The following is a 56,221-nucleotide window of genomic DNA, read 5'->3' as shown; positions in this document are numbered from 1 at the left end:
CACGAGCCGCGGATCTTTCCCGGGAGGGGCGGGCCGGCGCCGGCCCGCCCCTCCCGGGCCGCGGATCAGTCGCCGCAGATGCCCTGCACCGCCGTCGGTCCCCAGGTGGCGCCGGTCGGCGTCGCCTCGACGGCCGCCGACTCCAGCTGGCTGCCCGGGAAGACCACCTGCAGGCCGATGCCGGGCAGCGGGCTGTTGACCGCGGCACCGACGCCCAGCGTCTTGCTGCCGTTGCCGTTGCCGCAGCGGGAGAACGCGACCTGCACCGGGTCGGAGTTCGGGGTCGTGGGCGTCGAGAGCCCGAAGCTGGTCCCGTAGTTGCGCGGGAAGGGAGCGCAGACCGCGAACACGTCGAGCTCCCAGATGCCGGCGAACCCGTCGGCGTCCTCCAGCGCCTTCGCCTGCGCCACCCGGAACGTCTCGGCGAACTCGTAGACCAGCGTGGCCTGCCCGTCGGCGCCCAGGACCTGCGTACCGAGGCCGAGCACGGCCTCGTTGTCCGACCCGCAGTCCGCCCTCGCGATCTGCGTCGAGTTGGACGAGATCGACCGGCCGACGACCAGGTGCATCCCCGCGATCGGCGGCGCGCAGATCGCGAACGCCTGCACCGACCAGTCGGCGGTCGTTCCGGGCGACAGCTCGAACGCGCCCGCCTCGTAGGTGTCCCGGCCGCCGGTCGTCGAGGGTGCGGGTCGCATTTCGGACAGCACCACCCGTTCCGACTCCGGGGTCCGCGCCTGGACCTGCGCCCAGCCACCCCCGCCGAGCACCTTGGTACCGGCCGGGCACACGGCCGACGGCGCGAACTTCGGCGACGCCGAGTTGCTCACCGACAGCGGTCCCACGACCACCTGCACCGTGCCGACCGCCGCCGCCGGCGCGGCGGCCGCCACCGGCAGCCCCACGCACACTCCCGCGACCACCGCGAGACTCATGACCATCCGCAGACCCCGCGATCGGGGCCCGCTCATCCGTACTTTCACCCTGGTACTCCCCACCGGCAGTCGCCGAAGTCGGTCGGCCGGAACCCGGCCGACGTGTTCCCTCCCGGAACAGGAAGCCCACCGTGCCAGGGGCCGTCGACAATCCGTCGACAGCTCGGATGCGCGGCGGCGATCAGCGGCGCGGTGACTCCGACGTCAGCACTTGGAGAACGAGCGCGGCTGATCGACCGGGAACCTGTCCGCCAGGAGACCCGCTGCCACGTGGAAATAACTCGGGAATCGGAGATCTCGTCACAGAGATCGAAAAAAAGACGAAAAGCCGGGGCGCCGTCCGTTCGGACAGCGCCCCGGCTCGGGGCCGGTTCGGCTACCGGCTCTTGTTCTCCGTCTTGCCCGCCGCTGCGTGGCCGTTGGCTCCGGTGGGCGACTTGGGGGCCGGCGGCTTCGGGGCCGCGGGCGGGGTGGGCGCCGGCGGGACCGCCTTGTCGGCCGGCACGGAAGCCGGCACGGAAGCGGGCGCCGGGGTCGCCGCCGGCTCCGTGGCCTTCTCCTCCTCCACCAGCGGGTTCGACCGCCGCACCTGCACGACGGCCACGATTCCCGCGGCCACCGCGCCGAGTGCCAGGAGCCACGGCCAGCGGGACCGGCGGGACCGGTCTCCGCGCGCCACGCTCTTCGCTTCCTCCAGCGCCACCGCGAGGTCGCGCTTCGCCGTCGCGACCGCCTTGCGCCGCTTGCGGTTCGACTCGCCCGTCGAGCCCGCCACCGTCGCGATCGCCTGGGCCGCCTTGCGGCCCGGGTCGCGCAGCTTCACCGCACGGGACAGCACCTCGTCGCGAGCGGCGACCGAGTGCTTTCGCACGTCACGGCGGGACGAACGGGTGCTCTTGTCGAAGTCCTTGGTCGCCGAGCGGCCGACCTTCGCGAGCTCGTCCGCGCTCTCCGACAGCTTGCGGTCGGTGATCTCCACCGCCCGCACGGCCGCGGCCGCGCCCACTCGTGCCGCTTCCGCGGCGAGATCCCGGACACCGGCGGCCGCCGTCTTCACCGATCGCCCGACCGGAGCATCGCCCTGGCTCATTGTGATCACCTCTCACTAGTCCCGCAGGCAGGGCCTGCTCAGCCTCACACCTGTGGGCTACCCACCAATCGGCCTTCCGGAACCTCCGACCACTCGTCGGTGTCGGTCAGGCCCGCACGTCGGGCAGGCTCTTGCCGCGCTGGAGGCGCCACGCGTCGCCGGATTCGGCGTCGTCGGTGGACGTGCTCAGGTGCGCCCACTTCGCGTCGGTGTCGACGCGGTGCTGCCACGCCTCGCGCCCGTACTCGTAGGCGTCGCTGCCCGCCAGCAGGCGCAACGGCGGCTCGTCGAGGCCCGCGACGGTGAGCACCAGGTCGGCGACCTTCCGCGGGTCGCTGTTCGCGTGCCGCTCGAAGTCGGCCATCGCCCGGGCCGACGCGCCGACCGTCGCCTCGTACGGCTCGCTGATCGGCGGCGTGGTCATCGACGCGCCGCCCCAGTCGGTGCGCATCCCGCCCGGCTCGAGGACCGTGAGCTTGATGCCGAGCGGGGCGACCTCGGCGGCGAGCGCTTCGGTGAACCCGCCGACCGCCCACTTCGCCGACTGGTACGCCGTCATCCCCGGGCTGCCGACGCGGCCGCCGACGGACGAGATCTGGATGATCCGGCCGCCGCCCTGCCCGCGCAGCACCGGCACCGCGGCCTTGGTGACGTAGACCGTGCCCAGGAAGTTCGTCTCGATCTGCCGGCGGAAGACGTCCAGCGTCGTGTCTTCGAGGGACGCCCGGTCGCCCTGGCCGGCGTTGTTGACCACGACGTCGATCCGGCCGAACGCGGCGACGCCGGCGGCCACCGCGGCTTCGGCGGCCGCCGGGTCGGTGACGTCCAGCGGCTCGACGTGGACGCGGTCGCCGTAGCGGGCTACGAGGTCGTCCAGGGACCGCGGGTCCCGGGCGGTCGCGACGACGCGGTGGCCGGCGGCGAGGGCCCGCTCGGCGATCTGCCGGCCGAGGCCGCGCGACGAGCCGGTCACGAAAAACACTGAACCCATGGGAAGCTCCTTCGTTAACGCAATGCCTTTGCGTTAATTCGAACGTACGCGTGCCGCAGAGTTAAGTCAAAGCGGTTGCGTTATCGTGGTCGGGTGACCCAGCCTCGCCAGCGCGCCCGCTCCGACCAGGACAAAGAGGTGCGCAAGACCGCCCTGCTGACCGCCGCGCGCGAGCTCGCGGTCGAGCGTGGCGTGCGCGAGGTCACCCTCACCGAGGTGACGAGCCGGGTCGGCCTGCACCCGTCGGCGCTGCGCCGGTACTTCGAATCCCGCGAAGAGCTGCTGCTCGAACTGGCGGAACAGGGCTGGGCGGACTGGCGCTCGCGGCTGCTGGCCGACCTGGCCGTCCCGGCAGACCGCCGGCTGGGCCCGGTCGAGGTCGCCGAGGCCGTCGCCGGGTCACTGGACGCGCTCCCCCTGTTCTGCGACCTGCAGACGCACGTCGGGCTCAGCCTGGAGGGCGCGGTCCGGCTGGAGCGGGCGCGCGGCTACAAGACCGCCGCCTCCGAGGCGTTCGACGCGATGACGGCGGCCCTGGTCGAGGCCGGCGACGGCCTGGACGCCGAGGGCGCCCGGACCCTCCTGACGGCGGCGATGAGCTGCGCGGCGTACCTGTTCCAGCTGTCCCGGCCGTCGCCGACCCTGCGGCAGCTCTACGACGAGGTGCCCCGGTGGGCGCACAGTGCTCTGCGGTTCCGCGAACAGCTCACGACGCTGCTGCGGGCGGTCGCCCTCGGCGTGCAGCGCCCGGCCGAAGCGCCGTGAAGCGTCAGTGACCGGTCGGCCCCTTGCCCTTCGCCGGGCCGTTCCCCCGGGTCTTGCCCTTGGCCTTGCCGTTGTTCGCGGGCGGTCCGTCCACCGCGTCCGACGTGACCGGCCGGGGCACCACCGCCGCTTCGCGCGACCCCATCAGGACGGTCGACGCGGGCGGTGACACGGCGACCGACGGCGGCACCGGGCTGCCCGGGACGACCGATCCGACGGGCTCCCCACCCGCACCGGGCGCCGCGGCGTCCGGCCCGGTGAGCAGCACGCCGAGCACCACCGCGGTGGCCGCGGTCGCGAGACCGCCGGCCGCGACGAGCTTGCGCCGACGCGGTGCCCGGGCCGCCACCGGCTCCCGCAGCAGCCGCAGAACCTCACCGGCGGTGGGACGCCGATCCGGTTCCCGGGCGGTCATCCGGTCGAGGACGTGGGCCAGCGGTGCGGGCAGATCCCCGGGAACGCGCGGCGACCGGTGCAGCCGCGCCGTCACCGATTCGGCCGGCGTGCCGGGGTACTCGCGCCGGCCGGTCAGGCACTCCAGCAGGATCAGGCCGAGCGCGTAGACGTCGGCCGCCGGCCCGGCCCGCTCGCCGGCGACCTGCTCCGGGGCCAGGTACGCGGCCGTGCCGGTCACCAGGCCGGTGCCGGTGACGTGCGTCGACCCCAGCTCGTGGGCGATGCCGAAGTCGGAGATGAGCGGGCCGTCGCCGCCGAGCAGGACGTTGGCGGGCTTGAGGTCCCGGTGCACGATCCGCCGGTCGTGGACGTGGGCCAGCGCTCCGGCCAGCTCGGCCGCCAGCTCCGTGACCCGCTCGACCGGCATCGGCCCGGCCAGCAGGCGCTGCGCGAGGTTCTCCCCCGACACCAGCTGCATCACCAGGTACGGGCGGTCGCCGTCGGTGCCGCTGTCGTACAGGGCGACGACGCGGGGGTGGTCGATGCTGGCCTGGATGGCCTTCTCCCGGGTCCGGCGCAGCTGGTCCACGGCCACCGCGCCCCGGTCGTACACCTTGACCGCGACGTCCCGGCGCAGCAGCTGGTCGTAGGCCTGGTAGACGCGGGCCGTGGCGCCGCTGCCGATCAGGCCGCCGACCTCGTAGCGCCCGGCGATCACCGCCGGCGGCTCGTCGCGGGCCCACCACGGCCGGACTCCGGCCGCGTCCAGCGAGTACCGGGGGAACGTGCCGCCCTCGCCGGTGTACTCACCGAGCATGGGCGACCTCCGCGAGCTGAGTGCGCGCACCGGCCGTGAGGCGCGGTGCCGGGCTACGGCTGCTGGGCTGAACCGCGGAACGATGCGCCGACCTTACCTCCGGTCCGTCAGCTCGCCAGCACCACCGACCGGGTCAGGTGGGCCGGCCGGTCCGGGTCCCGCCCCGCCCGCTCCGCCAGCACGACCGCCAGCCGCTGGATCGCGACCAGCTCGGCCAGCGGGTCCAGCCTGCCCTGCCGCAGGAAAGCGCCCGTCGCCTCGACGCGGGACACCAGGTCGGCGTCGAGCGGGGCCAGGCTCCAGACCGCCCGGCCCGGGGCCGCCACCGCGATGGGGCCGTGGCGGTACTCCATCGCCGAGTACGACTCCGTCCACCACGCCGCGGCCTCGCGGACCTTCAGCGCCGCCTCGTTCGCCAGTCCCACGGACCACTCCGTGCCCAGGAAGGAGATCTGGGACGCCGCCACGAACGCGTCGAGCGGCTCCGCGAGCGCCCGCGTGACGTCGCCGAGGGCCCGCTCCACCGGCAACCCCAGGTGGGCGCGCAGGAGCAGCAGCTGCGTCGTCGGGAACCGGGTCTGCACCACCGAACACTCGTCGGCGTAGGGCAGGCAGACGACGTCGTCGGACACGCGGGCCGCCGGAGAACCGGCCACCGCGGTGATCGTCGTGACGCGGGTGCCCGGGCGGACGCGGCCGAGCGCGTCGAGGATCTCCGTCGTCGTGCCGGAGCGGGTCATCGCGAGCACCCGGTCGTACGGGCGGTCGAGCCGCGCTTCCGACGCCGCGAAGACGTCGGTGACGCCCTGGCCCGCGTCTTCGCGCAGCCGCGCGTAGCTCTGGGCCATGAACAACGACGTCCCGCAGCCGATGACCACGACGCGCTCGCCCGGCGCGGGCAGCGCGGGCGCGTGGTCCGGCAGCTCCCGCAGGACGCGAGCCCAGCACGACGGCTGGCTGGTGATCTCGTCGAGGGTGTGCGACATGGTTCTCCTGGTCTCGAAGGTCAGCGGCCGAGGACGGCGCGCAGCGCGGGCTGGAGCCGGTCGCCGTGCGCGCGGACGAGGTCGTCGCACAGCTCGAAGATCCGCTCGACCGGCAGCGTGGCCGCCGTGGCCGGGTCGGTCATCGCGGCGTGCCGGATGTGGCGGGGGTCGTCCTCGACGGCCGCGCGCACGACGAGGTCGTTGGCGCTCAGGTACGTCCGGTTGAGCGCGGCGAGCTGCGGCGGCAGCGCGCCGATCCGGGTCGGCCGGACGCCGGTGCCGTCGACCAGGCACGGCACCTCGACGACACCGCCGGCCGGCAGGTTCTCGATCAGGCCCCGGTTGACGACGTTGCCGTAGACGGTCCGCGGGGTACCGGTCAGGACACTGTGGACGATCTGCGGCGCGTACTCGCCCGTGCCTTCGACCGGCAGCGGTTCGTCGGCCGCGATCGCCCGCCGGGTCCGTTCGTACTCGGCTTCGTTCTCCGCGACGATGCCGAGGTAGGCCCCGATCGGCAGGCGGAGGCGCTCGATCTCGGAGTCGTGCCCGAGGTACCACGGCACGTACTCGGCGGAGTGCTCGCTGGTCTCCGTCGGGTAGTAGCCGAGCCGGCGCAGCATGTCGAAGCGGACGCGCCGCCGCAGCTGCCCGTCGGTCTCGGCCAGCTCGCGCAGCCGCGGGTAGAGGTCGGCGCCCGCGTGCTCGAACCGCAGCACCCACGCCTGGTGGTTGACGCCCGCCGCGACGTAGGTGACTTCGTCGAACGGCACCCCGACGAGCTCGGCGAGCCCGTGCACGGTCCAGTACACCGAGTGGCAGAGCCCGACGACCCGCGTCAGCCCGGTGACCTCGCTCAGGTACTGGACGTTCATCGCCATCGGGTTGGTGTAGTTCAGCAGCCAGGCGTCCGGGCAGACGTCGGCGATGTCCGCGCCGAGCGCCTTGAGGAAGGGGAACGTCCGCAGCGCGCGGAAGATCCCGCCGATGCCGAGGGTGTCGCCGATGGTCTGGCGCAGGCCGTAGCGCGCCGGGACCTCGAAGTCGGTGCGCGTCGCCTCGGCCATCCCGATCTGGACGATGTTCACGACGAAGTCCGCGCCCGCCAAGGCTTCCCGGCGGTCGGCGTGGGCGGTCAGCACCGGCTTGACGCCCCGCACCGCGGCGATCCGCCGGGCCGCGGCCAGCGCGGTCGCCAGCCGGTCCGGGTCGATGTCGTGCAGGGCGATGTGCGCGCCGTCCAGCTCCGGGTAGGCGAACAGATCGGCCAGCAGGCCCTGGGTGAACACGACGCTGCCCGCGCCGACGAAGGTGATCTTGGGGGTCATGCGAGGTCCGATCGGGGTGAGGTGGAGGTGGGCGCGGACGTCAGCCCTTGAGCCCGCTGGAGGTGATGGACTGGACGAACGTCTTCTGCGCGCCGAGGAACGCCAGCAGCACGGGCAGCACCGTGATGACGTTGCCCGCCATCACCGCGGCCCAGTTCGTGTGGTGCTGGCCCTGGAACGTCGTGAGTCCCAGCTGCAGCGTGTACGTCGTGTCGTGGTTGATCGCGATCAGCGGCCAGGTCAGGTCGTTCCACGTGCTCAGGAACGTCAGCACGGCCACCGTGCTCAGCGCGGGCCGCGACAACGGCAGCACGATGGTGAACAGCACGCGCAGCCGCGAGCAGCCGTCGATCCACGCCGCCTCTTCCAGCTCGCGCGGCAGGGACAGGAAAAACTGGCGCAGCAGGAACACCGCGAACGGCGTCACCAGCGACGGCACGATGAGCGCGCCGAGGGTGTCGATCAGGCCGAGCTTCTTCATCACCAGGAACGTCGGGATCATGGTGAGCTGGAACGGGATCGCCATGGTGGCGACCATCAGCGCGAGCATCGTCCGCGAGCCGGTGAACCGCATCCGCGCGAACGCGTACCCGCCCAGCGCGCCGAAGAGCAGGTTCGACACGACGGTCACCGCGGAGACGATGAGCGAGTTCGTGAACCAGCGGACGAAGAGCGCGTTCTCGAAGACGTAGCGGTACCCGGCGAAGTCCACATGGGACGGCCACAGCGCCGGCGGGAACCGGTTGATCTCGGCGTTGCTCATCACGGAGCTGAGCAGCAGCCACACCAGCGGCGCCGCGAACACCAGCGCCAGGGGCACGAGCAGCAGGTGCCACGGGCTGAACGGCAGGCGGGGCCGGCGCGGCACGGACAGCACGCGGGTCGCGGGTACTTCGAGCCGGGCCGTCATCGCAGTGCCTTCCCCGGCCGGCGCAGCACGCGCAGGACGACCACGACGACGAGCAGGGCGAGCGCGAGCACGTAGGCCGACGCGGCGCCGTAGCCGGCCGTGAAGTTCTTGAACGCCTGTTCCCAGACGAAGTAGACGATGACCGTCGTGGAGCCGAGCGGGCCGCCCTTGGTCGTCACGTAGACCAGGTCGAACACCTGCAGCGACGTGATCAGCTGCCACAGCACCAGGAACAGCGTCACCGGGGTGATCGCGGGCAGCGTCACGTGCCGCAGCACGCGCCAGGTGCCGGCGCCGTCGAGGCGCGCGGCCTCGACCAGCGACGGCGGGACGTCCTGCAGCGCGGCCAGGTACACCACGACGCAGAAGCCGGTGCCGCTCCACAGCGTGATCCCGACCAGCACCAGCAGCGCCTGCGCCGGGTCGGTCAGGAACCCTTGCGGGGACACGCCGAGGTGGTGCAGCAGGGAGTTGGCGGCGCCGAACTGCGGGTCGAGGATGAAGGAGAACAGCACGCCCTGGGCCGTCGCCGAGAGCACGAACGGGACGAACACCAGCGTCCGGTAGACCCCGACGAGCCGGATGCGGCGGTTCAGCGCCTGCGCCAGCAGGAACCCGAACAGGATGCTGAGCGGGACGTAGAGCACCGTGTACAGCACGGTGTTCCCGACCGCCTGCGCGAAGTGCGGGTCCTGGGCGAGGGCGGCGTAGTTGTCCAGGCCGACCCAATGACTCGGGGTCACCAGGTCGTCGGCCTGGAAGGACAGCAGCAGCGACCAGGCCACCGGCACCACGCCGAGCCCGAGGATGATGAGGACGGCGGGCGAGACGTAGGCCCACGCGGCGGCGGTTTCCCGGCGGCGCCGGCGTTGTACGGGAGTGACGGTGATGGGCCTCGGCAGTCCGGGCATGGCGGCTCCCTATCGCGGAATGATCAGGGCGGCGTTCGCGGCCGCGGCGCAGTCGCGCAGCGCGTCGGCCGGCGTCGCCTGACCGAGCAGCACCGCGACGATCGCGGTGCCGACGGCCGCCGACACCTGGGGGTAGGCCGGGTGCACCGGCCGGACGCGGGCGCTGTCCAGCGCGTCGACGAACACCGGCAGGCCCGGCGTCTCGGCGGTTTTCTGCTGCCACGCGGGCAGTTGCTGCGTCCGGCGGCTCAGCGGGAGGCTGCCCGCGCCGTCATCCCAGCGGACGTCCTGGGCCGGGTCCGCCAGCCAGGACAGGAAGGTGCGCGCCGCCTCGACGCGCTCCTCGCCGTTGTCGAAGAGCGTCCAGGTGTCCGGGCCGGAGATGGTCACCGGCCGGCCGCTGAAGCTGGGCAGCGGCACGACCGCGTAGTCGACCCCGGAGTCGGTGATGTCGGGCAGCTGCCACGGGCCGGTCGGGACCATGCCGATGTGGCCGGCCTCGAACGCCTGGTACATCTGCTCGCTGCCGGTCTTCGGGTCGAGGTAGACGGCCTTCGCCGCGGCGAGGTCGCGGACGACCTCCAAGGCCCGTACCCCTTCGTCGGCGAACCCGATGCCGCGCCCGCCCGCGCCGATGACGTCGCCGCCGAGGTCCCACACCATCGGCCAGATCCGCCACACGGTGTCCTCGTCACCGGTGGCGGGCCACGCGGTGCCGAAGGTGCCGTCGCCGGCGTCGGTGAGCTTCTTGGCCGTGCCGACGAAGTCGGCCCAGGTCCAGCCCGCGGCGGGCAGCGGGATCCCGGCCTTGTCGAACAACGTCTTGTTGCACACCACGGCCAGCGAGTCGAGCAGCGCCGGGACCGCGCGGACGCGGCCGTTGACGGTCACCGCTTCCCGGGCCGGGGCCCAGAAGCCGGGACCCGCGTCGACGAGGTCGGTGACGTCGACGACGCTCGGGCTGCGCGCCACGCTGGCGAGGTCCGAACCGAAGACGTAGGCGATGTCCGGGAACGACCCCGACGCGAGCGCCGCGGTGACCTTCTGGAGCATCGCGTCGGCGAGCACGCCGCCGCCCAGGTCGATCCGGATCCCGGGGTGCGTCGCGTGGAAGTCCGCGACGAGCGCGTCGAGGACCTTCTTGCCGGTGTCGGTCTGGCCGTGCCAGATCTCGACGGTGACCGGGCCGCCGGTGGCGCGCGCCGGGCCGCAGCCGGCCACGGCGGCGCCGAGGGCCAGACCACCGGCGCCGCGCAGGAATCCGCGGCGGTCCATCAGCAGGTCTTGCGGACGTAGCCGGCTTCGCCCTTCGGGACGACGTCGAGGTCGCGCCGCACGATGCTCAGGGAGCTCCAGCGGCTGCAGGCGGTCTTGAGGCCGCTGTCGGTGTATTCGATGACGATCACGTGGTCGCCGAACGCGGGCGTGAACTCACCGCAGTTCTTCTGCTGCCCGCATTCCTCGGCGATGGCGAAGTCGAGCCCGTTCGCCTGGCGCTGATCGGACAGTTCGGAGGTGTTCTTCTGGGCGATCGCCAGGCCCTTCGCGTGGGCGTGGGCGGACAGCAGGCGGATGTAGGCCTGGGCGTTGCTGTCGGTCAGAAGTCCTTTGGAGCGCGTGTAACTGTCGAAGTTGTCGGGCTCGATGGCCTGGAAGCCCCTGGCCGCGCAGTCGTCGACCCAGGTGTTCACCTTGGCGGCGACGCGGGTGCGCTTGTCCGCCGTGCGGAGGTCGAGCAGGGCCTCGTCCCAGTCCTCGTCGATGACGACCTTTCCGTTGGCGTCGCGGAGAAGGAGGTCGCCCCACTCGCTTTCGGCGCCGGGCTGGGCCTGGAAAGCGTTGACGTAGCAGATGTTGTAGAGCCCGGCCGCGGGCTGGGCGGTGTGGTCGCGGCTGACGACCTTGACGTCGCTCGCCGGGGTGTAGGCGCCGCCGATCTGGTAGTCGAAACCGGCTTTGACGGGCGGTGGGGTGACCGCGGTCTGGGTTTCGGTCGCCGCGGAGGCCGAGCACGCGGTGCCGGCCACGACGACGGCCGCCAGTGCGGCGCCGGCGAGGAACTGAACGCGGGAAGAGGGCATCATCGAGCTCCGGATGATGGTGGGCACGACCCCGCCTCGGACCACGTGCGCGTCCTGGCGACTCAGTCCGGGCTCGCGGCGGAGGCCGACATACCGGCTGGGCGTACCTCTGACGTCGGGCGTCCGTTCCGACGTGCTCAGCAGTAAAGCGAGCAACACCGGGCATGTCAAGTGCGTGATAGTGCAGGAAGTCCGCCCTTATTGGACAGAATTGTGCGTCGGGCGGCGCCTGGTAGAAACAGTACGTCCGATTTCCGCAGTTCGCCGGGGGTGTGATGACGGCCAGCGCGCCGGGGCCGGTCGAGGCGCAGTTCCGGGCGTCCGTCACCCGGTTCGCGGGGCCCGCCCGGGCCGTCGCGACCACGGCCGTCGGCGTCTTCGGCGTGGTCGCCGCGCCCGGTGGCTGGGTGCCTTACGGTCTGCTGGCTTTGACGCTCGTGGCGGGGGTCGCCGACGTCCGCGGCGGGCGGCGGGTGTCGTTCGCGCTGTCGGTGCTGCGGGCGGGTGCGGTGGGCGCGTGCCAGCCGTGGATCACGTCGGTGCCGGGCGAGGCGAGCCTGTGGGCGGTGAACGTCCTGACGATCACGGCGATCACCTGGCAGTGGGAGCACCCACCGCGCCTGACCGCGCCGGCGCTGGTGGTGCTGCTGGCGGCGGGGACCGTCGCGGGCGGCGGCGACTGGCTGCCGGCGGCGCTGCGGGTCGTCGTGGAGAGCGTGCTGGCGCGGCTGGCGTTCGTGCTGCTGGTCCGCTCGACGGCCCGGACGGACGCCGCACGCGCCGAGCAGGCGGCACTCGAGCGGGCGGCGGCCCTCGAGAAGGACCGGCGCCGCCGCGAGCGCGAGTACCTGGCTCTGCTGCACGACACGGCGTCGGCGACGTTCTTGACGGTCGCGTCCGGCGCGGCGGCCGACCCGTCCGCGGTGGCCGGGTACGCGGCCCGCGACCTGGCGATCCTGACGGCCTCGCACCGCGAGGAGGACACGCCGGCCGACCTCGAAGCAGGCTTGCGCGCGACGCTGACCGGGCGCGCGCTGCCGGTCGACGCGGTCTGGGAGCCGCTGCCGCTGATCCCCGCGTCGGCGGCGTTGGCGTTGGTCCGCGCGGCCGAGGAGGCGCTGCGCAACGCGGAACGTCATTCGGGCGCGGAGTCGGTTTCGGTGCGGCTGGGCGGGCCGCCGGACGGGGTGACGGTCACGATCACCGACAACGGCAAGGGCTTCGACCCGGCCGCGGTCCCGCCGGCGCGGCGCGGGGTACGCGGCTCGGTGGTCGAGCGAATGCGCGCGGCCGGCGGGACGGCGGAGGTTGCGTCGAGTGCCGGCGCGGGGACGACTGTGACGCTGAGGTGGTCCCGTGCGTGAGCCGGTGGGAGGCCCTGCGGCCGAGGAAACGGCGACCTGCGGCTTCTCGATCGCCGAGCCCATCTCCCGCCCCGCCACCGCGCGCAGCGCACGCCACGAACCCGCGGGCGTCCACTCCGCGGCCGCCGAAACCTCCCGGCCGACCGCCGCACGCAGCACACTCAGCGAACCCGCGGGCGTAACCGCACCGCACCCCGCGCCCGCCGAAGCCGCGGCGGAAGGCACGTCGAGCCCCGGCGCGGGGACAACCGCCCTCGCCGAAACCGCGCCCGCCACCACCGATCCCGCCGTGCGGCTTGCCGCGGCCATCCGGATCGTGCTGCTCGGCGTGACCGCGATCATCCAGCCCGGGCTCGGCCTCGCTCCCCTCCTCCGGAACCAAGCCGCCTACCAGCCGGCCCTCGTCGCCGATCTCGCCTATGGCGTCCTCGCCGGCGTGACCGCTCTCTGCGCCCTCTGGGTGCTGCGCCGCAAGGCGATCCCCGCGGCGGTCGCGGCCGGGGGCACACTCGTCGTGCTCGTCGCTTCCTCCGCCGCGACCGCCGCACTGCCGCCGGACTCCTTCTTCCGGGAACCGCACTGGTCCTTCGGGCTCGTCGGGTGGCACCTGCTCGTGCTGCTCGCCGATCGGCCGCCGCCTTCCTGATCGCGCTCGCCGCGCACACCGGTGCCAGCGTCACCCAGTTCCTGCTCGGCGGGACCCCGACGCGCACCGAACTCGGTGATGCCGCGATCGTGCTCTTCGGCGTCACCGTCTTCCAGCTCGCCATCGCCGGGCTGATCCGGCTGCTCGACCGTCGCGCCGGCGAGGCCGCCGCGGCCGCGGCCGGGCGGGAACGTCTTGCCATGCGGGCCGCCCTCGCCGCTCAGGCCGGGCGAGACCTGCGCGCCGGGTTCGCCGAACAGCTCGGGGCCACCCTGCCGCTGCTGGCCGGCCTCGCCGACGGCACCGCCGACCCCCGCACGCCCGACACCCGCGCCCGGTGCGCGCTGGCCGCCGCGCAGCTGCGGCGGCTCTTCGCCGAGAACGACGACGTGCCCGATCCGCTGGTGCACGAGGTCACCGCCTGCCTCGACGTCGCCGAGCGGCGCGGGGTCGCCGTGACGCTCGCCGTCAGCGGCGACGTCGTCGACGTCCCGGCGCACGCCCGCCGTGCGCTGACCGGGCCCGTGCTCACCGCGCTCGCGGCGGCCCGCGCCCGGGCGCGCGTCAGCGTGTTGCGCACGCCCGAACTGGTGCGCGTCGCCGTGATCACCGATGGTGACAGCGCGCCGGAGGGATCTTCGGCGGTCCCCGTCACGTCCCACTCCCGGGACGGGCAGACCTGGATGGAGGCGCGGTGGCGACCCGAGTGACGGCCGTGGTCGTCGACGACCACCCGGCGGTGCGCGCCGGCGTGACGTACTGGCTGGCGGGCGGCGACCCGCCGATCGACGTCGTCGCCGAGGGCGAGGACGTCAAAGCCGCCTGGCTCGGCGCCGGCGCGACCGCCGACGTGGTGATCTTCGACCTGCACCTGGGCGGCCCCGCGCCGGCGTTCGGCGACCTGCGACGGCTGGCCGAGGCCGGGCGCCGGGTGGTCGTCTACTCGATGCGCGCGGACGACGACGTCGCCCTGCAGTGCCTCGAACTGGGCGCGCTCTGCTACCTGACGAAGGCCGAAGGGGCCGAGCACCTGGTGGAGGCGACCCGGGCGGCGGCGCAGGACCGGCCCTACACGCCGCCGTCGCTGGCCGGGGCGCTCGCCGGGGACCGCTCGGAGACGCGGCCCGCGCTCTCGGCGCGGGAGGCCGAGGTGCTCGTCGAGTGGTTCCAGTCGGAGTCGAAGGAGTTCGTCGCGCACCGGCTGGGGATCTCGGCCAGCACGGTGAACTCCCACCTGGAGCGGATCCGGGTCAAGTACGCGCGCATCGGCCGCGAGGCGCCGACCAAGGCCGCGCTGGTCGCCCGCGCCATCCAGGACGGCCTGATCGGCGTCGACGATCTGTGACCTCCGTGTGGTGCGAACGGACCACACCACCGGTGCCGCGTCCGGGTTAGCGTCCGGCTGACGGAGCCGCGAGGGCGCCCCGTACCGGCCGCCGCGACTGTCCCGGGGGCGGCCGCGGCGCTCGGCTCCGCCCGGCCGGAACCCGTCCGGCGGGCCGTCCGAGGAGATCCATGAAGCACGTCCGCACCACCGCCCTGCTCGCCGCCTGCGCCGCCACCCTGCTGCTGTCCGCGTGCGGCGGAGAGTCCGGCCAGGCCGCGCCCGCCGCCCCGACCAGCGCCCCGGCCGCCCCGGCGTCGGACTCGGCCTCCCCGTCGTCTTCGACGGGCGCGGCCGCCCCGGCCGGCGACGTCACCAAGCCCGGCACCGAACTGAAGCTCGGCGAGCGCGCGGTGGTCCCGTTCAAGTACGGCACGACGAAGTCCGGCACGATCGCGATCACCGTGACGGCGATCGAGAAGGGCGTCAACGCCGACCTCGCGAAGTACGGCGACAAGGCGAAGGGCATCACGCCGTACTACCTGCGCGCGACGGTCGAAAACGTCGACGGCGCCGACCTGGCCTACTCCTCGGTGAGCCTGCGCGCCCTCGGCACCGACGGCCGCTCGACCGGCGTGATCATCACCGGCAGCACCGACCAGTGCAAGTCCGGCACGGCGGGCAAGGACTTCACCACGGCCGGCGCGAAGTTCGAGACGTGCACGCTGCAGGGCGCCCGCGAAGGCAGCGAGGTCGGCGCCGCGACGTTCGACAAGGGCGACGGCTACGACAAGTCCCCGCTGGTCTGGAAGAACTGACGCGTGCGCGGGAGCCACGGCCGGGTCGCGGCCGTGGTTCCCGCGCTTGTCACGGCGTGGCCGAACAGACCGGCAGCGGCCCGACCCGCGCGCCGGTGGGGAAGTTCGTCGCGCCCACGGACCGGCCGCCGAACTCCGGACGAACGCGCAGATTGTCTTTGCTGTGCGCAAATTTCCTCCTTGCTCGAATGGAGACAGGCACGAACGCCCGAGCCGAGGTGAATCGAAGGGCGGCTATCCGGAGACGGCCCGCGACAACGCACGCGGGATCCGCGCGGCAGCACTGCGAACTGGCGATCGCGCGGTACGCGGAGCTGGGATTGACTGTCGCGGAGGGGATTCGCGTCGAGCCGGCCGGTCTCGCCTGACGACTTAACGCGCGCGGCTACCGGCGCCCGCCGCCGAATCCACTTCGGATCCGCCTGCCCGCACGGCATTTTCCGGCGCGCGGCCCGAGTCCGATGTCCACTGTCGCCTGCCGGACCGCCGTTGTCGACGGATTGTCGACGGGGCGTGGAACCGTGGTCCGGTATCAGCGGAGTCCGGTGAGGCGAGGGAGTTCCCCATGAGCATGCCAGTGCTCAGACCGTACGGGCCGGCCGGCGAGGCCGGCGACCCCGTGACGACCGAAGCGGGCGCGGTTTCGCCCTTCGCGCCGGTGACCCTGTCCGGCGGCGCCGAGCCGCGATCGGCTCCTCCGCCCGGGCAGGTGCTGCACTCGCCGTTCGCAGAGGCCGCGTCCGCGGTGGGCGCGTCGGACCTGGGCGCGGAGGCGGCCGGGGCGCTGCTGGCCGAGCTGGACGACGTCCGGTTCGCCGAGGTGCTGGAGCAGCTGGAGGACGACGTCGCCGCGCGGCACCTCCAGTCCGTCGGTACCTGGTCGAGCGAGTCCGCGGCGCCTGTCCTCGCCACGGCCGACAGCGCGCGGTGGATGGCGGACCTGGCCGAAGAGGCCGACCGCATGCTCGGTGCCCTGGAAGAACACTTCGGGGACCGGCCGGCGGATTCCGTGCAGGAGAGCGAGATCGACGCGGTCGCCGGCTACCGCGAGGCGGACGGTTTCGCCAATCCCCTGACCTCCCAGCAGCTTTTCCTCGGCGGCCTGCTGGACAAGGCGAAGAAACTGGCGAGGGGCGTGGGCAAACTCGCGCAGAAGGGGCTCGCCTTCGCCGGCAAGCTCGCGCTGGGACCGCTGTTCGGGATCCTCCGCAAGCTCGTCCGGCCGCTGTTGCGGAAGGTGCTCGACAGCGCCATCGGCCGGCTGCCCGAGTCGCTGCGCCCGCTGGCCACCCAGCTGGCGGCGAAACTGCGGGGCAGCGGCGAACTGTCCGCCGAGGAGTCCTTCGCGGAGGAGTTCGACCGCGAGCTCACCGCGGCCGTGACCGGCGAAAGCGGCCCGCCCGCGGAGCAGCCGGAGTTCACCGGCGACGACCCCGGGCCGGGCCACGACCTGGACGACGCCCGCGCGCGGCTGGCGCGCGAGCTGGCCACCGCCGACCCCGGCGTGCCGCCCACCGAGCAGCTGGAGCAGTTCATCCCCGTGGTGATGGCGGCGCTGCCGCTGATCCGGACGGGCATCGGCATCATCGGCCGCGACAGGGTCGTCGACGCGATCGCCGGCCCCCTCTCGCAGCTGATCTCGGGCATGGTCGGCGCGGACGCGGCCAAGCTGCTGTCCCGGCACATCGCCGGCGCCGGGCTGGGGCTGCTCGGGCTCGAGGCCGGCGGGGACGGAACCCTCGGCGGCGAGGCCCTCGTGGCCGCGACCGAGGACACCGTCCGGCAGGTGATGACGCTGCCTCCCGAGTCGCTGGGGCACGAACTGCTCGTCGAGACCGAGGTGCAGGACGCCTTCGCCGAGGCGGCCGCCCGGCACCTGCCCGCCGCCGTGCTGCGGGCCGAGCTGGTCGGACCCGAGCACGGCGTCTGGGTGATGATGCCGCGGGCCACCAAACCCTGCTTCCGCTACAAGAAGTACGGCCGGGTCATCCCGGTCCGGCTCACCCGGCCGATGGCTCGCGCGATCGTCCTGGCCGGCGGCGACACGCTCGAGCGGCGGCTGCTGGAATCCGGCGTGCAGGCGTGGCCGGTCGAGGGCGAGGTCGAGCTGTACGAGCTGCTGCCCGGCGGCCGGCCGGGGCACATCGCCGCGTACGAGTCGGCCGACGGCGCGAACGCGGCCGAGTTCGAAGAGCTGACGCAGACGGCCGCGACGCTGCTGACCGGCAACCCCCGCTTCGCCGGGACCCACCGGCACGGCGGGCACGGGCACCACCACCGCCGGGCGGGCAGCCGCTACTTCCGGTTCCGCCGGCAGGGGCGGCCGCTGCACCGCGGGCACCGGCAGGGCTTCGTCATCGGGTTCGACCTGACCGCGCCGCAGCCGGTGCTGCGGGTCAGCCTGCTGATCGGCGAGCGGGACACCCACGAGCTCGCGGCGCAGCTCCAGCGCCGGCAGCTCGTCCAGGTCGTCTCGACCGTGCGGCGGCTGCTCGACGACGCCGCGCTCCAGGCGATGACGACCCGGCTGGAACGGCTGATGACCAAGCACGGCCTCACCGCCCCGGCCGGCGTCGGCAGGCAGCTGGCCCAGCGGCTCGCCGACGGGATGCTGCGGACGGTGTCGGAGCAGCTGCCGGCGTCGGCCCAGACGCTCGCCCAGGCGGCTCAGGACCCCGCCCCCGGAGCGACGTTGACCTTCACGTTCTCCTTCGCCGACCGCGCCGCGGTCGCCGCGGGCACACCGGCCGGCGACCCGGCCGTCACCATCCGGCCGGGACTGCACCGTGACTGACCTCGCGGCGGACCGGCAGACCGAGGCCGAGCTGGTGCACTGGCAGCTCGCGGTCGAAGCGCTGGCCGACCTCGACACGGTGGCCGCGCCCGAGGCGTGGCAGGCGCTGGAGGACTACCTGCAGCGCCGGGTCCGGGGGCGCCTCGCGGAGGTCGTCGCGGTGCTGGTCGCCGAGGGCCGGGCGCTGCACAGACGGCTCGGCGCGGACGGCGATCCCGCCGGGGTCCGGCAGGCGGTCCTGCGGCTGCGCGCCCGGTACCTCCAGGTGGAGACGATCCTCGACTTCTACGGCGACGCGGTGAACAGCCGGACGAACCCGGCGTTGCGAGCGCTGCTGCGCGGGTACGACACGCTGGCGGGCGACAGCATGGCCGCCGTCCTGAACCGGCTGGGCATCGAGTCGCCGCCCGCGCTGATCTACCTCGACCGCGGGCTGGGCGCGGCGATCCTGCGCGCCGGGATCCGGCTGTGGGACCACAGCCACCCGTCGCCGGCCGCGGCGATCAAGCTGACCCGGCACAACCTCGCCTACCCGACCGCGCTGCTGCACGAGACCGGCCACCAGGTGGCGCACCTGACCGGCTGGACCACCGAGCTGGCCGACGCGCTGGGCACCGTGCTCGCGCCGCGCTCGGCGGAGCTGGCGGAACTCTGGCGCGGCTGGGCCGGCGAGATCGCCGCCGACGTCCACGCCTTCGCCCAGGCCGGGTGGGCGCCGGTGGCGGCGCTGGCCAACGTCGTCGACGGACCACCACAGGCGGTGTTCCGGATCCGCTTCAACGATCCGCACCCGTTCCCGTTCCTGCGGGTGCTGTTCAACGCCGAGCTGTGCCGCAGCTGGTTCGGGGCCGGGCCGTGGGACGACGTCGCCGCCGTCTGGCGGCAGCGCAACCCGCTCGCCGAGGCCCCCGGGGACGTGGCCGCGCTGACCCGGCTCAGCCTCGCCGCGCTGCCGGACGTCGTCGACGTGTGCACCCGCCGGCCGATGGCCGCGTTCGGCGGCGCACCGCTGTCGGCGCTGCTCGACCCGCGCCGGGTCTCCCCCGCCGCGCTCGAGTCGCTCGCCCGGCAGGCCGGCCCGTCGTTGCTGGCTTCGGCGTACCTGAGGCGGCGCGAACCGCTGCGGATCCTCGCCCACCTGTCCACCCGCGCGGTGCTCGAACCGGCCGCCGCGGCCGAGCACCAGGCCCGGCTGCTGGCCTGGGTCACCGATGTCGGTGCCGACGCCGCACCGCGCTCCCACCACCACGCCGCTTGACCCGGAGGGGAACAGGAAAACGCCATGACCAATCCGAAGACCGCCGAATCCCGCGTCGCCGCGGGACGGCCGAAAGCGGCCGCACCGGCGGCCAAGACCGAGAAACAGCCCGCCACCAGGTCCACTGAGGACAGTCCGGCGGGCCCGGCGCACAACGGACAGAACCCGGTGCTGGACCAGCTGGTGGCGCTCACCCGCTCGATCGGCGACCTCGTCCAGCAGAACGTCGGGGCGAGGGACGACCAGCTCACCACCGCGGACACCGACGCCGCGGAGCAGGCGCGGGTCGTCTTCGCCTACGACTTCCTCGGCGTCGTGCTCGGCCGGCGCGCGCCGAGCGTGTTCCAGCTGACGACCGTGACCGTGGTGCGCGACTTCGGCACCCTGACCTTCACCGGCCTCGGTGCGGCGACGGCGGCCAAGATCCGGGCCGCCGACAACACCGTCCGGTTCCTGGAAGGACTGCGGGACGGCATGCCCGTCACCATCGACCAAGGCCCGCAGGCCATCGCCGACAACCGGCGGATCGACTCGATCATCACGTTCATCGTCCGCGGCGGCACGCCGGTGGCGATCGGGCCGTGCCTGGGCCCGGTCGGCGGGGGCGTCGGATAGACGACAGGAGAAACCACCATGTTCTTCCCACTGGCCAAGGCCCTCGGCAACCAGAACGCCGAACTCGGGGCCCAGCGCGTGTTCCGCCTCCACCCGAACCAGCTCGCCTTCCTGCTCGACGAAATCTGGGACTCGGCGCGAAGAACGCCCCAGATCCCCGACCCGTCCGGGGAGAAGGACCTGGTCTTCTTCGCCCGGTTCTTCGACGACACCGTGCTCGACGCGCTGGACCTGCCGACCCAGCCGGGCGACGACCCGTTCTTCTCGACCGACGGGCTCGACGCCTTCCTCGCCCCGTCGGGCATCACCACCACCGGCCCGTTCGAGTGGAGCGGCCGGCCGAACGAGCTGTTCTGCCCGCCGCTGCTGTGGCACCACCTCGCCTACGCCTACGTCCTGGAGAGCACCGGCATCGTCGAGATCTTCGCCGAAGTGGTCCGGCGGCTGGTCGTCGGCGAGACGATGGGGGTCCTGTCCCCGGACAGCATCGCCTGGCTGCGGGCCACCGAGCAGCTGTTCTTCCGCGACCTGCCGACGTTCTCGGTGGCGAGCGTGCTCAGCCAGGTCCGCCCGTTCGACCGGACCAACCGCCGCAACGCCTACTGGCGGATGTTCGGGCTCGACCTCGCGCACGCGGTGCCGCCGCTGTGGGCCGGCTCGGGGCCGCTGTCCGACTGGAAGGAGCTGACCGGGCCGGTCAACCACGACTTCCGGCAGAAGTGGAGCGAGCTGCTGCGGCAGATCTGGATCGGCGTCGAGAACCGGGCCAACAACAGCGGGGCCAACCCGACCGACCCGAGCTACATCGCGCTGCTTTCCCGCGCGCTCAAGGACCTCCTCGGCAACCGCCGCCGCGGCGGCGCCCTCGCCCGCGAGGAGTTCGCCTACGTCACCATGCTGAACTGGTTCCACCTGACCGTGGACAGCGACACGTCGCTGATCGTCGACCTGCAGGCGCAGGCGAGCAGCGCGGCCGACCGGCTGGGCGCGCTGGGACAGAAGGTCGGGATCACCCCGGCGTTGCGGTCCCGGGAGCTGTTCGACCTGGCCGAGCCGATGTCGACGCTGCTGCGCGGGATCGAGCTCGGGCTGTTCGACACCGAGACGACCGCGACCACGCTGTTCACCAGCGGTACCAACATCTTCCGGGACGTCCTCGACACGATCAACAACTGGCAGTCGGCCACCGGTGAACGGGTCAAGGAGAGCCCCGCGCGGGCCCTGCCGACCGGCGGGCAGCCGCTGCGGGTGCCGGTGCCGGCGGCGTCGCCGGCCGCGATGGCGCCGCTCAACGGCTCGGCCCCGGCCTTGAAGGGGTGAGCGCCGTGCCGGCCGAGAGCGCGACGACCTGGGCGTGGACCCCGCCCGATCCCCTGGCGGAGGGAGAGGACTCGGGCTACGAGCCCGAGTGGCACGACGAGCCGGGCGGCCCGCTCGCCGAGGAACCGGAGCGGCGGTGGGCGGGCGAGCTGGTCAGCCCGTTCGCGACCGCCCCCGAAGGGCCGGCGGTGTCCGTCGCCGACGAGGAGGAGGCGGAGCCGGGCCCGTTCTCCGTCGAGGGCGAGCTCCTGCTGTGGGCCACCGAGCTGGCCCAGGCGCCGCAACAGGTCCGCGCGGCGTTCGACCGGCAGGAGGAGGCCCGCGCCGTGCGGCTGCTCGTCGACAGCGGGGTCCGGGACGCGGATTGGCTGACCGGCCTCGTCTTCCACGCCCGGCACCGCGAGCTCGGCGGCCGGCCGATCGAGCCCGGCGACGCCGCGCTGGCGCAGGAGTGGCAAGCGATCCACGACGACGAGGTCCGGCCCCGGCTCGAAGGGGAGAACACCGGCGGGTTCTTCGGCAACCTCGTCGGCGACGTCCTGGCGGCGAACGCCGTGCACGCCGCGTTCGCCGGGGGTGAGCGCGACGAGAACAAGCTCACGGACCTCGGCTACCGGGCGCTCCCGGGCACGGCCGCGAAGATCAAGGCGGGCGATCCGCCGGAGCTCAAGGACCGGTGGACCAGGATCCGGGACCACGTCGTGCGGCCGTTCCTCCGGCTGAAGAAGACCGGTCTCGACCGGCTGGTACCGCGGGGAAAACCGTTCGGGCGCCTGTGTTGCCTGCTCTTCGGTCCCGCCGTCCTCGACCTGGCCGGCCTCGGCACGCACGGGACCGCCCCGGTCGACCCGCTGGGCGAGGTCTACACGCGCAAGCTCGGCTTCGTCGACCTCGGCCACGCCCGCGAGACCGCGGACGTGACGCTGTGGGCGTTGAACCAGCTGCAACGCCAGGCGACCGCCGGCACCACCGTCGACCTGTTCCACGGTTCGGCCCGCCTGCTGCGCGAAATCCCGCTCGAACGAAGGCTGGCGCTCGCGCAACAGCTGGCATACGTCGATTCGGTCGAGCACGAGATCGCGACGTTCGGCGTCCCGGGCCCGGGCCTCGACAACTCGTCGTTCTCGCCGGAAGACCTGCCGTCCAACCTCTTCGGCACGGTGGTCGCCGCGGCCGCCTTCCGCGCCGACGGTGGTACCGACGCGGCGCTCACGCAGCAGTTCAAGCAGCTGCTGCAGGCGGCCGGCGCGCAACCGGTGGCGATGGCGACGGCGGTGCAGGCCGCCGCGGCCGCCCGGGGCTGGTGGGGTCCCGCGTCGGCGTGGTGGGGAGACGCCCCGCTGCGGAAGCGGAACTTCACCGCGGTCCCCTGGCTCATCGACGAGCACGGAGCGGCGCGGATCGGGCAGGGGGCGCTGCCCGCGGCGCCGTCGCTGGTCAGCGCCGACTTCGAGTACGAGTCGGCGGGAACGCACCTGAAGAACACCGAGTTCGCGCAGAAGATCACCGCCCTCCGCGCGCAGGTCCCGGCCTCGGCGAGGACGCCGTGACCGTCACGTTCTCCGTGCAGGGCGAGCTGGAGAGCTGGGCGGACACGCTCCTGCGGCTGCCGGCCGGGGTGCGGACGGCGATCCGGGCCGGGCACGCGGAAGAGGCCGTCCGCCTGCTCGTCGCCGGGGGCAGGCGGGACGAGAACTGGCTGACCGACGTCGTGTTCCACACCCGCCACCCCGAACTGCGCGGGCGGGCGATCCGGCCCGCCGAGCGGGCACTGGCCCGGGAATGGCAGGCCATCCGGACGAGCGTCGTGCACCCGCTGCTGGCGGCCCCGCCCGCTCCGGTGGTCTCCACCCCGCCGGCCCGGTCGGTGGCGGACTGGCGGCAACGCGCGCTGCGGGCGGCCGGCATCGACCCCGCCCGATGGGACCCGGACGCGGGGTTCACCGCCACCCGGCCGATCGTCGAGCGGGTCTACGCCTACGACATGGAGTTGTTCAACCACAACGAGAACCTGCTGTGGGCCGGGATGGCGAAGCTGGCCGGCGCCCAGGTGTACCGCGGGCTGGGCGTCACCCAGGCCACCATGGACGCGGCCGCGATGACGGCCGACCAGGTCGTCACGGCCGACGTCCTGATCGGCTACGCCTCGAGCGTGCAGGTGAAGCTGCTCTTCGCCCAGCGCGCGATCTTCGACGACCTGGCCTGGCAGCACCAGGCGTTCGTGGAGGACGGCCTGCCGGCGCTGGAGGCGGCCGCTCCGCCCGGCCTGATCGATGCCTGGCGCGACATCGCCACCGGCGACCCCGACCGGGTCCGGCGAGGCAACCGGGCGCTGCTGCGCCGGGAACAGGAAGTGGTGCTGGCGCCGTTCTACGCGTCGATCCGCGCCATCCCGGACTTCGACCAGATTCCGAAACGCATGTCCGCCGAGGCGTTGTCCCCGATCCCCGGCGGGAAACCGTTCCGGGAAGTGGTGCCGGGTGGCGACATCACGCTGTTCGCGGACCGGTGGAAGTGGATCGAGACCGACATGCTCCCGACCTACGAACGGCTCACGCCGACGCGCCGCCGTCAGCTGGTCAACGCTCCGCTGGCCGACCTCGCCGACCAGCGCTGGCCGCCGGGCTGAGCGTGGCGTTCCCCACCGCGTGCCCACCGGTGGGCCGCACGATGTTGTGGGCTACGCATCCCGCCGCTGCCTTCGGTGGGCGGCCATCCGCACCGGCGAGTTCACGGCGCCGTCGCCCGCGTAGCCGCCGATGCGCTGCACCACCTCGAAGAACACGCGGCCACCGAGCACGACGGTGAAGAAGTGCAGCAGCTCGCCCCGCTCGTCACGGTCGTAGAGCACCGACTGCTGCCGCAACGCCGTCAGCAGCGCGGGGTCCGGGGCCAGCCGGGCGTCGAGGTCGTCGTAGTAGTTGCGGGGGATCTCGAGCAGCGGCGCGCCCAGCTCGCGCATCCGGCGGGCGCTCGCGAGCGCGTCGCCGGTGCTCAACGCGATCCGCTGCGGCTCACGCACCCCCGGCGCCCACTCCCCGCGCCGCAGCAGGGCCGATTCGAGCGCGATGCGGACCCGGCCGGACGGGTCGGCCACCGTGCGGCTGCGCACCAGCCCGAACGGCGCCGCGAACTCCGTCACCGGCTCCGGTTCCAGGCCGAGGACGGCGCGGTAGAACAGCGCCGCCTCGTCGAAGTGGTCGAACGGCTGGGTCAGGGCCAGGTGGTCGATCCCGGTCACCCCGGCCCCGTCGCCGTCCGCCGGGGTCTGCGTGAAGTCGCCGAGCCAGCTGTCCGCGGTGTCGGCGCCGGTGCGGCAGAAGAAGACCGACGTCCCGTCGGGCGCGGCGATCGCCGACAGGTCCGCCTCGTCCGCGCGGTGGCCACGCGGCAGGATCGGGGCGAGCAGCCGCTGGGCGCGCCGGGCCGACGCGACCGGGTCCGCGCTCTCGACGGCGATCGCGCCGACCGACGCGCCCCCGGGACCGGAGCTGTTGAGCAGGATCCGCGCGTCGCCCTGCCGCCACAGCCGGACGGGCTTGGACCGGTGCCGGCCGGTCTCGGCGAAACCCAGGCCCCGCAACGCTTCCGCCAGCCCGGGCGCCGACGCGTCGTCGACCGCCAGCTCGGCGAACGCGTGCCCGGACAGCGCCGGCGCGGGCGGCAGGTCGGTGACCCCGAGCGCTTCCTGCAGGCTGAGCAAGGACCGCATCGCGTCGACCGCGGCCGGTCCCGGGTCGGCCTGGCGGAAGACGTCGTTGAACACCTCGAGCGACAACGGGCCGCGGTAGCCGGCCGCCAGCACGTGCCCGGTGAACGCGGTCAGGTCGAACGCGCCCTGGCCGGGGAAGAGCCGGTGGTGCCTGCTCCACTGCAGGACGTCCATCTGCAGCCTTGGTGCGTCGGCCAGCTGCAGGAAGAACAGTTTTTCGCCGGGGATCGTGCGGATCGCGGCCGGGTCGCTGCCGCGCGAGAGGATGTGGAAGCTGTCCAGGCACAGCCCGAGCGCGGGGTGGGCGGCGCGGCGGACGATGCGCCACGAGTGTTCGTAGGTGTTGACGAACCGCCCCCACGCCAGCGCTTCGTAGGCGATCCGGATGCCCCGCGCGGCGGCGCGTTCGGCGAGCAGGTGCAGCTGTTCGGCGGCGAGGTCGTCGTCGTCGACGGCGTCCGGTGAGACCGTCGAGCACACCAGCATCGTGTCCGCGCCGAGCTGGTCCATGACGTCGAACTTGAGCTCGGCGCGCCGCAGGTTGCGGGCGAGCGCGTCCGGCGGCACGGCTTCGAAGTCGCGGAACGGCTGGTACAGGTCGATCGACAGGCCCAGCTCGGCGCAGTGTTCGGCGATCTCCTTCGCCGACCAGGACGAGGCGACGAGGTCGTTTTCGAAGATCTCGACCCCGTCGAACCCGGCCCGGGCGGCCGCGGTCAGCTTGTCTTCGAGGGTGCCGGAGAGGCAGACGGTGGCGATCGAACGGCGGGCGTCAGTCGAGGACATCGGCGGGCTGCCTTTCGGGAGAAGTGGTGAGCGCGGCGAAGTGACGCAGCATCCGCGCGGCATCGGGTTCGGTGCCGGTGAACAGCCGGAAGGCTTCGGCGGCTTGGAAAACCGCCATGCGGCCGCCATCGAGCACCCGGGCCCCGGCGGCGCGAGCGGTGCGGACGAGCTCGGTGTCGAGCGGGCGGTAGACGACCTCGGCGACCCACAGGTCGGGGCGCAGCAGCCCGGCCGGCAGCGGGAGCCCAGGGTGGGCGGCCATGCCGGTCGGGGTGGCGTGGACGAGCCCATCGGCGGCGGCGAGCGCCGCTTCGAGGTCTGTGCCGGCCGACGCGCGACTGTTGCCGGACCGGGCGCCGGGCGCAGTCTCGAGGCCCGCCGAGCCGCTACCCTCGCCGAGCGCCGCCTCAAGCCCCGCCCCCGACGACGCGCGGCCCTCCCCGAACCGGCCGGCAAGCGCTGCGGCGAGTTCCGCGGCCCGGGCGGCGTCGAGGTCGAAAACCCGGACCTCACCCGCGCCCGCCGTCAGCAAGCCGTGGGCCACCGCGGCACCGGCACCTCCCGCGCCCAGCAGCACCACCGACCCGAGCGCAGCGTCCGGCAGTCCGGTGCGGAGGCCGCGGGCGAAGCCGGACCAGTCGGTGTTGTGCCCCGTCGCGCGGCCCTCCTCGAACACGACCGTGTTGACCGCCGCCAGCGCGGCCGCGTCGGGGGACAGCTCGTCCAGGTGCTCGAGCACCACCTGCTTGCACGGGTGCGTGATGTTCAGCCCGCGGTACCCCGCTTCGCGAGCCGCGGCCAGCAGCGGACCGACAGCGGTGGCCGGCACGCCGAAGTCGTCGAGGTCGAAACGGGCGTAGACCAGCTCCACGCCGAGCCGGCGCGCCTCGGTCTCGTGCAGCGGCGGGCTCAGCGACGGCCCGATGCCCGCACCGATCAGCCCGGTGAGCACCGTGCCCGGTGTCGCCCGCGCGGCGTGCGCGCGGATCGCGTCGATCGCTGAAGACAAGGTCACGAGCACTCCCGTAATGTACGAACCAGTACGTTATTTGTACCTCATGGTGTCGCCGCCGGAAAGGGCCGCGGCGACGTCCTACAGTGGAGACTTCAAGCTGGGAACACACCCGCAGGCGCGAGGAAGGAAGTCCGTGGCAGCACCATCGTCGGACGCAGTGGCGAACAGCGGGCGCATCCGCGACGCGGACCGGACGCGGGCCGAGATCCTCGACACCGCCGCCCGCGAGTTCGCCGAGAAGGGCTTCGACGGCGCCCGCGTGGACGAGATCGCCGCGAAGACCCGCACCACCAAGCGGATGATCTACTACTACTTCACCAACAAGGACCAGCTGTTCGTCGAGGTCCTCGAACGCGCCTACACGGTCATCCGCTCCCTCGAGCAGGACCTCGACGTCGACCACCTCGACCCGGCCGAGGCGATCCGGCAGCTGGCCGGGCTCACGTTCGACCACCACGAGTCCCACCCGGACTTCGTGCGGCTGGTCAGCATCGAGAACATCCACCGCGCCGAGCACATCGCGCGGTCGAAAGCGCTGTCCAACCTGGCCAACCCGGCGCTCGACGTGCTCACCCGCATCCTCGCGCGCGGCCGCGAAGCCGGGCAGTTCCGCGAAGACGTCGACGCGCTCGACGTCCACATGGCGATCAGCGCCTTCTGCGTGTTCCGCACCGCGAACCGCTACACGTTCAACGCCATCTTCGACCGCGACATGCTCGACCCCGCCCTCCGCGACCACCACCGGCGGATGGTCGCCGACATGCTCGTCAGCTACCTGACGACGCGCTGAGCCGCACGATCCGCTCCCCCGCCGGCGGGTGCCGGGCGAGCACCGCCGGATCGTGGCCCGGCACGACCGAACCCGCTCCGGCCAGCTCCTTGACCCGGTCGAAGGCGCCGTACACGCCGGTCATCGAGTGCAGCAGCGGCGCCGGGAGGTCGCGCTCGAGGTTCTCGTGGAAATGGCACGCGTCGGAGGCCAGCACGACCGGGCCGCCCGCGGTCTCGACCCGGACGACCTGCATCCCGGCGGTGTGCCCGCCGACGAGGTGCACGCTGATCCCGGGCACGACCTCGGCGTCCCCGTCGACCAGGTCGACCGGCGCGGCCCGCAGGTGGTCGAGCGCCACTTCGTCGAGCAGCCACCGCTCCCGCTCGATCCGCTTCGCCCACGGGCCGGTCCAGTAGTCCAGTTCGGACCGCTGGACCACGAACCGCGCGCCCGGGAAGCCGGCCACCGTGCCGCAGTGGTCGTAGTGCAGGTGTGTCAGGACGACGTGGTCGACGGTCCCGGGGCCGACGCCGAGGTCGGCGAGCAGCCGGACGGGTTCGACGTAGTCCAGCCCGGGTATCTCGCGCGCCCGGTCCGCCCGGATGCCCGCGTCGACGAGCACCGTGTGCTCCGGCGAAACCGCCAGCCAGACGTAGTAGGCGGTCGGGTGGGATTCGGCGGAATCCCCGTCGTAGCCCAGGAAGTGCTCACCGCGGTACCCGGTGCGCCGGCCGTAGCAGAGCGCGTAGACCTCGAACTCGCTCATCGCGCGACGCCGACCTCGTCGCGCACCGGTTCCTTCAGCCCCAGCTGCGCGGTCGGCACCCGGTAGGTCTCCTTCCCGGTGGCCACGGCGATGATGTTGACCAGGCACAGCGCGGCGGTGAAGACGGCGACGCCGATCCACGCGCCCGGGCCCGTCCCGGTGACCCCGACCGCGATGGTGGGCAGGAACCCGCTGATCGCGAACCCGATCTGCGTCCCGATCGCGGTGCCCGACAGGCGCACCCGCGCGGGGAACATCTCGCCGTAGAACGACGGCCACACGGCGCTCGTGGCGGTGTAGACGACGCCGAACATCCCGATGCCGACGACGAAGATCCAGAGGTAGCTGCCGGCCGCGATGGCGCCGAGGTACGGGAAGATCAGGATCGCGCAGCCCAGCGACCCGGCCATGAAGATCCGCTTGCGCCCGAAGCGGTCGGAGAACTTGGCCCACAACGGGATCGTGACCACGGCGGCGACGTTGGCCAGCACGCCGACCCACAGCATCGGGGTTTTGTTCAGTCCCACGGTGTTCACGGCGTAGCTGAGCGCGTAGACGGTGAAGATCGTGCTGACGGAGGCGATCAAGGCGGCCACGACGACGCGCAGGACGTCGGCCCAGTGGTCGCGCAGTAGCACGGCCAGCGGCAGCTTCACGACTTCGCCGCTCGCGACCTCTTCCTGGAACACCGGCGTCTCGTCGAGCGAACGGCGGATGTAGTAGCCCACCAGCACCACGACGGCGCTGAGCCAGAACGGGACCCGCCAGCCCCAGGACAGCAGCGCTTCCTGCGGCAACGCGGCGACCGGCAGGAACACCGCGGTGGCCAGGATCTGCCCGGCTTGCGTGCCGCTGAGCGTGAAGCTCGTGTAGTAGGCGCGGCGGTGCTCAGGGGCGTGTTCGAGGCTCATGGAGTTCGCGCTGGCCTGCTCACCACCGGCGGACAGGCCCTGCAGCAACCGCAGCGCGACCAGCAGGATCGGCGCGGCCACGCCCAGCGTCCCGTAGCCCGGCAGGCAGCCGACGAGCACAGTGGACAGTCCCATCAGCAGCAGGGTGGCCAGCAGCACCCGTTTGCGGCCGAACTTGTCCCCCAGGTGCCCCAGCAGCAGCGCCCCGAGCGGCCGCGACACGTAGCCGACGCCGAAGGTCGACAGCGCGAGCAGCGTGCCGGTCGCCGGGGAGGAGGCCGGGAAGAAGATCTTGTTGAAGACCAGCGCGGCGGCCGTGCCGTAGATGAAGAAGTCGTAGTACTCGAGGGCGCTGCCGATCCACGCGGCCAAGGCCGCCTTGGCGGGCCTGCCCACGGGCGCGGCGGCACCCTCCGGACGATCGGTCACGTCAATCTCCTCCGCGGGTGCGCCGGTGCAGTCCAGGTAACTAACCGGTCAGGTATGTACCGTACGGTTAATTAGAGAGATTGAACGGCGGCCGCGGGCTTGTCAAGTACCGATTTCCGACGCCGGGGACCACGGTGATCGAGCCGGTCCCCGGCGCATAGGGCGTTATACATCGCGCAGGCTGGCGCCCTTCGTCTCCGGAATCCCCTTCACCAGCACCGGCAACGCGATCAGCGCCACGACGCTCGCGTAAACCGCCGGCGCGATCAACATCCCCGTCCCGTTCACCAGCAGCTCGCTCACCAGCGGTGCCGTGCCGCCGAACACCGCGTACGCCACGTTGTACGGCAACGCCATCCCGCTGAACCGGACGCTCGTCGGGTACAGCTCGAGCACCGACAGCGCGCCCATCTGGAGCAGGGACACCGCGAACACGAACGCCAGCAGCGCCACCACCACCGCGACCAGGCTGCCCGTGCCGATCAGCAGGTACGCCGGCACGATCAGGACCACCGCCCCGAACGCGCCGAGGCGGATCTGGATGCGGCGGCCGTGGCGGTCGGCCAGGACGCACAACCACAGGGCCACCGGGATCGACACCAGGTTCGCCGCCGTCGTCAGTGCCAGGACCGTTCCGCTCGGCATCCCGATCGCTTCGTTCAGGTACGTCGGCAGGTAACCCAGGAACATGTGGGTCAGCAGGCCGAGCACGGCGAAGTACGCGAACAGCACCAGCAGCGTCCGCCAGTGCCCGCGCACCAGCTCACGGAAGGGGCGAGCCGGGGCCGAAGCACGCATCTCCGTGAACACCGGGCTTTCCTCGACCCGCAGGCGCAGGACCAGGCCGACGAGCGCGACGAGCCCGGCGAGGACGAACATCCACCGCCAGCCCTCGGCCGCGAACCGGTCGCCGAACGCCGACCGGAAGATCAGCGCCGTGGCGGTGGCACCCACCGCGCCGAGCATCGTGGACGACCCGACCAGGCCCATGTACCACGCCCGGCGGCCGTCGGGGGCGTGCTCGACGGTGAACGTCAGGGCTCCCGTGTACTCGCCGCCCGCGGAAAACCCTTGCACCAGGCGGCAGACGAGCAACAGCACCGGGGCGAGGACACCGGCGGACGACCACCCCGGCAGCAGGCCCATGGCCGCCGTCGCCGCTCCCATGAGGATGATCGACAGGCTGAGCGCGTTCCGGCGGCCGCGGCGGTCGCCGATCCGGCCGAACACCACCGCGCCGAGCGGCCGGGCGATGAACGCCACGCCGTAGACGGCGAACGTGCCCAGCAGCGCCGCGGTCCTGTTGCCCGGCGGGAAGAACGTCAGGGCGAGGACGCCGGCGGTGTACCCGTACAACGTGAAGTCGAACCACTCCACGAAGTTCCCCACCGACGACGCGATCAGGACCCCGCGCCGCATCTTCGTGGTTCGAGCCCGGTCGGACGAAAGCACGCTCATCACGCCTCCATGGGTGGTGCTCGCTGAAGTCGTTCGAGTGTGCGGTGGTGGCCCGGCCGGCAACCAGCGCCGGATGTCGCGTCCGGACGGCCGCGGGGACGACGTTCGTCTACCTTCAGCGGCCCGGGTGGTCGCGGTACGCGGCGGCGATGATCCGCAGCTTGAGACCGAGGTGCAGCATGAGCCGGTCGTCGCCGGAGTCGAGGCTGCACCCGGTGATCTGCTCGATCCGCTTGAGCCGCTGGTACAGCGTGGCGCGGTGGATGCGCAGCGAGTCGGCCGTGCGCTGGATGTTCCCGCCGTGGTCGAAGAAGTCGGTCAGCGTCGGGATCAGCACGTGGTGGGTGTCCTCCCGCTCGATCGCCGCGAGCGCCGGCACCGAGGACGCGTCGAGGAGGTCTTCGGCCGGGAGCTTCAGCAGGAGCTCGTACGGACCCAGTTCGCCCCAGCGGGCGAAGGCGCCGATGCTGGGCAGCAGGAGTGCCGCGCGCGCCGCCAGCACCGCCTGCTGGTACGACGTGACGACCTCGCCGAGGGTCGTGACCGTGCCGCCGAGCCCGAAGACCGGCCGGGCGTGCTCGTCGCCGAGCCGCCGGAAGCGGGCGGTGATCCGCTCGGCGATCGACTCGGCCAGGCCGCGGGACGGCGGAACCCGGTGCACGAGCAGGATCCAGGCGCGCGACCGGTTCGCCGCCATCAGCGCGACGTCGTCGGCGACGGCGCGGACCCCGTCTTCGACCGCCGCCTCGAACGCGACCTCCTGCGGCGCGGCGGTGGCCTGCGACGCCGGGCATTGCACGGCGAGCACGGTGAAGTGACTGCTTTCGTCCCCGAAGAGCTGTTCGGCCCGCAGGTCTTCGATCGCCTGCGCGCGCACCGCGAGGTCGCCGGAGACGAGCTCGCGCAGGATGCCTTCCTGCCGCGCCTTGGAACGCTCGTGGAGCAGCAGCCGGCGCAGCAGCATCGCCCCGGCGGTGGCGGCGGCCTCGCCGGCGGCCGCCATCTCCTTCTCCGTGAACGTGCCGTCCTTGTCGATCAGCCACAGGTACCCGAGCAGCATGCCGTTGCAGCGCACCGGCGCGCACAGCCGCGGGGCCGCGCCTTCGACGTCGACGACGCCGGGTGCGACCCAGCGGGCGATGCCCTGGGTGAGGATGTGGTCGACGATCCGCGGTTCCACCGACCGGTTCATGACCGAGCTGACGCGCAGGGCGTCTTCGTCACCGAAGTGGCGGCTCGCCGCCAAGAGGCGGATGGCGGGGTCGTCGATCGCGACCGACCGCCGCAGGCGCTCGGCGAGCTCGTCCACGATGGACTGGAGATCGCGGTCGGGCACGGCGCCCCCTTCCCGGCTTCCCGCCACGGTAGCCCAGCGGGGACCGCTCAGCCCATCACCGTGCCCGAGCTGCCGGTGTTGCGCGCGCGTCTGCGGGAGAACGCGCCGAGGCCGATCTCCAGGCCGGTGTGGACGCCCTTGTAGCGGACCGGTTCGGTGTCGTGGTCGGCGCCCGCCTCGACCTGGTCGATCAGCGTCGCCATCAGCCTGCCGACGACGGGGGCGTTCTTGAACTGGTTGCCGCTGGTGCCCATCGCGACGTAGAACCCCGGGAGCTCGGTGCGGTCGTAGATCGGCGTCCAGTCGTCCGCGGCGTCGTACACGCCGACGACGCCGCGGGCCCGGTTCGGCACCCGCAGCCCGGGCAGCCGGCGCGCCGCCCGCGTCACCTGGGCTTCGAACACGGCCATGGTCGGGTTCGGGGCGGCGTCGTCGGGGTCGTCGAGCCACTGCAGCGGGTCGCACTCCGGCTCGGTGCCGCCGACGAGCAGGCCGCCGCCGACCTCGCCGCGGAAGTAGGTGCCCAGGTCCATGTCCGCCACCGACGGGCCCACCCCGCCGGCCGGGTGGTAGCCCTCGGGCGCGAGCACGTGGGCGACCTCCTGCCGCAGCGGCCGCACGCCGATCGTGAAGTCCGACCCGACCCCGGCCAGCGCGTTGAGCTTGCCCGACCACGGTCCCGCGGCGTTGACCACGACCGGCGCGGTGAGCTTCACCCCGTCCGCGAGCACGACGGCACGCACCCGGCCGCCGGCGGACTCCACTCCGGACACCGTGCTCCGGAACCGGAACCACGCGCCTTCCTCGGCGGCGGCCGCGGCCAGGTTCTGCGCCGCGAGCTGCGGATCGGTGACGTACCCGGCGTCGGGGGTGTAGACGCCGCCCAGCGTCTCCGCGGTGTCGGCCCAGAAGGCGTCGTCGTCGATGCGCTTGGGCGGCCAGAAGCGGCCGGTGCCGATCCCGGGGACGCGGTCGGCGAGGGTCGCGCTGTCCCACTCCTCGTAGGGCACGCCGACTTCGTCGAACAGCGGCAGCCAGCCGGCCCGCGGGGCGGCGGCCACGTCGAGCATGACCAGGCCGCTGCGTTCGAACCGGGCCAGCGCGCCGACGTCGTGGCCGAGGTGCTCGCCCCACGCCGACCAGCAGAAGTGCGACTCCCACGCGGCGGCCACGCCGGCGAGGGTGGAGAAGTTGTACCGCACCACGGCACTCGACGCGCTGGTCGAGCCCTGCCCGGCGCCGCTCGCGCGGTCCACCACGACCACCCGGCGGCCCGCCCTGGCCAGCTCGAGCGCGATCGCCGCGCCGATCACCCCGGCACCGACCACCACGACGTCCGCGCTGACTTCCGAACTCATCGTCTTCGTCCTCCCTGTGCTCCCCGCGACCCAGTGTGCGGGGCCCGCCGCCCGCCGTCGCCCGACACCTGTCGCGATCCCGGCCCGCGGCGAGCAACGGATGTTGATTGGCCCCGGACGGGGTCACGGCCGAGAGTGGGGGGGTCACCCACGCACGGACGGGAGTACTTCATGTGGCTCGCAGGAGCGACCGTCATCGACGGGACCGGCGCGGATCCGGTCCCGGGGCAGGCCGTCCTCGTCGAGAACGGCCGGATCTCGGCGGTCGGCGGCACACCGCCGCCCGGCGCGGACGTCTTGGACCTCACCGGGAAGTACCTCACCCCGGGCCTCATCGACGCGCACGTCCACCTGGGCCTCTCCAGTGACCTGGACAAGCTGAGCACGTCCCGGCAGCTGTCCGTCGCGGAGATCGCCGCCGACATGTTCGCCAACTGCCGCCGGACCCTGGAGTCGGGTTTCACGACCGTGCGGGACACCGGCGGCGTGGACGACGGCCTCGCCCGGGTCGTCGCGGACGGCCGGATCCCCGGCCCGCGCATCCTCCACTGTGGACCGCTCCTGGCGCAGACCGGCGGCCACGGCTACCTCGGCGCGGAGTGGGACTCCGCCGACGACTGGGACGCCCGCCAGATCCCCGGCCTGGTGGCGCTGTCCCTGCTGTCCGACGGCCCGGACTCCGTGCGGCGCAACGCCCGGGAGGCGTTCCGGCGCGGCGCGGGCTTCCTCAAGATGTGCGTCACCGGCGGGGTCGTGTCCCGGCACGACAAGCTCAGCGACACCCAGTTCACGCACGACGAAATCGCCACCGCCGTGGCCGAAGCGCGGGCACGCGGCACCTACGTCACGGTCCACGCCCACAACAACGCCGGCCTGCGCACGGCCATCGAGGCGGGCGCGAAGTGCGTCGAGCACGGATCCGCGGTCGACGCGGACATGGCCGCGCTCATGGCCGAAAAGGGCGTCGCGCTGGTGCCCACCCTCGCGGTGGCGCACGCCCTCCTCAAGGACTCGACCGAGGCCGGGCTGCCCGCGCACATCGGCGAGCGGGTCGGGAACGTCATCGACGGCCAGGCCGACGCCATCCGCGCCGCCCGCGCGGCCGGGGTGCTCATCGGGTCCGGCTCGGACTACGTCGGGCCGAACCAGGACCACCGGGGGTACGAGCTGGTGCTCCGCGCCGAGATCGAGTCGCCGATGCAGGCGCTCGTCTCGGCGACCCGGGACAACGCCCGGGTGCTGCGGATCGGCGACGAGGTCGGCACGATCGAGCCCGGCAAGCTGGCCGACCTGACGGTGTTCGGGAGCGATCCCCTGGCCGACCCGCTCGTCTTCGACGACCCCGCGCAGGTGCAGGTCGTGCTCCAGCGCGGCCGCGTCGTGAAGGACATCCGGTGACGCGCTACCCCGAAACCCGCACCGTGGACGGCATCGTCCAGGTGGCCGGCGTCGACTTCCCCGACCCGTACCAGTGGCTGGAAGACCGCACCGAGGAAGTCGATCGGTGGCAGGACGACCAGGCCGCCCTCGCCGACTCCCACGTCCGCGACTGGCCGCACTTCGAGACGCTGCGGGAGAGCGTCCGGCACTTCTTCACCGCACGGTCCGGGTCGTACCCCGCGCCGGCGGGACGGCGGTGGGTGCGCAGCGAAATCCCCGAAGGCGCGACGCAGGCGCGGGTGATCCTCTCCGACGAGCGCTTCGGCGACGGCGAGGTGCTCTTCGACGCGGCGGAGGAGAACCCGGCCAAGCCGCCGTTCGTCTCCTGGGTGACCGCGTCGCCGGACGGCCGGTACGTCGCCGTCGGCGTCTGCGACGACGGCAGCGAACGCAACACCATCCGCCTGCTCGACACCGTCAGCGGCGAACGCCTGCCCGCACCGGCGCAGCCGCTGCTCGACAACTGGACCGGCGGGGCGCGGTGGCTGCCCGACTCCAGCGGGTTCGTCTACACCGCCATGCTCGGCGAGAACACCGACCTGCGGCACGAAGTCCTGCTGCACCGGCCCGAATCGGGCAAGACCACGACGGTCGACGCGCCGTGGCTGCCCGACCAGGACTACCGGACCGTCGTGTTCTCCACCGACGGCAAGCGCGCGATCGCCGTCCAGCACCTGCTGGCCCCGATCCCGGTCGCGGTGGCCGACCTCGACGGCTCCCCCGAACCGGTCTGGCGGCCGTTCGTCACCGACGCGTCCGTCGGCGGCCTGTACGGGCACCTCGTCGGCGACCGGTGGATCGCCGTCTCCGACTTCGGCGCGCCCCGCGGCCGGGTGGTCGCCATCGCGCTGGACAATCCGACGCCGTCGGATCCGTCCACCTGGGACGAGCTGGTGCCCGAATCCCGCGTCGCGCTCCGGTCGGTGACGCCGGTCGGCGACCACCTCTACGTCCTCGGCCTGGACGACACCTACAGCCAGGTCCGGATCTTCACCGCCGGCGGTGAGCTCGCCGGGCACGTGCCGCTGCCCGGCCGCGGTGCCGTGGTCGAGCTGCCGTTCCCGCTGATGGCGCTGTACCCCGAGGGCCTCGACGACGAGTACGCCTTCGCCTTCACCACCTTGACGACGTCGGCGGGCTACTACCGGCACCGGCCAGGGTCCACTGTGGACGAGCTGTCCGCACCCCGGACGACGATTCCGGACACGGTGGTCGAGGACGGCTGGGCCACCTCACCGGACGGGACGCGGATCCCGTACCACCTCGTCCGGCGCGCGGACCTGCGGCTCACCCGGCCGCGCCCGGCCATGGTCTTCGGCTACGGCGGCTTCAACGCGCCGTGGCACCCCGTGTTCCTCGGCCCGATGTCGTCCTTTGTGGACGCGGGTGGCGTGCTGGTGCACGTCCACCTGCGCGGCGGCGGCGAGTTCGGCCGCGAGTGGTGGGAGCAGGGCAAGCAGAAGAACAAGAAGAACTGCTACGAAGACCTGCACGCCATCGCCGAAGACCTCGTCGCCACCGGCGTCACGAGCCCCGGCCTGCTCGCCGTGAGCGGCGGCTCCAACGGCGGGCTGCTGGCCGGGGTCGCCGCCACGCTCCGGCCGGCGCTGTGGGCGGTGGCCGTGCCGCGAGTGCCGTTCCTGGACGCCATCGGGGCGACCCGAGACGGGTACGGCCGCTTCGTCGTCGACCTCGAGCTGGCCGACCTCGACGACCCGGACGACGTCCGCCGGCTCGCGTCGCTGTCGCCGTACCACCTGGTCCGCGACGGCGTCGACTACCCGGCGATCTACCTCGACGCCGGGGACACCGACCCACGCTGCCCGCCGTGGCACGCCCGCAAGTTCGCCGCCCGCGTGCAGGCCGCGACAGCCGGACCGAACCCCGTCCTGCTGCGGGTCTGGCGCGACGTCGGCCACGGCTGGGCCACCGACAAGGACGTCGCCATCGAGGAGCACACCTCGTGGCTCGCCTTCGTGATGAAACAGCTGGGCATGACGCCCCGGCACCCGGCCCGAGGAGGAAAATGACCACCGTCGCGGAGACCGCCTTTGGTGCTGGCGCAGGCACTTCACACCGGACGGGCACCTGCCGGCCGCGGCGGGGTGCCGCGGCCGGCTTTCGTCACGACGCGGGCATGTGGCGTTCGAACCACTGCAGCGTCCGCGCGAGGAAGTCGAGCTGGGCGGGGAACGCCCGGACGCCGTGGCCCTCCTCGGGGTAGATCGCCAGCACCGACGGCACCCCGTGCGCGAGCAGCGCCTGGTGGAACTCCTTCGCCTGGCCGGGCGGCGTGCAGTTGTCCCGCGCACCGGCGATGTTCAGGCACGGCGTGCGGGCCTTGCTCGCGTGCAGGACCGGGCTGCGCGTGTGCGCGAGGGTGCCGGGCTGCTCGGGGTCCGCGCCGAGGAAGCGGGTGCCCCACGCGGCGATGTTGCTCGTGAAGCTCTGGCTGTACCAGTCCGTCACCGGCGAAATCGGGACCGCGGCGGCGAAACGCGGGTCCTGGGTGACGAGCCAGGACGACATGAACCCGCCGTAACTACCTCCGATCAGCCCGACCCGGGCGCCGTCGACGACCCCGCGTTCGACGAGCGCGTCGATGCCGGAGAGGTAGTCGTGGGTGTCGGCGCCGCCCATGTCCCCGACGACGCGCGCGGCGAACTCCTGGCCGCGTCCGGAACTGCCGCGCGGGTTCGGGCTGAGCACGGCGTACCCCTGCTGGACCAGCAGCGGAACCCACGCGTAGCGCATCGACCAGGAGTTCTGGTACGACCAGATCGGGCCGCCGTGGATGCTCACGACCAGCGGGAACGGGCCGTCGCCGGCCGGGCGGCACAGGATCCCGTCGATCTCCAGGCCGTCCGGCGCCGTCCAGGTCACGACCTCGGCCGACCCGGCCACCGACCGGACGAAGTCGGTCCCCGGGTGGGCGATGGAGGCGAGCCGCGCACCGTCCAGCACCAGTTCCGGTGGCAGCTCGTAGGAGTCCTGGACGGTCAGGAACCGGCCGTCGGCGGTGAACGCGCCCTGCGGGTGGAACCCGCCGGCACTGCAGGACAGCCCGGTCGAGAGCACCTCCGTGACCTTGTCCCCCTCGACGATGGCCGCGACCGAGTCGAGCCGGCGCAACCCGGCGTACCCGAGTCGCTCGGCGTCGATCCACTGCACCTGCGTGACGTCGACGCCGAGCGTGTCGATCCGCCGCACGGCCCCGGTCGCGGCTTCGACGAGCACCAGGTCACCCGCGACCACCCACCGGTCACTGCACACGGCCTCGACGACCGCCACCCACGCGCCGTCCGGGGAACCGGCGGGCAGGGCGAGCTGGACGTCGCTGCCGAGCAGCTTGCGGGCGTCGCCGCTGAGGTCGATCAGGGTCAGGTGGGCGGCGTACCACTCGTCCTCACCCGGCGCGTCCGACGCGATCGCCACGACCCGGTCGGAACCGCACCAGCCGGCTTCCCAGCAGTTCAGCCCGGCCGGCGACACCTGGGTCACCTCGTCGGTCCCGACGGTGTACACCCAGAGGCTCCGCCAGCCGCCGTCGTGGGTTCCGTCGTCGAGCTCCGGGAACCACGACGGCTTTTCCGCGGTCTCCTTAGAGTTCGTGCCCGAACCCTGCCCGCCGGCCAGGTCGGCGCCGAGCCCGGCCACCCCGAGCAGGACCTTGCCGCCGTCCGGGGACCAGTGGGCGTACTCGACGGTGCCGGGCACCTCCGGCGCGGACCGCGCCTCCCCGAACCGGCCGGCGTCGAGCAGGGAGAGCTGGAACACGCCCGCCTCGCGACGGTCGGACAGGAACGCGAGCGTGCTCCCGTCCGGCGAGAACCGCGCGCTGCGCGACGAACCCTGCCCGGCGGTCACCGGCCGGAGCTCGCCGTCCCCGGCCGTGTAGACGGCGGTCCGGGGCACGCCGTTCAGCTCGTCGAACACGGCGCCGGTCACCACGGCCCGCGTGCCGTCGGCCGTCACGTGGGGTTCGCGGATCGAGTGCGGGCGGCCGAACGCGGGCTCGTGCACCGCCCGCAGGTGCTCCGCGACCTTCCGGTGGACCTCGGTCGTCTCCAGGTCTTCCACCACACCTCCAGCGTTCGTTTCCTCCCATCTTGGGTTCGCGCGGGGGCGGAGTACACCCGACGAATGGCGACTGCCGCCGGGGTGACGCACGACATCCGTCGTCACGGCCGGAAACGGGTACACCGGCGAGCACCCGCGGGTTAAGGTGGCCTCGTGCCCCTCACCGTCCGCTTCGCCCGTGGCCGCCGGCCGCGTGGCTGCCAGGCGCCCGCCCGGCGCGTGCGCGGGCGGCGGGTGCGGTACGCGATCGGCTCCGAGGCGGGCCAGGTCGACGGGATGCGATGGCAGCGTGCGCCGCGCACCACGCCGGGTCGCTGAGGGAGCCGCTCCCCCGGTGATCCCGCGTGTTCGTGCGCTCCGGTGATCCCCGACCAGCCACGAACCCACCCGGACGGACTCCGTCCCGGGTCAGGAGCACATCTGCCATGACGCACGACTTCTTCTTCCCGGCCGCGCCGGGAACCCTGCCCACCGCCGACGGGTACTTCGGTGCCTTCGGCGGGCAATTCGTCCCGCAGGCGCTCGTCGCCGCCGTCGACCAGGTCGCCGCGGAATACGCGCGGGCGAAAGACGATCCCGCCTTCGTCGCCCGGTTCGAAGACCTGCTCGCCCACTACGTCGGGCGCCCGAGCGCGCTCACCGAGGTGCCGCGCTTCGCCGCGCACGCCGGGGGCGCGCGGGTCTTCCTCAAGCGCGAAGACCTCAACCACACCGGCTCGCACAAGGTCAACAACGCGCTCGGCCAGGCACTGCTGGCCGAGCGGATGGGCAAGACCCGCGTCATCGCCGAGACGGGCGCGGGCTCGCACGGCGTCGCGACCGCCACCGCCTGCGCGCTGACCGGCCTCGCCTGCACCGTCTACATGGGAGAGACGGACATGAAGCGCCAGGCGGTCAACGTGGCGCGGATGCGGCTGCTCGGCGCCGAGGTCGTCCCGGTGACGTCGGGGTCCCGCACCCTCAAGGACGCCATCAACGAGACGTTCCGCGACTGGGTCGCCCGCGTCGAGGACACGCACTACCTGTTCGGCACGGTCGCCGGGCCGCACCCGTTCCCCGCCATGATCCGCGACTTCCAGCGCGTCATCGGCGTCGAAGCGCGCCGCCAGCTCCTGGAGCGGACCGGGCGGCTGCCCGACGCCGCAATCGCTTGCGTCGGCGGCGGATCGAACGCGATCGGCCTGTTCCACGCCTTCCTCGACGACCCCGGCGTGCGGCTGGTCGGCTGCGAGGCCGCCGGCCACGGCGTGGGCAGCGGCGAGCACGCGGCGTCGCTGTCGGCGGGCGAACCGGGTGTCCTGCACGGCTCCCGCTCCTACGTCCTGCAGGACGACGAGGGCCAGATCCGCGAAGCCTGGTCGATCTCGGCCGGGCTCGACTACCCCGGCGTCGGACCGGAACACGCGCACCTGCACGACTCCGGCCGCGCCGGCTACCGCCCGGTCACCGACGACGAAGCGATGCACGCGTTCCGGCTGCTCGCCTCGACCGAGGGCATCGTCCCGGCGATCGAGAGCGCGCACGCGCTGGCCGGCGCCCTCGAGGTCGGCGCCGAGCTCGGCCCGGACGCCCTCCTCCTGGTGAACCTGTCCGGCCGCGGCGACAAGGACCTCGACACGGCCGCCGTCCACTTCGGACTGGAGGAAGCGCGATGAGCCTGCCTCTGCTCACCGAGACCCTCGCCGGGACGAAGGCGGCCGGCCGGGCCGCGCTCATCGCCTATCTGCCCGCCGGCTTCCCGACCGTCGACGGCGGGATCGAGGCGCTCCGGGCCACCCTCGACGCCGGCGCGGACATCGTCGAGGTCGGCCTGCCGCACAGCGACCCGGTGCTGGACGGCCCGGTCATCCAGATGGCCGACGACATCGCGCTGCGCGGCGGGGTCCGGATCGCCGGCGTCCTGCGCACGGTGCGCGAAGTCCACGCGGCCACGGGCAAACCGGTGCTGGTGATGTCGTACTGGAACCCGGTGTCCCGCTACGGCGTCGAGCGGTTCGCCCGCGAGCTGGCCGCGGCCGGGGGCTCGGGCTGCGTGCTGCCGGACCTGCCGGTGGCGGAGTCCGCGTCGTGGCGCCGGCACGCCGCCGAACACGGGCTGGCCACCGTGTTCGTGGTCGCGCCGAGCAGCACGGACGCGCAGCTGGCGGAAACCGTCGCGGCCGGGACCGGGTTCGTCTACGCGGCGGCGCTGATGGGCGTCACGGGCACGCGCGCGTCGGTCGACGAGGCCGCCGGTGTCTTGGTACGCCGTCTCCGCGCGGTCACCGAGCTGCCGGTCTGCGTCGGCATGGGGATCGCGGACGCGGGCCAGGCGGCCGAGGTCGCCGGGTTCGCGGACGGGGTGATCGTCGGATCGGCCCTGGTGAAGACGCTCCTCGAGGCGGACGACGGCGGACCGGCCGCGCTCGGACGGCTCACGCAACGGCTCGCGGCCGGAGTGCGCGGGGCCTGACGGGACCGGTCCGGCGGCCCGGCTTCGGAGCCGCCGGACCGGTACCGTGGTGACCGCCCGGTTCGCCTGCCCGAGGAGGATGCGTGGACCAGCAGGGGTTGGCGACCGTCCCGAGCGCGTGGCCGGTGGACACGACCGTCGAACGGCTCGAGCAGGCCATCACGAGCGCCGGACTCGTCGTGTTCGCCCGGGTCGACCACGCGCGGAACGCCGCCGAGGTCGACCTGCCCCTGCGGCCGACGTTCCTGCTCATCTTCGGCAACCCCCGCGGCGGCACCACGCTCATGCAGGACAACCAGGTCGCCGGCATCGACCTGCCGCTGAAGTTCCTCGTCTGGGAAGACGAGCACGGCCGGACCCAGGTGACCTACAACGAGGTCGAGTGGATCGCCCGGCGGCACGGCCTGTCCCCGGGCACCGCGGACGTCGTCGCGGCGACCGCCGCCGCCGTCGAGCGGCTGGCGCACCACGCGGCGGGGTGAAATTTCAGACCGCCTACGTCAACCGCGTGCCGCGAACGGCAACGAGCCCCCACCTCGCGGCCGGGGCTCGTCAACTGCTGTGACCTGCGGAAATCAGCCGCCGGTCACGCCGTCGCGCGCCGGAGGACCAGCCACGTCGCGCCGCCCAGTGCCAGCGCGAACACCAGTGGATAGACCGTGAACAACGCCAACGACGGCTGGCCGCCGAAGAAGTCGGCGATGGCCGGCCACCAGTTCCGCTTCGCCGTCAGGACCTTGATGCCGGCGATCAGCGCGACCGCGCCGGCGAGGGCCAGGTAGATCCCGGTCTGCCGCCAGCGCTGGAACACCACGCCCGCCAGCACCCCGATCGCGGACACCGCGACCAGCGGTCCACTGTAGACAAGCCACAACGCGAACGGGTTGTGCTCACCCCAGGCCTCCAGCCCGAAGATCCGCGCCTCCCGGCCCCAGCCGCCGGTCGACCGCTCGACGACGTCGAACGCCACCATGACCAGCCCCAGGAGCAGGGCCTGGCCGAGGACGACCAGCGCGGTGGCCGCGGCGAACGTCCGGCGGGTCACGCCCAGCCCCAGCGTGAAGGGGAACACCTGCGTCATCGACTGCAGGTGCGCGGGGCCGACCACGCCCCACAGCGCCGGCAGCAGGTAGATCTCGTGCGCGCCGAGCGCGCCCACGCCGTTGGAGGCGTCGATGCCCCAGCCAAGCAGGGGCAGCACCGCCAGCATGGCCAGCGGGTAGGCGAGCAGGACCGGCCAGTGGACCAGCTGGATCCGCGCGACGTCGAGCACGCGTTTCATCGGGCTTCCTTCCCGGCGGCGACCGGGCCGCCGTGGCCTTGGGTGGTGCGGACGACCAGCTGCTGCAACGAAACCGGCTCGAAGTCCAGCCCGGGCTCGTACCGGTCGCGGGCGCCGGTGAGGGTGACGCGCAGGGCACCGCCGACCCGCTCGCGGTGCAGTTCCTCGTGGCCGGCGGCGAAGCGCTCGACGGCTTCGGCGGGCCCGGTCACCGCGACGGCCTCGCCGCGCAGCGACTCCGCGTCGGTATCGATGAGCACGCGGCCCCGGTCGAGCAGCACGACGTGTTCGATCAGGTCGCTGACCTCGTCGATCAGGTGCGTCGAGAGCACGATCGTGCGCGGGTGCTCGGCGAAGTCGGCGAGCAGCCGGTCGTAGAACAGCTGGCGCGCGACGGCGTCGAGGCCGAGGTACGGCTCGTCGAACAGCGTCAGCTCGGCCCGCGAAGCCAGCCCGATGATCACCCCGACCGCCGAGAGCTGGCCGCGTGACAGCTGGGCGATCCGCCCGCCGGCCGGGACGGCGAAGTCCGCCAGCAGCGCCGCGGCGCAGGCCTCGTCCCAGTTCGGGTAGAGCAGTCCCGCGGCCCGCAGCGCGTGCTTCACGCGGAACTTCTCCGGGTAGTGCTGGCTTTCCTTGACGAAGCAGACCCGCGCAAGCACGTCGGCGTTCTCGTACGGGTGCTGCCCGAAGACCTCCACCGTGCCGCCGGTCGCGAAGTCCTGCCCGGTGAGGATCCGCATCAGCGTGGTCTTGCCGGCGCCGTTGCGGCCCAGCAGGCCGTGGATGGTGTTTTCGGCGAGTTCGAGGCTGATGCCGTCGAGCGCGGCGAGGGGGCCGTAGCGCCTGGTCACCCCGGTCGTGCGCACCACGTTCATCGCTGCGGCTCCCAGACGTCGATCAGCTTCTTGATCTCCTCGGCGCCCAGGCCGAGCTTGCCCGCCTCCGCCATCAGCGGGGCGACGAACTGCCGCGTGAAGTCCCGGCGCCGCCGCTCGAGCAGCTGCGAGCGGGCGTCCGTGGCGACGAACATGCCGATGCCTCGTCTCTTGTAGAGGATCCCGTCGGCGACGAGCTGGTTGATGCCCTTGGCCGCGGTCGCCGGGTTGATCCGGTGGAAGGCCGCGAGCTCGTTGGTGGAGGGCACCTGCGTGTCCGCGGCCAGGCTGCCGTCGACGATCGAGTTCTCGATCTGCTCGGCGATCTGCAGGAACAGCGGGCGTCCGTCGTCCTTCACGCCGACCACCGCACGAGGCGGTTCGTCGGTTCATTACTCATGTAACCAACCATGGAGCCTCGGGCGGTCCCTGTCAAGGCCGCGTCACCGCGGCGGCACCCGTGCTCACGCGGACCCCGGACTGCGGCGGGCCGGCCCGAGTTGGGGCGTGACGCCCCGCGTGCGCTGCGGCCCTACCGGGACACCCGCGCGACGGGCGCGCGGACGCCATCGCGGTCCCGCGGCCCACGGCTTCGACCCCGCGCGGCATCTTCGTGGCGGTCGATCGTCGACTACTACGGCGTCGAACGGTTCGGGACGCCCACGCAGTGGCTGAACAACACGATCGCCGGCGACTACGGGAACCTGGCGGCGGACCTGGACGGCGAAGGGGACACCGACGTGATCGGCCTGTTCGACGTGCCCACCCTGGCCGCCCGATCGAACGGCACCGCGACGCTGCCGCTGACGGCGTGGGCCCCGCCCATCCGCGGCGGGAAGGCGACTCTGGCAGCCGACGCGACCGGGGACGGCAAGGCCGACTTCATCCTCGTCGACGCGGACGGCACGAGGGTGGTGCCGGGCACCGCGAACCGCTGGTTCGACCCTCCCGCGCAGTGGACGACGACTCCCTTCTACAGCACCAAGAAGACCCTCACCGCGGACGTCGACGCCGACGGCGACGCGGACCTGATCGCCGTCAACGACACCGACGTGCAGGTGATGCGCTCGACCGGCGCGGGCTATGCGACGCCCGAACCGTGGTACGCGGGCGCTTTCGCGGGCAAGAAGGAACCCTCACCGCCGACGTGGACGGGGACGCGGACCTGATCGCCGTCAGCGACACCGACGTCCGGGTGCTGCGCTCGCAGTAGAAAAAGCCGGGCCCGGCCGGCCACCCCCGTTCAGCCCGTCAGGTCGCCTTCGCGTTCGTTGCGTTGCGCGTAGTGGGCCAGCTTGTCCTCGTCCACCGTTACGCCCAGCCCCGGCCCGGACGGCACCCGCAGCCGGCCGGCGACCAGCTCCAGCGGCTCGACGATGTCGTCCTCGTGCAGGTAGTACATGCTGTCGATCGCCCTCGACAGCACCGGCGTGCTCGCGACGACCGCCAGGTGCGCGGCCGTCGCGATGCCGAGCTCGCCGCCGCTGTGCAGGTTCATCCCGAGGCCGAACGTCTCGCAGTGCGCGGCCAGCGCCTTCGTCGCCGCGATCCCGCCCCACTTGTAGACGTCGCCGTGGATCACGTCGACCGCGCCGAGCCGGACCGCCGGCGCGAACTCCTCGAAGCGGACCACGCACATGTTGGTGCACAACGGTATCCGCACCTTCGCGCGCACCTGGGCCATCCCCTCGATGCCGACACAGGGGTCTTCGAGGTACTCCAGGTCCAGCTCCTCCATCGCCAGCCCGGCGCGGATCGAGTCCGGCACGGACCACGCCGCGTTCGGGTCGACGCGCAGCTCCACGTCCGGCAGGGCGTTCCGCAGCTCGCGCATGATCGCGACGTCGCCGCGGACGTCGGTGGTGCCCTTGAGCTTCACCGCCGTGAACCCGCCCTGCGCGACGACCTTCGCCGCGTGCTCGGCGATCCCCTGGGCCAGCTCGCGGCCCGACGCGCCGGGGGCGTCGGCGCGCGTGACGAGCGCGGTGATCGGCACGTCGTCGCGGACCCGGCCGCCGAGCAGGTCGGTCACGGACTGCCCGGTGACGTGCCCGATCACGTCCCAGCACGCGACGTCGAGGGCGGCCAGCGCCGCGTAACCCAGGTAGCCGTGGAAGAACGGCACCATGTGGTGGCGCCGGTGGAACGCCTCGAGCGCGAACGGGCTCTGCCCCACCAGCTCCGCGCCGAGCTTGCGGACGAGCTCGGCGACCGGGCGGCCCCACATGGTCTCGCCCCAGCCGGTCACGCCGGTGTCGGTGCGCAGCCGCACCACCGTGCGGGTCTCGCCCGTCTTGGTCTCGAACGAGCTGGTGAACGGGTTGGTCAACGGCAGGTTCACGACCCAGGCGTCGACTTCGGTGATCTTCATGCCTCCCCTTCGGCGTGGGTTGCGCGGGTGGCCGCGTCGAACGCGCGGATCGCGTCGACGAGGGCGGTCACCCGGTCTTCGAGCAGGTCGGCGCCGCCTTCCGCGGTCGCCTCGGTGGCGTCGTCGGTGCTGCCGCCGGCGCGGGCCCATTCGCCGTGGCGTTCGGCGGTCAGGCCCGGGTACGGCGGCTCGGCGAACAACGGCGGTGGCGTCACGTCGGGCCGCGGCTCGCGCGGGCCGACGAGGTCCGGGTGCGCGGCGAGCATCAGCGACGTCTCGTAGTGCCCCGCGTGCCCGGGCGAGCCGCTGTGCTCGCCGAGCGAGAAGTAGGAGCACGCGCCGAGGGCGACGTCGGCGTGCAGCGCGTACTCCTTGACGGCCAGGCGCATGATCTCGTCGTTGCCGCCGTGGCCGTTGACCACGAGGACCCGCCGGAACCCGCTGGCGACCAGGGAGTCCAGGAGGTCGGCGAGCACCGCCTGCAGCGTCGCCGCGCGCAGCGACACCGCGGCGGCGAACAGGTGGTGCGGGCTGTGGCCGAACGGCAACGCGGGCAGCCGCACCGCCGCCGGGCCGCCGTCGAGACGCTCGAGCGCGCGGTCGGTGACGGCCTCGGCGAGCATCGTGTCGGTGCCCATCGGCAGGTGGCCGGCGTGCTGTTCCTGCGAGCCGATCGGCAGCACGGCGATCGCCGTCCGCGCCGCCGAGCGCACCTCCCGCCAGGTCATCCCGGTCAGTCCGGGCATCTGCTCTCCCCTCTCTCAGCCGGTCGTGGCATCGTGGCCCCATGAGCACCGGCGAACGCCCGGCCCTGCGGCTGGTCCCGGCGCCGGCCGCGACCGAGGCCGGCGGCCCGCTGCTGGGCGCCGTCGAACTGCTGCCCGGCCGGGTCCGGGCGGCGCTGGTCGAGCTGTCCGGCGCGGTCGTGTGGCGCGCGGAAGCGACGTACCCGCGTGACACGGCGGACCGGGCCGAAATCGACGCGGCGCTGGCGTCGGTCGCGAAGTTCCCCACCCGGCCGGCCGGCGTCGGGGTGGCCGCGGCCGGGCTGGTCGACGCCGCGGCGGGCGTGATCATCGAAGTCAGCGAAGTGCCCGCGCTGCACGGGTATCCGGTCGCGGACTTCCTGTCCACTGTGTCCGGTGTGCCGGTCCACGTCGAGCACCGGGCGCGGCTGCAGGTACTGGGCGACCGCTGGTTCGGCGAAGGCCGCGGCCGCACCGCGTTCGCGTCCGTGTCCACCGGCGAGGTGCTGGGCGTGGGGATCCTCTACGCGGGCGAGGTACTGGCCCCACCGGGCGGCCGCAGCGGCGCGCACATGACGGTCGCGGCGAGCGGCCGCCCCTGCACGTGCGGCGCGCGGGGCTGCTGGAAGACGGTGGCGACGACGCCGTGGCTGCGCGCCGAGGCCGCGCGACGGGGGCTGAGCGCGCAGTCGGTGCGCGAGTTGGCGGGGCACCCCCTGCTCGACGAGTACGCGGCCAACATCGCGCTCGGGCTGGTGAACATCCAGCAGCTGTTCGCCCCGGGCCTGTTCGTGCTGCACGGCGAGGCCGCGGACGGCGGCGAGCACTTCCGCTCGCGCATCGAGGAACGGCTGCGCGAGGACTCGTCGTGGGCGAGTGGCGCGGAGCCACCCCGGGTGGTGGTGAGCCCCGGCCCAGCGGACGACGTAGCGTTGCTCGGCGGCGCCGGGCTCGTGCTCTCGCGCCACTGAAGCCTTCACGCCGACACCCGCCGGCGCGCCAGCCGTGGGTTCGGCGACGCGTCCCAAGAAATCGCCGGCCGCGCCGGGCTCCAGCTCCGCCACCACCGCCCCACTCACGCCGACACCCGCCGGCGCGCCAGCCGCGGGTCCGGGTTCGGGACCGCGTCCAGCAAACTGCGCGTGTACTCGTGCGACGGCGCCCGGAACAGCTCCCCCGCCGGCGCCAGCTCGACGATCTTCCCCGCGCGCATCACCGCGACCCGGTCCGCGATCTGCTGCACCACCGCGAGGTTGTGCGACACGAACACGTACGTCAGGTCCAGCCGCTTCTGCAGGCCCGCCAGCAGGTCCAAAACCTGGGCCTGCACCGACACGTCCAGCGCGCTGGTCGGCTCGTCGAGCACCACCAGCCGCGGCTCCAGCGCCAGCGCCCGCGCGATCGAAATGCGCTGGCGCTGCCCACCCGAAAACTCGTGCGGGTAGCGGTCCTGCACCTGCGGCGGCAACCCCACCGCGTCCAGCAGTTCCGCGACGCGGTCGCGTACCCGAGCCCGTCCCCGGCGGCCACGCAACGCCGCGTCGTGGGTCACCAGGGGCTCGGCCACGATCTCCGTCACGCGCAGGCGCGGGTTCATGCTCGAATACGGGTCCTGCAGCACCACCTGCATCTCCCGCCGCACCTTCCGCAGCCGGCGCGGCGGCAGGGCCGACAGGTCCTCGCCGTCGAAGCGGACCGTGCCCGCCGTCGGTTCGGCCAGCCGCAGCAGCAGGCGGGTCAGGGTCGTCTTGCCGCTGCCGGACTCCCCCACCACGGCCAGGGTTTCGCCCGCGACGACGTCGAGGTCGACACCGTCCACAGCGGACAGTGCGCCGTAGTCCTTGCGCAGCCCGCGGATCTCGACCAGGTTCGTCATGCCCGCTCCAGCTTCGGTGTCGCACGCAGCAGTTCGCGCGTGTAGTCCTCGCGCGGTGCCTCGAACAGCGGCACCACGTCCCCGGTCTCCACGACCCGCCCGTCGTTCATGACCACGACCCGGTCGGCGACTTCGGCGACGACACCGAGGTCGTGCGTGATGAGCAGGATCGCCATGCCGTGCCGCCGCTGCAGGTCCACCAGCAGCTCGAGGATCTGGGCCTGCACGGTGACGTCCAGCGCCGTCGTCGGCTCGTCGGCGATGAGCACCCGCGGCCGGCCGACCAGCGCCATCGCGATCATCACGCGCTGGCGCAGTCCGCCGGAAAGCTGGTGCGGGTACTGGGAAGCCCGCCGCTCGGGGTCCGGGATCCCGGCTTCCGCCAGCGCGGCGACGGCGGCTGCGCGCGCGGAAGCCCGCGACGCGCCCCGGTGCTTCCGGACGACCTCGGCGACCTGGGCCCCGACGCGCTTCACCGGGTTCAGGCTCGTCATCGGGTCCTGGAACACCATGGCGACGTCGTTCCCGCGGATCTTGCGCAGCTCCTTTTCGGGCAGCCGCAGGACATCGCGGCCGTCCAGGAGCACCGAGCCGCCCGCGTAGACGCACGGCGGCTCGGGGTTGATCCGCAGGACCGACAGCGCCGTCGCCGTCTTGCCGCTGCCGGACTCCCCCACCAGTGCCAGGGTCTCGCCTTCGGCCACCGACAGGCTCACGCCGTCGACGGCGGTGACCGCGCCGGTGTCCACGTGGAACTCGACGCGCAGGTCGGTGATCTCCAGCAGGCTCATGAGCGGTACGCCTTCGGGTCCGCGACGTCGCGCAGCACGTCGCCGGTGATGTTGACGGACAGCGCGGTGAGCATCAGCGCGATCCCGGGGAACACGGCCACCCACCACGACGTGCCGAGGTACAGCTGGCCGTCGGCGAGCATGCCGCCCCAGGTCACGGTCTGCTTCGGCACGCCGAGGCCGAGGTAGCTCAGGGACGCCTCCGCCACGATCGCCGCGGCGACGTGCAGGGTGCCGATGGTCGCCAGCGGCGCCAGCACGTTGGGCAGCAGGTGGCGTCGCATGATCGTGAGGTCGGTGACGCCGATCGCGCGTGCTTCGGTGACGAACTCCCTGGTGCGCAACGAAAGCACCTCGGCGCGGATCACGCGGGCGTAGGACACCCAGCCGGTGAAGCCGAGCACGAGGACGACGTACCAGAGGCCGGAGCCGAGGAACCCGACGATGGCCAGCGCGAGCAGGATCGACGGGAACGCGAGCTGGATGTCGGCCAGCCGCATGAGGATCCGGTCGAACCAGCCGCCGAGGAACCCGGCGACCAGGCCGATCGCCGCGCCGACGATCCCGGCGAGCAAGGCCGCGCAGGCGCCGACGAGCAGCGATACGCGGGCGCCGTAGCAGAGCCGGGACAGGATGTCGCGGCCCAGCTGGTCGGTGCCGAGCAGGTGCGAGGCGTCGCCGCCGGCGGCCCACGCGGGCGGGTGCAGCCGCACCAGCAGGTCCTGCGCGCCCGGGTCGTAGGGCGCGATCAGCGGCGCGAACAGGGCGACGAGCACCATGAGCGTGAGCACGGCGAGCGCGACGACGCCGAGCTTGCTGCGCAGCACAGCCCGCACCGCGTTCGGGCGGGCGGCCCGGGCCGCCGGGACGGCGATGGCGGTCATGCGGTCACCCTCACCCTCGGGTCGAGCAGCGTGTAGGAAAGGTCCACCAGCAGGTTCACCACGACGAAGGTGGCGGCGAAGAACAGCACCGCGGCCTGGACGAGCGGGAAGTCGCGGTTCTGGATGGCCTCGACGGTCAGCCGGCCGAGGCCGGGCCACGAGAACACCTGCTCGGTGAGGATCGCCCCGCCGAGCAGCGAGCCGACCTCCAGCCCGACTACCGTGACCACCGGCAGCGCGGCGTTGCGCAGACCGTGCGCGAACACGACACCGCCGGTGCCCAGGCCTTTCGCGCGGGCGGTGCGGATGTAGTCGGCGCCGAGCACGTCGATCAGCGACGTCCGCAGCAGCCGCGCGATCACCGCGACCGAGTACACGGCCAGGGTCACCGCGGGCAGCACCAGGTGCTCGAAGCCGCCATAGCCGGAGGCGGGCAGCACCTGCAGCCGGACGGCGAAGACGAGGACCAGCAGGATCCCGACCCAGAACGCCGGCGTCGACTGGCCGACGAGGACGCCGGTCATGACGCCGGTGTCGCCCGCGCGGCCCCGGCGCAGCGCGGCGAACGTGCCGGCCGGGATCGCGACCAGCAGGGCCAGCAACAGGGCCGCGCCGGCCAGCTCCAGCGTCGCCGGGACGCGGGCGAGCAGCACGTCGGCGACCGGCTGGTCGTAGACGAGCGACGTGCCCAGGCGCAGCCGCGGCAGGCCGCCGAGGTAGTCGAGGTACTGGGTGAGCAGCGGCCGGTCGAGCCCGAGGCTCGCGCGCAGCGTGGCCTCCTGGGCGGCGGTGGCGTCCGGCGGCAGGATCAGCTTCACCGGGTCGCCGGAGAGGCGGACCAGGAAGAACGCCGCGGTGGCCACGAAGAACAGCACGACGACGGCGGTCAGCACCTTGGTGACGACCGTGCGCAGCACGCCGGTGCCGGCCGCCGGGCGGCGGGTAAGGGCGACGGTGGTCACGAGGCCACCTCCGCCTTCGCCATGTTCAGCACGCCGACCACACCCGGTGTCCACTGTGGACGCGTGTTGACCGCGCAGACGCTGTCGATCTGGTAGAGGAACACGAACGGCGCCTCCTGCTTGAGAAGCTGCTGCAGACCGGTGAAGGCCCGCTGCCGGTCGGCGGGCACGAGCGACTGCTCTTCGGCGTCGACCAGGCGGTCGGCTTCGGCGTTCTGCCACCGGCTTTGGCGCCGGTCGTGGCGGACGTTGGACTGCACGAGGCTTTCGGCGTCGAGCGTCCAGCCGGTGCTGGCGGCCAGGTAGATCGGGCCGAGCGCGCCGCGGTTGCTGGAGGTGAGCCGGCTGCTGTACGTGCCCGCGTCGACCAGGTCCACGCGGGCCCGGACGCCGACGCGGGCGAGCAGGCCGGAGATCGCCTCGGCGAGGTTGCCGTCGGCGGTCTGCGCGGTGAGCGAAGTGTCGAAGCCGTCCGGGAAACCGGCCTCGGCGAGCAGCTGCTTCGCCAGGCCGACGTCCCGGGTGAACGGCGCGATCGACGGGTCGAAGCCGAACGACTCGCGCGGGAACATCGTCGGCACCTCGCGGGCCTTGCCGTCGAGCACCGCCTTGATGAGCAGCGGCACGTCGACGGCGTGGTTGAGCGCCCGGCGGACGCGCACGTCGCGCAGCGGGCCGCTGGTGGTGTCGAGGGACAGGTACGACGTGCGGATGCCGGGGAAGTTCCGGATGGCGACGCCCTTGTAGCCCTTCAGCTGCAGGGCGGCGTCCGGGGTCAGGTTGGCGACGATGTCGACCTCGTCGCTCTGCAGGGAGGCCAGCGCCGACGACGGGTCGGCCATCGGGAGGAACACCAGCTCGTCGTAGGCCGGCTTGCCGCCCCAGTACGCGGGGTTCGCGCGCATCCGCAGCTGGTGGTCGCGCTGGAACTCGACGAAGGTGAACGGGCCGGTGCCGACCGGGTGCTTCGCGAACCCGGCGTTGCCGACCTGCTTGAGGTAGCCGGGCGGCACGGCGACGCCGCCGAACAGCGACACCTTCGCCGGGATGATCGGGTCGGGCTGGGCGCACCGCAGGTCCACGGTGAGCGCGTCGACCGCGACGGCCCGCTTGACGTAGCGCAGCTCGACGATCGGCGACTTCGTCGCGGGGTCCAGCAGGCGGTTGATGCTGAAGGCGACGGCGTTGGCGTCGCACGGCTCGCCGTTGTGGAACTTGACGCCGGGACGCAGCTTGAAACGCCAGGTGAGCGGATCGGGCGAGGACCATTCGAGGGCGAGACCGGGCGCGAGCCGGTTGTCCGGCCCGCGGGTGGTGAGCGTGTCGAACATGTTGGTCAGCACGTTCATCGAGGTCATGTCGCCCTGCTTCTGCGGGTCGAGCGTCTTGGGGTCCGACGTCTGCGCGACCCGCAGCACACCGCTGGTGGCGCCGGCGGCGGTTCCGCACGCGGACAGCAGTCCCGGCAGGGCCAGCGCGGGGAGCGCGAGCCCGCCGAGCCTCAGAGCGTCGCGGCGCGACACTGGGGACACGGCGCCTCCTTTCCGTCTTACGGAAGAGCGTTCCGTCAGATGGAACGCGATTGCGCTAAGCTAGGCGCCGTGAACAACGCTGTCAACGCTTCCCCCGGCTCGCGGGGCGCGGTCGAGAAGGCCCTGGAGGTGCTCGCGACGCTCGCGGGCCCCGGCGGGCCACACCGGCTGGCCGACCTGGCGCAGGCCTGTGACCTGCCGAAACCGACCGTGCACCGGATGCTGCAGACGTTCACCGAGGCCGGGTACGCCGTCGGCGCGGGCAGCGGGCACTACGCCGTGGGGCCGCGGCTGCTGGGGCTCTCGGCGGCCTCGCTCGCCGGCCTGAAACCGGCCCGGCCGGTGCTGGCGGACCTGCAACGGCGGACCGGCCACACGGTGCACTACGCGGTGCGCCACGGCGATCGGGCGGTCTACGTCGAGAAACTCGAGCCGGAGCAGGCGTACCAGCTCAACACCCGGCCGGGCGGCGAGGTGCCGCTGTACTGCACGGCGGTCGGCCGCGCGATCCTCTCGCGCCTGCCCGAGACCGAGCTGGCCGCGGTGCTCGGCGCCCCGCTCGCGGCGCGCACGGCGAAGACGGTGACCGACCCGGCGTCGCTGCGGGCCGAGCTGGCCACCGCGGGCAGCGCGGGGTACGTGGTCGACGATGAGCAGTTCGAGGCGCACGTGCGCTGCCTGGGCGCCCCGGTGCTGGACGCCGGCGGCGCGGTGCTGGGCGCGGTGAGCGTGTCCGGGCTGACGTTCACGCTGCAGCCGTCGAGCTACGACGTGCTGGGCCCCCTGGTGGCGGAGGCGGCGAACCGGCTCTCGGCGGTCCTCGCCGGGACGGCTTTGCGAGCGGTCGATGCTCGCTGAGCTGCTGGCCCGCGCACGGGACGCGCGGGTCTTCTCGGCGGCGGCGTGGTCGGTCGGCACGGCGGACGGCGTGCTCGACGAGGGCGTGCTGGGCACGCGCTGGCGGGACGGGCCGCCGGTCACCGACGCGAGCCGCTGGGACCTGGCGTCGGTGACCAAGCCGGTGGTCGGCCTGGCGGTGGCGGCACTGGCCGAACGCGGCGCACTGTCCCTGGACGACCCCCTGTCCCGTCACCTGCCGTCGTACCGCGGGACCGACAAGGCGTCGATCACCGTGCGGCAGCTGCTGACCCACACGTCGGGCCTGCCCGGCGGAACGCCGTTGTGGCGCACGTTCCCGACGCGGACGGCGTTGCTGGAAGCGATCCGGACGACCCCGCTGCCGGCCCCGCCCGGCAGCCGGGTGGAGTATTCGTCGCAGGGGTTCATCCTGCTGGGCCTGATCGCCTCGGCGGCGTCGGGACAGCCGCTGGATCGTCTGGTCAGGGACCTGGTGACGGGACCGGCGGGCATGCCGGGCACGACGTTCGGCCCGGTGGCCGACGCGGTGGCGACGGAGGACTGCCCGTGGCGCGGCCGGGTCGTGACCGGCGAAGTCCACGACGAGAACGCGGTGGTCCTGGGCGGCATCTGCGGCCACGCGGGGTTGTTCGCGCCCCTGGCGGACGTGGCAAGCCTGGGCCGGACCCTGGCGGCGGGCGCGTCCCCGCTGCTGAAGCCGGAGACGCACGCGGAGATGATCGCGTGCCACACACGCGGGTTGCGCCGCGGCCTGGCGTGGCAGGGCCTGGACGTCCCGGGCTCGCCGGTCGGCACGGCGTTGCGGCCGGATTCGTACGGCCACACGGGTTTCACGGGCACGAGCCTGTGGGTGGAGCCCGGTCGGCGCCGGTACTACGTGCTGTTGACGAACCGGGTGCACCCGAGCCGGACCCAGGACGTATCGGCAGTCCGCCAGGCGTTCCACGACACCGCGGCGCGCCTCGGGTAGGCGAACTCGCGGCTTTCGCCCGCGGTCCGGGCAGCCAGGCGCACGCGTGCCGGCCGCCGCACGCCGCCGATGACCCGCCCGCGCCGCAGCCGGGCGTCGGCGCCGTGATCCAACCAGGATCCAAGGCGGCCCCGCGATACTCGCCGTCACGTGCAGCGTGATCATGGGGAGCCGCTATGACTCAGACCAAGTTCGATGTGCCCGCGAGCGTCGGGCTGACCGCCTTCGCGGCCTGCTCGGCGCGGGCCGTCGAGGGCAGCCGGCCGGATCGGTTGATGGAAGACCCGTTCGCCGCCGGCTTCATCCACGGTGCGAAGCTCGACACCGGGCTTCCGCTGACCGTCGACGAGGTCGAGCGCGAGTCGATGCTCTCGTCGCGGTTCGCCGGTGTGCGGACGCGGGTGTTCGACGACTTCCTCCGCCAGGCCGCCGGCGATGGTGCCGACCAGGTCGTGATCCTCGCCGCGGGCCTCGACGCGCGGGCGTTCCGGATGCCGTGGACCGCCGGGATCGACGTCTACGAGGTCGACCACCCGGACGTCCTCGACTTCAAGGACGCCGTGCTCGGCGACATCGGTGCCGAGCCGCCGTGCCGGCGGCACGTGGTCCGGGCCGATCTGGCCGGGGACTGGGGTGCGGTGCTCGACGCCGCGGGGTTCGATTCGCGGCGCAAGACCGCGTGGATGGCCGAAGGCCTGCTGCCCTACCTGGGTGCCAGGGAAGAGGGCGACCTGCTGCGGACCCTCGGCGCCCGGTCGCTGCCGGGCAGCCGCGTGTGCCTCGAGTACATGCCGCCGGACGTCGTCGCGACCTTCCGCGACCACCCGCGGCTGGAGGTCACGAGCGACACCCTCGGCGTGCCCATCCGGGAGATGTGGAACGCCGAACCGCGCGAGGACACCGCCGGCCTGCTGGACGGGCTCGGCTGGCGCGTCGGGTTCCGGTCGCTCGGCGACTGCGCGCGTGCGCTGGGCACGCCGCTGGGCGACGAGTTCGCGACCCCCGGCGACGACTTCACCGACAGCATGGCGCGCTGCGGCTACCTGACCGGTGAACTGACCCGCTGATCCGGACGCGGAAGTGGGGGGGGAGGGGGGGAAAGGAGCAGGTCCCCCCCTCCCCCCCCTTCCCCACCCAGCCTCTCCCCCCTGTAAGGGGCCCACCCAAAAAAAAACGCCCTCCCCTT

The 56,221-nt window shown here is 73.1% G+C and carries 52 protein-coding genes; 24 read left to right on the top strand and 28 right to left on the bottom strand.

The features are described from left to right. Positions 1-65: 65 nt before the first annotated feature. The 3 genes from ACZ7OU_RS25185 to ACZ7OU_RS25175 form a co-directional block, all read right to left on the bottom strand. Positions 66-935, bottom strand: coding sequence for a hypothetical protein (locus ACZ7OU_RS25185; protein ID WP_470237633.1), 870 nt, complete (start codon positions 933-935; stop codon positions 66-68). A gap of 376 nt (positions 936-1,311) precedes the next feature. Beyond that, positions 1,312-2,025, bottom strand: coding sequence for a hypothetical protein (locus ACZ7OU_RS25180; protein ID WP_470256956.1), 714 nt, complete (start codon positions 2,023-2,025; stop codon positions 1,312-1,314). A gap of 106 nt (positions 2,026-2,131) precedes the next feature. Continuing rightward, complete coding sequence (locus tag ACZ7OU_RS25175) at positions 2,132-3,016, bottom strand: SDR family NAD(P)-dependent oxidoreductase (RefSeq protein ID WP_470256955.1); 885 nt, start codon at positions 3,014-3,016, stop codon at positions 2,132-2,134. 93 nt (positions 3,017-3,109) lie between these two features. Between ACZ7OU_RS25175 and ACZ7OU_RS25170 the strand changes: the two genes are divergently transcribed. After that, positions 3,110-3,781: a TetR/AcrR family transcriptional regulator gene (locus ACZ7OU_RS25170; protein WP_470256954.1), complete on the top strand. Its 672-nt coding sequence runs from the start codon at positions 3,110-3,112 to the stop codon at positions 3,779-3,781. Positions 3,782-3,785: 4 nt separating this feature from the next. Here ACZ7OU_RS25170 and ACZ7OU_RS25165 read toward each other — a convergent pair whose 3' ends face one another. The 7 genes from ACZ7OU_RS25165 to ACZ7OU_RS25135 all read right to left on the bottom strand — a co-directional run bounded on the left by ACZ7OU_RS25165 (position 3,786) and on the right by ACZ7OU_RS25135 (position 11,237). Further along, the gene (locus ACZ7OU_RS25165; protein WP_470256953.1) at positions 3,786-4,994 is read right to left on the bottom strand and encodes a serine/threonine-protein kinase; all 1,209 of its coding nucleotides are present in this window, start codon (positions 4,992-4,994) and stop codon (positions 3,786-3,788) included. 107 nt (positions 4,995-5,101) lie between these two features. Next, positions 5,102-5,980 carry an SIS domain-containing protein gene (locus ACZ7OU_RS25160; RefSeq protein ID WP_470256952.1) on the bottom strand — a complete coding sequence of 293 codons (879 nt, stop codon included), beginning with the start codon at positions 5,978-5,980 and terminating at the stop codon, positions 5,102-5,104. Positions 5,981-6,000: 20 nt separating this feature from the next. Then, positions 6,001-7,308, bottom strand: a complete 1,308-nt coding sequence (melA, locus tag ACZ7OU_RS25155) for an alpha-galactosidase (protein WP_470256951.1) — start codon at positions 7,306-7,308, stop codon at positions 6,001-6,003. Positions 7,309-7,348: 40 nt separating this feature from the next. After that, entirely contained in the window at positions 7,349-8,218 is an 870-nt protein-coding gene (locus tag ACZ7OU_RS25150; RefSeq protein ID WP_470256950.1) for a carbohydrate ABC transporter permease, read from the bottom strand. Further along, a complete protein-coding gene (locus ACZ7OU_RS25145) occupies positions 8,215-9,129 on the bottom strand; it encodes a carbohydrate ABC transporter permease (protein ID WP_470237641.1) in 915 nt (304 codons plus the stop codon). Before ACZ7OU_RS25145 ends, ACZ7OU_RS25150 begins: the two co-directional genes overlap by 4 nt. Positions 9,130-9,138: 9 nt before the next feature. Continuing rightward, a complete protein-coding gene (locus ACZ7OU_RS25140) occupies positions 9,139-10,404 on the bottom strand; it encodes an ABC transporter substrate-binding protein (protein WP_470256949.1) in 1,266 nt (421 codons plus the stop codon). Then, entirely contained in the window at positions 10,404-11,237 is an 834-nt protein-coding gene (locus tag ACZ7OU_RS25135; RefSeq protein ID WP_470256948.1) for an endo alpha-1,4 polygalactosaminidase, read from the bottom strand. The genes ACZ7OU_RS25140 and ACZ7OU_RS25135 overlap by 1 nt, the downstream gene beginning before the upstream one ends. A gap of 248 nt (positions 11,238-11,485) precedes the next feature. Here ACZ7OU_RS25135 and ACZ7OU_RS25130 point away from each other — a divergent pair, with 248 nt between their 5' ends. The 11 genes from ACZ7OU_RS25130 (at position 11,486) to ACZ7OU_RS25080 (ending at position 23,978) form a co-directional block, all read left to right on the top strand. Then, positions 11,486-12,574 (top strand): sensor histidine kinase, encoded by a 1,089-nt coding sequence (locus ACZ7OU_RS25130; RefSeq protein ID WP_470256947.1) that lies wholly within the window; start codon positions 11,486-11,488, stop codon positions 12,572-12,574. Continuing rightward, positions 12,567-13,220, top strand: coding sequence for a hypothetical protein (locus tag ACZ7OU_RS25125; RefSeq protein WP_470256946.1), 654 nt, complete (start codon positions 12,567-12,569; stop codon positions 13,218-13,220). The genes ACZ7OU_RS25130 and ACZ7OU_RS25125 overlap by 8 nt, the downstream gene beginning before the upstream one ends. Beyond that, the gene (locus tag ACZ7OU_RS25120) at positions 13,175-13,930 is read left to right on the top strand and encodes a hypothetical protein (protein WP_470256945.1); all 756 of its coding nucleotides are present in this window, start codon (positions 13,175-13,177) and stop codon (positions 13,928-13,930) included. Before ACZ7OU_RS25125 ends, ACZ7OU_RS25120 begins: the two co-directional genes overlap by 46 nt. Continuing rightward, complete coding sequence (locus ACZ7OU_RS25115) at positions 13,915-14,565, top strand: response regulator transcription factor (protein WP_470256944.1); 651 nt, start codon at positions 13,915-13,917, stop codon at positions 14,563-14,565. The genes ACZ7OU_RS25120 and ACZ7OU_RS25115 overlap by 16 nt, the downstream gene beginning before the upstream one ends. 170 nt (positions 14,566-14,735) lie before the next feature. Next, positions 14,736-15,362, top strand: coding sequence for a hypothetical protein (locus tag ACZ7OU_RS25110; RefSeq protein ID WP_470256943.1), 627 nt, complete (start codon positions 14,736-14,738; stop codon positions 15,360-15,362). 565 nt (positions 15,363-15,927) lie between these two features. Continuing rightward, on the top strand, positions 15,928-18,156 hold the full coding sequence (locus ACZ7OU_RS25105) for a hypothetical protein (RefSeq protein ID WP_470256942.1): 2,229 nt from the start codon (positions 15,928-15,930) through the stop codon (positions 18,154-18,156). Then, positions 18,149-19,414: a hypothetical protein gene (locus tag ACZ7OU_RS25100; RefSeq protein WP_470256941.1), complete on the top strand. Its 1,266-nt coding sequence runs from the start codon at positions 18,149-18,151 to the stop codon at positions 19,412-19,414. The genes ACZ7OU_RS25105 and ACZ7OU_RS25100 overlap by 8 nt, the downstream gene beginning before the upstream one ends. 24 nt (positions 19,415-19,438) lie before the next feature. Then, a complete protein-coding gene (locus ACZ7OU_RS25095) occupies positions 19,439-20,029 on the top strand; it encodes a hypothetical protein (RefSeq protein ID WP_470256940.1) in 591 nt (196 codons plus the stop codon). A gap of 18 nt (positions 20,030-20,047) precedes the next feature. Continuing rightward, positions 20,048-21,349 carry a hypothetical protein gene (locus tag ACZ7OU_RS25090; protein ID WP_470237653.1) on the top strand — a complete coding sequence of 434 codons (1,302 nt, stop codon included), beginning with the start codon at positions 20,048-20,050 and terminating at the stop codon, positions 21,347-21,349. 5 nt (positions 21,350-21,354) lie between these two features. Beyond that, complete coding sequence (locus tag ACZ7OU_RS25085; RefSeq protein ID WP_470256939.1) at positions 21,355-22,899, top strand: DUF4056 domain-containing protein; 1,545 nt, start codon at positions 21,355-21,357, stop codon at positions 22,897-22,899. Next, on the top strand, positions 22,896-23,978 hold the full coding sequence (locus tag ACZ7OU_RS25080) for a hypothetical protein (RefSeq protein ID WP_470256938.1): 1,083 nt from the start codon (positions 22,896-22,898) through the stop codon (positions 23,976-23,978). The genes ACZ7OU_RS25085 and ACZ7OU_RS25080 overlap by 4 nt, the downstream gene beginning before the upstream one ends. Positions 23,979-24,029: 51 nt before the next feature. On the opposite strand, the gene ACZ7OU_RS25075 is transcribed toward ACZ7OU_RS25080, so the two are convergent. Together ACZ7OU_RS25075 and ACZ7OU_RS25070 are read right to left on the bottom strand one after the other, a co-directional pair. Further along, positions 24,030-25,847, bottom strand: a complete 1,818-nt coding sequence (locus ACZ7OU_RS25075) for a bifunctional sugar phosphate isomerase/epimerase/4-hydroxyphenylpyruvate dioxygenase family protein (RefSeq protein WP_470256937.1) — start codon at positions 25,845-25,847, stop codon at positions 24,030-24,032. Next, on the bottom strand, positions 25,834-26,856 hold the full coding sequence (locus ACZ7OU_RS25070) for a shikimate dehydrogenase (RefSeq protein WP_470257652.1): 1,023 nt from the start codon (positions 26,854-26,856) through the stop codon (positions 25,834-25,836). The genes ACZ7OU_RS25075 and ACZ7OU_RS25070 overlap by 14 nt, the downstream gene beginning before the upstream one ends. Before the next feature lie 139 nt (positions 26,857-26,995). Here ACZ7OU_RS25070 and ACZ7OU_RS25065 point away from each other — a divergent pair, with 139 nt between their 5' ends. Beyond that, entirely contained in the window at positions 26,996-27,652 is a 657-nt protein-coding gene (locus ACZ7OU_RS25065; protein WP_470237658.1) for a TetR/AcrR family transcriptional regulator, read from the top strand. Here ACZ7OU_RS25065 and ACZ7OU_RS25060 read toward each other — a convergent pair. The 5 genes from ACZ7OU_RS25060 to ACZ7OU_RS25040 form a co-directional block, all read right to left on the bottom strand. Further along, positions 27,630-28,400 (bottom strand): N-acyl homoserine lactonase family protein, encoded by a 771-nt coding sequence (locus tag ACZ7OU_RS25060; RefSeq protein ID WP_470256936.1) that lies wholly within the window; start codon positions 28,398-28,400, stop codon positions 27,630-27,632. The genes ACZ7OU_RS25065 and ACZ7OU_RS25060 overlap by 23 nt on opposite strands. Continuing rightward, a complete protein-coding gene (locus ACZ7OU_RS25055) occupies positions 28,397-29,740 on the bottom strand; it encodes an MFS transporter (RefSeq protein ID WP_470256935.1) in 1,344 nt (447 codons plus the stop codon). The genes ACZ7OU_RS25060 and ACZ7OU_RS25055 overlap by 4 nt, the downstream gene beginning before the upstream one ends. Positions 29,741-29,905: 165 nt before the next feature. Next, a complete protein-coding gene (locus ACZ7OU_RS25050) occupies positions 29,906-31,198 on the bottom strand; it encodes an MFS transporter (RefSeq protein WP_470256934.1) in 1,293 nt (430 codons plus the stop codon). 115 nt (positions 31,199-31,313) lie between these two features. Next, entirely contained in the window at positions 31,314-32,534 is a 1,221-nt protein-coding gene (locus ACZ7OU_RS25045; RefSeq protein ID WP_470256933.1) for a PucR family transcriptional regulator, read from the bottom strand. Positions 32,535-32,581: 47 nt separating this feature from the next. Then, on the bottom strand, positions 32,582-33,892 hold the full coding sequence (locus ACZ7OU_RS25040) for an NAD(P)/FAD-dependent oxidoreductase (RefSeq protein ID WP_470256932.1): 1,311 nt from the start codon (positions 33,890-33,892) through the stop codon (positions 32,582-32,584). 171 nt (positions 33,893-34,063) lie between these two features. On the opposite strand from ACZ7OU_RS25040, the gene ACZ7OU_RS25035 reads away from it, so the two are divergent. After that, positions 34,064-35,290: a metal-dependent hydrolase family protein gene (locus tag ACZ7OU_RS25035; protein ID WP_470237664.1), complete on the top strand. Its 1,227-nt coding sequence runs from the start codon at positions 34,064-34,066 to the stop codon at positions 35,288-35,290. Further along, on the top strand, positions 35,287-37,362 hold the full coding sequence (locus ACZ7OU_RS25030) for a prolyl oligopeptidase family serine peptidase (RefSeq protein WP_470256931.1): 2,076 nt from the start codon (positions 35,287-35,289) through the stop codon (positions 37,360-37,362). Before ACZ7OU_RS25035 ends, ACZ7OU_RS25030 begins: the two co-directional genes overlap by 4 nt. Positions 37,363-37,456: 94 nt before the next feature. Here the strand turns inward: ACZ7OU_RS25030 and ACZ7OU_RS25025 are convergent, their stop codons facing one another. After that, positions 37,457-39,415, bottom strand: a complete 1,959-nt coding sequence (locus ACZ7OU_RS25025) for a S9 family peptidase (protein ID WP_470256930.1) — start codon at positions 39,413-39,415, stop codon at positions 37,457-37,459. 150 nt (positions 39,416-39,565) lie between these two features. On the opposite strand from ACZ7OU_RS25025, the gene trpM reads away from it, so the two are divergent. From trpM to ACZ7OU_RS25005, 4 genes are all read left to right on the top strand, one after another. Further along, complete coding sequence (trpM, locus tag ACZ7OU_RS25020) at positions 39,566-39,730, top strand: tryptophan biosynthesis modulator TrpM (RefSeq protein WP_470237667.1); 165 nt, start codon at positions 39,566-39,568, stop codon at positions 39,728-39,730. A 107-nt stretch (positions 39,731-39,837) separates the two neighbouring features. Continuing rightward, positions 39,838-41,067, top strand: a complete 1,230-nt coding sequence (gene trpB, locus ACZ7OU_RS25015) for a tryptophan synthase subunit beta (protein WP_470256929.1) — start codon at positions 39,838-39,840, stop codon at positions 41,065-41,067. 2 nt (positions 41,068-41,069) lie between these two features. Further along, entirely contained in the window at positions 41,070-41,864 is a 795-nt protein-coding gene (gene trpA / locus ACZ7OU_RS25010) for a tryptophan synthase subunit alpha (protein ID WP_470238993.1), read from the top strand. Between the two features lie 83 nt (positions 41,865-41,947). Continuing rightward, a complete protein-coding gene (locus tag ACZ7OU_RS25005) occupies positions 41,948-42,346 on the top strand; it encodes a DUF302 domain-containing protein (protein WP_470237669.1) in 399 nt (132 codons plus the stop codon). A gap of 104 nt (positions 42,347-42,450) precedes the next feature. On the opposite strand, the gene ACZ7OU_RS25000 is transcribed toward ACZ7OU_RS25005, so the two are convergent. Genes ACZ7OU_RS25000 through ACZ7OU_RS24990 form a run of 3 tightly spaced genes read right to left on the bottom strand, consistent with a single transcriptional unit; the run spans position 42,451 to position 44,392 of the window. Beyond that, complete coding sequence (locus ACZ7OU_RS25000) at positions 42,451-43,146, bottom strand: hypothetical protein (protein WP_470237670.1); 696 nt, start codon at positions 43,144-43,146, stop codon at positions 42,451-42,453. After that, positions 43,143-44,024 (bottom strand): ABC transporter ATP-binding protein, encoded by an 882-nt coding sequence (locus tag ACZ7OU_RS24995; protein ID WP_470256928.1) that lies wholly within the window; start codon positions 44,022-44,024, stop codon positions 43,143-43,145. Before ACZ7OU_RS24995 ends, ACZ7OU_RS25000 begins: the two co-directional genes overlap by 4 nt. Beyond that, the gene (locus ACZ7OU_RS24990) at positions 44,021-44,392 is read right to left on the bottom strand and encodes a GntR family transcriptional regulator (RefSeq protein WP_470237672.1); all 372 of its coding nucleotides are present in this window, start codon (positions 44,390-44,392) and stop codon (positions 44,021-44,023) included. Before ACZ7OU_RS24990 ends, ACZ7OU_RS24995 begins: the two co-directional genes overlap by 4 nt. 132 nt (positions 44,393-44,524) lie before the next feature. Between ACZ7OU_RS24990 and ACZ7OU_RS24985 the strand changes: the two genes are divergently transcribed. After that, positions 44,525-45,193: an FG-GAP repeat domain-containing protein gene (locus ACZ7OU_RS24985; protein ID WP_470256927.1), complete on the top strand. Its 669-nt coding sequence runs from the start codon at positions 44,525-44,527 to the stop codon at positions 45,191-45,193. A 74-nt stretch (positions 45,194-45,267) separates the two neighbouring features. Here ACZ7OU_RS24985 and ACZ7OU_RS24980 read toward each other — a convergent pair whose 3' ends face one another. Next, positions 45,268-46,395: a mandelate racemase/muconate lactonizing enzyme family protein gene (locus ACZ7OU_RS24980; RefSeq protein WP_470256926.1), complete on the bottom strand. Its 1,128-nt coding sequence runs from the start codon at positions 46,393-46,395 to the stop codon at positions 45,268-45,270. After that, entirely contained in the window at positions 46,392-47,141 is a 750-nt protein-coding gene (locus ACZ7OU_RS24975; protein ID WP_470256925.1) for a creatininase family protein, read from the bottom strand. The genes ACZ7OU_RS24980 and ACZ7OU_RS24975 overlap by 4 nt, the downstream gene beginning before the upstream one ends. Before the next feature lie 41 nt (positions 47,142-47,182). Here ACZ7OU_RS24975 and ACZ7OU_RS24970 point away from each other — a divergent pair, with 41 nt between their 5' ends. Next, a complete protein-coding gene (locus ACZ7OU_RS24970) occupies positions 47,183-48,112 on the top strand; it encodes an ROK family protein (protein WP_470256924.1) in 930 nt (309 codons plus the stop codon). 104 nt (positions 48,113-48,216) lie between these two features. Here the strand turns inward: ACZ7OU_RS24970 and ACZ7OU_RS24965 are convergent, their stop codons facing one another. Genes ACZ7OU_RS24965 through ACZ7OU_RS24945 form a run of 5 tightly spaced genes read right to left on the bottom strand, consistent with a single transcriptional unit; the run spans position 48,217 to position 53,186 of the window. Continuing rightward, positions 48,217-49,017, bottom strand: a complete 801-nt coding sequence (locus tag ACZ7OU_RS24965) for an ATP-binding cassette domain-containing protein (protein WP_470256923.1) — start codon at positions 49,015-49,017, stop codon at positions 48,217-48,219. Continuing rightward, positions 49,014-49,808 carry an ATP-binding cassette domain-containing protein gene (locus tag ACZ7OU_RS24960; RefSeq protein WP_470256922.1) on the bottom strand — a complete coding sequence of 265 codons (795 nt, stop codon included), beginning with the start codon at positions 49,806-49,808 and terminating at the stop codon, positions 49,014-49,016. Before ACZ7OU_RS24960 ends, ACZ7OU_RS24965 begins: the two co-directional genes overlap by 4 nt. Then, positions 49,805-50,692, bottom strand: a complete 888-nt coding sequence (locus ACZ7OU_RS24955; RefSeq protein WP_470256921.1) for an ABC transporter permease — start codon at positions 50,690-50,692, stop codon at positions 49,805-49,807. Before ACZ7OU_RS24955 ends, ACZ7OU_RS24960 begins: the two co-directional genes overlap by 4 nt. Beyond that, positions 50,689-51,654, bottom strand: a complete 966-nt coding sequence (locus tag ACZ7OU_RS24950; protein WP_470256920.1) for an ABC transporter permease — start codon at positions 51,652-51,654, stop codon at positions 50,689-50,691. The genes ACZ7OU_RS24955 and ACZ7OU_RS24950 overlap by 4 nt, the downstream gene beginning before the upstream one ends. Continuing rightward, positions 51,651-53,186, bottom strand: coding sequence for an ABC transporter substrate-binding protein (locus ACZ7OU_RS24945; RefSeq protein WP_470256919.1), 1,536 nt, complete (start codon positions 53,184-53,186; stop codon positions 51,651-51,653). Before ACZ7OU_RS24945 ends, ACZ7OU_RS24950 begins: the two co-directional genes overlap by 4 nt. Before the next feature lie 69 nt (positions 53,187-53,255). Between ACZ7OU_RS24945 and ACZ7OU_RS24940 the strand changes: the two genes are divergently transcribed. The 3 genes from ACZ7OU_RS24940 to ACZ7OU_RS24930 all read left to right on the top strand — a co-directional run bounded on the left by ACZ7OU_RS24940 (position 53,256) and on the right by ACZ7OU_RS24930 (position 56,102). Then, entirely contained in the window at positions 53,256-54,044 is a 789-nt protein-coding gene (locus ACZ7OU_RS24940; protein ID WP_470256918.1) for an IclR family transcriptional regulator, read from the top strand. Then, positions 54,034-55,035 (top strand): serine hydrolase domain-containing protein, encoded by a 1,002-nt coding sequence (locus tag ACZ7OU_RS24935; RefSeq protein WP_470256917.1) that lies wholly within the window; start codon positions 54,034-54,036, stop codon positions 55,033-55,035. The genes ACZ7OU_RS24940 and ACZ7OU_RS24935 overlap by 11 nt, the downstream gene beginning before the upstream one ends. Positions 55,036-55,211: 176 nt before the next feature. Further along, complete coding sequence (locus tag ACZ7OU_RS24930; protein ID WP_470256916.1) at positions 55,212-56,102, top strand: SAM-dependent methyltransferase; 891 nt, start codon at positions 55,212-55,214, stop codon at positions 56,100-56,102. Positions 56,103-56,221: the final 119 nt, after the last annotated feature.

Source organism: Amycolatopsis sp. NPDC114505, assembly GCF_055633615.1.
The sequence above is the reverse complement of the archived record's forward strand: the minus strand, read 5'-3'. Positions and strand labels throughout refer to the sequence as shown.

Excerpts from the sequence above, each read along its gene's own strand:
- ACZ7OU_RS25175 (WP_470256955.1), bottom strand. The coding sequence starts at position 3,016 with ATGGGTTCAGTGTTTTTCGTGACCGGCTCGTCGCGCGGCCTCGGCCGG.
- ACZ7OU_RS25180 (WP_470256956.1), bottom strand. The coding sequence starts at position 2,025 with ATGAGCCAGGGCGATGCTCCGGTCGGGCGATCGGTGAAGACGGCGGCC.
- ACZ7OU_RS24975 (WP_470256925.1), bottom strand. The coding sequence starts at position 47,141 with ATGCCCGGACTGACCGGGATGACCTGGCGGGAGGTGCGCTCGGCGGCG.
- ACZ7OU_RS25160 (WP_470256952.1), bottom strand. The coding sequence starts at position 5,980 with ATGTCGCACACCCTCGACGAGATCACCAGCCAGCCGTCGTGCTGGGCT.
- ACZ7OU_RS24980 (WP_470256926.1), bottom strand. The coding sequence starts at position 46,395 with ATGAAGATCACCGAAGTCGACGCCTGGGTCGTGAACCTGCCGTTGACC.
- ACZ7OU_RS24930 (WP_470256916.1), top strand. The coding sequence starts at position 55,212 with ATGACTCAGACCAAGTTCGATGTGCCCGCGAGCGTCGGGCTGACCGCC.
- ACZ7OU_RS25165 (WP_470256953.1), bottom strand. The coding sequence starts at position 4,994 with ATGCTCGGTGAGTACACCGGCGAGGGCGGCACGTTCCCCCGGTACTCG.
- ACZ7OU_RS25000 (WP_470237670.1), bottom strand. The coding sequence starts at position 43,146 with ATGAAACGCGTGCTCGACGTCGCGCGGATCCAGCTGGTCCACTGGCCG.
- ACZ7OU_RS24965 (WP_470256923.1), bottom strand. The coding sequence starts at position 49,017 with ATGACGAACCTGGTCGAGATCCGCGGGCTGCGCAAGGACTACGGCGCA.
- ACZ7OU_RS25050 (WP_470256934.1), bottom strand. The coding sequence starts at position 31,198 with ATGAGCGTGCTTTCGTCCGACCGGGCTCGAACCACGAAGATGCGGCGC.
- ACZ7OU_RS24970 (WP_470256924.1), top strand. The coding sequence starts at position 47,183 with ATGAGCACCGGCGAACGCCCGGCCCTGCGGCTGGTCCCGGCGCCGGCC.
- ACZ7OU_RS25095 (WP_470256940.1), top strand. The coding sequence starts at position 19,439 with ATGACCAATCCGAAGACCGCCGAATCCCGCGTCGCCGCGGGACGGCCG.
- ACZ7OU_RS25040 (WP_470256932.1), bottom strand. The coding sequence starts at position 33,892 with ATGAGTTCGGAAGTCAGCGCGGACGTCGTGGTGGTCGGTGCCGGGGTG.
- ACZ7OU_RS25090 (WP_470237653.1), top strand. The coding sequence starts at position 20,048 with ATGTTCTTCCCACTGGCCAAGGCCCTCGGCAACCAGAACGCCGAACTC.
- ACZ7OU_RS25150 (WP_470256950.1), bottom strand. The coding sequence starts at position 8,218 with ATGACGGCCCGGCTCGAAGTACCCGCGACCCGCGTGCTGTCCGTGCCG.
- ACZ7OU_RS25185 (WP_470237633.1), bottom strand. The coding sequence starts at position 935 with ATGAGTCTCGCGGTGGTCGCGGGAGTGTGCGTGGGGCTGCCGGTGGCG.
- ACZ7OU_RS25145 (WP_470237641.1), bottom strand. The coding sequence starts at position 9,129 with ATGCCCGGACTGCCGAGGCCCATCACCGTCACTCCCGTACAACGCCGG.
- ACZ7OU_RS25130 (WP_470256947.1), top strand. The coding sequence starts at position 11,486 with ATGACGGCCAGCGCGCCGGGGCCGGTCGAGGCGCAGTTCCGGGCGTCC.
- ACZ7OU_RS24960 (WP_470256922.1), bottom strand. The coding sequence starts at position 49,808 with ATGAGCCTGCTGGAGATCACCGACCTGCGCGTCGAGTTCCACGTGGAC.
- ACZ7OU_RS24955 (WP_470256921.1), bottom strand. The coding sequence starts at position 50,692 with ATGACCGCCATCGCCGTCCCGGCGGCCCGGGCCGCCCGCCCGAACGCG.
- ACZ7OU_RS24935 (WP_470256917.1), top strand. The coding sequence starts at position 54,034 with ATGCTCGCTGAGCTGCTGGCCCGCGCACGGGACGCGCGGGTCTTCTCG.
- ACZ7OU_RS25060 (WP_470256936.1), bottom strand. The coding sequence starts at position 28,400 with ATGAGCGAGTTCGAGGTCTACGCGCTCTGCTACGGCCGGCGCACCGGG.
- ACZ7OU_RS25075 (WP_470256937.1), bottom strand. The coding sequence starts at position 25,847 with ATGTCCTCGACTGACGCCCGCCGTTCGATCGCCACCGTCTGCCTCTCC.
- ACZ7OU_RS25140 (WP_470256949.1), bottom strand. The coding sequence starts at position 10,404 with ATGGACCGCCGCGGATTCCTGCGCGGCGCCGGTGGTCTGGCCCTCGGC.
- ACZ7OU_RS24995 (WP_470256928.1), bottom strand. The coding sequence starts at position 44,024 with ATGAACGTGGTGCGCACGACCGGGGTGACCAGGCGCTACGGCCCCCTC.
- ACZ7OU_RS25105 (WP_470256942.1), top strand. The coding sequence starts at position 15,928 with ATGAGCATGCCAGTGCTCAGACCGTACGGGCCGGCCGGCGAGGCCGGC.
- melA (WP_470256951.1), bottom strand. The coding sequence starts at position 7,308 with ATGACCCCCAAGATCACCTTCGTCGGCGCGGGCAGCGTCGTGTTCACC.
- trpB (WP_470256929.1), top strand. The coding sequence starts at position 39,838 with ATGACGCACGACTTCTTCTTCCCGGCCGCGCCGGGAACCCTGCCCACC.
- ACZ7OU_RS25110 (WP_470256943.1), top strand. The coding sequence starts at position 14,736 with ATGAAGCACGTCCGCACCACCGCCCTGCTCGCCGCCTGCGCCGCCACC.
- ACZ7OU_RS25035 (WP_470237664.1), top strand. The coding sequence starts at position 34,064 with ATGTGGCTCGCAGGAGCGACCGTCATCGACGGGACCGGCGCGGATCCG.